Here is a 45,507-nt window from a genome sequence, read left to right on the forward strand (position 1 = left end):
CGCGTAGACGACGTAGAGGACCGCCGACGGGTAGTACCCCGCCGAGACGAGCAGCGGGACGCCGACGACGTCGACGGCGATCCAGATGAGCCAGAACTCGATCCAGCCCCGCGCCATGCCGTACGTGGCGAGCAGCGAGCCGACGAAGATCCACGCGTCGGCCCACGGGCCCCACGAGCCGAGCGCCGAGAACAGCGCCGCGAACCCGACGGTACCGACGACGGCGACGCTTCCGATGAGGACCCACCCGCGCGGCCCGGCCCACCGCGGCACGACGGCCGGGGTGTCGGCGGGTGCGCCGTGGTCGAGTGCCGCGCGCTGCGTCTGCCGCCAGCGCACCCACCCGTACACGGACACGGCCACGAAGAAGACCTGCCGCCCCGCCTGGCCGTACAGGTCGGTCTGCTGCGGGGTGTGGAACACGCCGCCGAGGAAGACGGTGAAGAGCAGGACGTTGCCGACGATGCCGACCGGCCACGCCCAGACGCGACGGCGCAGGCCGCCGACGGCGGACGCGAGGCCGAACAGGTTGCCGACGATCTCGCGCCAGAGGACGTCGTGCCCCGCGATCGTCAGGGTCGCGTCGAACAGCCAGCCGAGCGGTCCCACCTCACAGACCCCGCAGGGCGACGACCGTCGCGACGGCGGCCTCGGCGGCCTCGGCGCCCTTGTCCTCGTGCGAGCCCTCGAGGCCCGCGCGGTCGAGCGCCTGCTGCTCGTCGTCGCAGGTGAGGACGCCGAAGCCGACGGGCACGCCCGTGCGGACGGCGACGTCGGTGAGCCCGAGCGTCGCGCCCTGGCAGACGTACTCGAAGTGCGGGGTGCCGCCGCGGATGACGACGCCGAGCGCGACGACCGCGTCCGACGTGCGCGCGGCGACGGCGGCCGCGACGGGCAGCTCGAAGGTGCCGGGCACGCGGACGACACGGACGTCCGTGACGTGTGCGGCGGCGAGTGCGCGGCGGGCGCCGTCGAGCAGGCCGTCCATCACGGTCGTGTGCCAGCTCGCGGCGACGACGGTGACGCGCAGGCCGGTGCCGTCGACGGTCAGGGTGGGTGCTCCGGCACCGCTCATGCCAGGTCCTCCAGGTTCTCGAACGCGTGGTCGGTGGTGTCGGCGCCAGGCGTCGCGGGGGCCGCGAGCACGGGGCGGACGGGGATCGGGTCGCGCTGCGCGCCGGTCGGCAGGTGCAGCAGGTGCCCCATCGACGTGGCCTTGGTGCGCAGGTACGCCTCGTTCTGCGGGGTGCGGCCGACCTCGAGCCCGCGGACCTCCGCGACGTCGATGCCGTGCGCGCGCAGACCGGCGACCTTGGCGGGGTTGTTCGTCAGCAGGCTCACGCGGCGCACGCCGAGGTCGGCGAGGATCGCCGCAGCCGCCCCGTACTCGCGCCGGTCGGCAGGCCACCCGAGGTCGAGGTTCGCCTCGACGGTGTCGCGCCCCTCGTCCTGCAGCGCGTACGCGGCGACCTTCGCGAGCAGGCCGATCCCCCGGCCCTCGTGCCCCCGCAGGTAGACGACGGCACCGCCCTGCTCGGCGGCGAGCTCGAGCGCGGCGTCGAGCTGCGGCCCGCAGTCGCACCGCGCGGACCCGAACGCGTCGCCCGTGAGGCACTCGGAGTGCACGCGCACGACCGGCGTGGCGGCGAGCCCGCGCGTCGGCACGAGCGCGACGTGCTCGTCGCCCGTCCGCAGGTCGCGGTAGCCGTGGATGCGGAAGTCGCCGTGCCGCGTGGGCAGGTACGCGGTGTGCGTGGCGTGCACGCGGTCGCGCAGCGGAGCGGCCGCGGGGTCGACGGGCTCGACGTCGTCGTGCGCGGTGCGCCACGCGACGATGTCCTCGATGGTGAGCAGCACGAGCCCCTCGGCCTGCGCGAGCGCCGACGCGTCGGGCAGACGGGTCATCGAGCCGTCGTCGTTCACGAGCTCGGCGATCGCGCCGACGGGCTCCAGGCCGGCGAGGCGGCACAGGTCGACGGCGGCCTCGGTGTGGCCCGCGCGGTGCAGGACGCCGCCGGGGACCGCGCGCAGCGGCAGGACGTGCCCCGGACGGATGAGGTCCTCGTGACCCGAGGCCGGGTCGGCGAGGACGCGCAGCGTGCGCGCGCGGTCGGACGCGGAGATGCCGGTCGTCACGCCGGTCGCGGCGTCGACGGTGACCGTGTAGGCGGTGCGTCGCGGGTCCTGGCTGTGCGGGACCATGAGCGGCAGGTCGAGCGCGTCGGCGCGCGCCGCGGGCATGGGCGCGCACAGGTACCCCGACGAGTGGCGGATGGTCCAGGCGACCCACTCGGGGGTCGCGGACTGCGCGGCGAGGATGACGTCGGCCTCGTTCTCGCGGTCGGGCGAGTCGGCGACGAGCACCGGCCGGCCGGCGCGCAGCGCGTCGAGCGCGTCCTCGACCGTGCCGAGCCGCACGTCGCTCACCGGGCGGTCCCCGCGGTGCCGGCGGTGGCGAGCAGGCGCTCGGTGTACTTGGCGAGCACGTCGACCTCGAGGTTGACGCGCGCACCGGGCGCGAGCGAGCCGAGCGTCGTGACCGCGAGCGTCGTCGGGATGAGCGAGACGCCGAAGGAGTCGTCGCCGACGCGCGTGACGGTGAGCGACACCCCGGACACCGTGATGGACCCCTTCTCCGCGACGTACCGCGCGAGCGCCGGATCGAGGCCGATCTCGACCTCGTCCCAGCGCGGGCCGGGCGTGCGCGACAGCACGGTTCCGACCCCGTCGACGTGGCCCTGCACGACGTGCCCGCCGTACCGACCACCGACCGCGAGCGCGCGCTCGAGGTTGACGCGCCCGCCGGTGCCGAGTTCGCCGAGCGCGGTGCGGCGCAGCGTCTCGGGCATGACGTCGGCGGTGAACGTGCCGTCGCCGGGGAGGTCGGTGACGGTCAGGCAGACGCCGCTGACGGCGATCGAGTCGCCGGGTCGGGCGTCGGACGTGACGAGCGGGCCGCGGACGCGCAGGCGGGCGTCGGTGACGACCCCGTTCGCGTCGGTGCCGGGCTCGACGGCCTCGACGGTGCCGATCTCCTCGACGATGCCGGTGAACATTCAGTCCTCCTGGGTGGGCTGCGGGGTCGGGGTGGCGTGCGCGAGCTCGGGGGTGGCGACGACGAGGACGTCGGGGCCGAGCGGCAGCACGCTGCGAGTGGTGAGGCGGACGGCGTCGCCGATCGTGGTGACGCCGAGGTCGGCGACGGCCAGGGGCCCGGCACCGAGCAGGACGGGGGCGACGTAGGCGTGCACCTCGTCGACGAGCCCGGCGCGCAGGAACGCGGCGGCGAGCGTGGGGCCGCCCTCGACGAGGAGGTGGCGGACCTCGCGCTCGCCGAGGACGCGCAGGACCTCGGCGGGGTCGTGGGTGCGGGCGTGGACGAGCTCGCCGCCGGGGCCGTGCAGGCGGGCGTCGGCGGGGACGTCGCGGTGGCCGACGACGACGCGCAAGGGCTGGTCGGTGTGGAGCTCGCCGGCGGCGTTGCGCGCGGTGAGGGCGGGGTCGTCGGTGAGGACGGTGCCGGTGCCGACGGCGATCGCGTCGACCTCGGCGCGCAGGTCGTGCGCGTGGTGGCGCGCGACGTCGGACGTGATCCAGCGGCTCGTGCCGTCGGCGGCGGCGACGCGCCCGTCGAGGGTCGTGGCGATCTTGAGGGTGACGAAGGGACGGCCGCGCTCGACGGAGGCCAGCCACGTCCCGAGCAGCGTGCGGCCCTCGTCCTCGAGGACGCCGGTGAGGACGTCGACGCCCGCCTGCCGCAGCCGGTCGGCGCCGCCCGCGGCGACGGGGTTGGGGTCGGGGACGGCGACGACGACGCGCCGGACGCCGGCGGCGAGCAGCGCCTCGGTGCACGGTCCGGTGCGGCCGGTGTGGTTGCACGGCTCGAGGGTCACGACGGCGGTCGCGCCGCTCGTGTCGGCCCCGCGGCGCGTGGCGTCGGCGAGGGCCGCGACCTCGGCGTGCGGTGTGCCGGCGCCGGCGTGCCACCCCTCCCCCAGGACGACGCCGCCGGGGCCGAGCAGGACGCACCCGACGCGCGGGTTGGGGCCGTGGCGGGGTCCGCGCCGGGCGAGCAGGAGCGCCTGGCGCAGCGCCGCGATCTCGACGGGTGCGGCCGCACGCGTGGGGGCCGCTGCGGGGACGGCGGGCGGGGTGGGGGCACCGGTCGCCGTGCTCGTCATGGTCCACCTCCGGGCGCCGTCGAGCCCCGGGGTCGCGCAGGAGGGTGAGTCCTGCCACGGGACGACGCCGAGCGTCGCCCCGCCACGTACTTCCTCCCATCCGGACTTTCACCGTCGGTCCTGGAGTTCCACCAGGTCAACCGCCCGGTCCTGAGGACCGTGCGGGTCGCGGACTGTCACCGCCGGCTCGGAATTACACCGACCCCGGAGCACGTGTTCGTGTTCTGCACTGCGCCAACGATCTTGCCACACGGGGAATTCCCGACCGGCGCGCGTGGGCGGCCGTCTCATCCTCCGGGACGGCAGGTCCACGAACCGGACGCCGTGGCCGGAGGCGACCGCCGTCCGCCGGTCGGGACGTGCCGGGACGTGCGTCAGGGCGTGCGTCAGGCCGCGTCGGCGAGCGCGCGGAGCGCGGCGATCTCGCCGGCGACGTCGTCCGCGCCGTACACGGCGGAGCCGGCCACGAACACGTTCGCACCCGCCTCGGCGATGCGCGCGATCGTGTCGCGCGACACTCCCCCGTCGACCTGCACCCAGGTGTCGAGGCCGGCGGCGTCGATCGCCGCGCGCGTCCGCCGGATCTTGGGCAGCGTCCCCTCGATGAACGACTGGCCCCCGAAGCCCGGCTCGACCGTCATGACCAGCACCATGTCGACCTCGGCGAGCAGGTCGAGGAACGGCTCGACCGGCGACGCGGGACGCAGCGCGACCGCCGCCCGGACCCCCCCTGCGCGGAGCTCGCGCGCGAGCCGTACGGGCGCCTGCGCGGCCTCGGCGTGGAACGTCACCGACGCCGCGCCGGCCTCGGCGTACTCGGGGGCCCAACGGTCGGCGTCCTCGATCATGAGGTGGACGTCGAGCGGGACCGGCGACACCTCGGCGATGCGGCGCACGACCGGCAGCCCCAGCGTGAGGTTGGGCACGAAGTGGTTGTCCATGACGTCGACGTGCGCGAAGTCCGCCGTCGCGATCGCCGCGAGGTCGCGCTCGAGGTTCGCGAAGTCGGCGGACAGGATGCTCGGGTTGATGAGGGCGGGCACGCCGTCAGCGTAGCCAGCCGTGGCGTCGCCCGCCGCGCCGGTCCGGCAGGCCTGCCGTCGTCGACGCGGGCGCGTCAGGACGTGCGGCGCAGCAGCGTGAGGTGCATCGCGTCGGTCCCGTGCACGTGCGGCCACAGCTGCACGTGCGAGCGGTCGGTGAGCTCGACCTCGCGCCGCGCGACGCCCTGCACGACGGCGGCGGTGTCGAGCCGCTCGACGTCGATGCCGGCCTTCGCCGCGGCCCGCAGCGCGTCCTTCACGACCAGCCGCGTCTCGGCGAGGTGCGGCGAGCACGTGACGTACGCGACGACACCGCCGACGCGGACCGCGCGCAGCGCCGAGCCGAGCAGGTCGCGCTGCAGGCCGGTCAGTGCCGTGAGGTCCGCGGGGGTTCGTCGCCACCGCGACTCGGGCCGACGCCGCAGCGCGCCGAGGCCCGTGCACGGCGCGTCCACCATCACGCGGTCGAACGCGCCGGGCTCGTCGTCGCCCAGCACGCGACCGTCGCCGGTCCGGACGACCTCGACAGCACCCGGCGGGACCGCCCGCAAGGACTGCCGGACGAGCCTGGCCCGGTGCGGCTGCACCTCGTTCGCGACGAGCCGCGCGCCCCGGCCGGCCGCCTCCGCGGCGAGCAGCGCCGCCTTGCCGCCGGGACCCGCGCACAGGTCGAGCCACCGCTCGTCACGGCCCTCGAGCGGCGCGGCCGCGAGCGCGAGTGCGACGAGCTGGCTGCCGTCGTCCTGCACGCCGGCACGCCCGTCACGCACCGCGGGGACGGACGCCGGGTCGCCGCCCGCGAGCACGACGGCGGTCGGGGACAGCGGTCCCGGGCCGTCCGCGGTCGCGCCGAGCTCGTCGGCGTCGGAGAGGCCGGGGCGGGCGACGAGGGTGACGAGCGGTGCGGTGTTGTCGGCGTCGAGGAGCGCGCCGAGCTCGTCGACCGGGCGCGCGTCACCGGCGAGCGCCTCGCGCAGCGCGCGGGCGACCCACAGGGGGTGGCTGCCGACGACCGCGAGGCGCGCGACGGGGTCCTCGCCGGCGGCGTCGGCGATGCGCTGCTCCCAGGTGTCCCACGGCTCGCGGGACACGGCCCGCAGGACGGCGTTGACGAACTGCGCGGGTCCGGCGCCGAGCGCGTCGCGGGCGAGCCCGACGGTCTCGGAGACGGCGGCGTGCGGGGGGACGCGCATGCCGAGCAGCTGGTGCGCGCCGAGCCGCAGGACGTCGAGCGCGGGCGCGTCGATCTGGTCGGTGGTGCGGGACGCGGCGATCTCGAGGATCGCGTCGTAGCGGCCGCGCAGCCGCAGCGTGCCGTACGCGAGCTCGGTCGCGAACGCGGCGTCGCGGCCGGTCAGCCCGCGCTCGCGCAGGAGCGGCGGGAGGACGAGGTTGGCGTACGCGTCGCTCTCGGCGACGGTCCGCAGCACGTCGTACGCGACGCGCCGGGCGGGGTCGGTGCTGCGCCGACGCTGGGAGGGTGCCGCGGTGGTGCGGGTCGAGCGGCCCTCGCGGCGGGCGGCGCCGCGCTGGCGTCCCTGGGCGTCGCGACGATCGCCGTCGTCCCGCGGCCCGCGACGCGTGCGTCCGCCGTCGCCGTCGGGGCGGTCGGCCGGGCTCACGCGGCACTCTCCGCGCCGAGAAGGGTGCCGTCCGCCGGCCGGGCGCCGCGCGCCCAGTCGGCGGCTTCCATGGGCCGCTTGCCGGGCGGCGTGACGAGGCCGAGGCGCACCGCACCGCCGCCCGTGCCGACGAGCACCTCGCGCTTGGTGGCGCGCAGCTCGCCGGGGCGCAGGTCGTGCACGTCGGGCAGCGGTGTGACGGGTCCGATCCCGAGCCGCGCGCCGTCAGGGAGCGTCGTCCAGGCACCGGGTGCGGGCGTGCAGCCGCGGATGCGGCGGTCGACGGCGTGCACGGGGTGCGTCCAGCGGACGCGGGCGTCGTCGACCTCGATCTTGGGGGCGTGGCTCACGCCGTCGGCGGGCTGCGGGACGGGGCTGAGGATGCCGTCCTCGATCGCGTCGAGCGTGCGCACGAGCAGGCCCGCGCCGGCGTGGGCGAGGCGGTCGAGGAGGTCGCCGGCGGTGTCGCGGGGACGCACGGTCTCGGTGAGCGTGCCGAACACGGGGCCGGTGTCGAGGCCCTGCTCGATCCGGAAGGTGGTCGCGCCGGTGACCTCGTCGCCTGCGATGAGGGCGTGCTGGACGGGTGCGGCGCCGCGCCACGCGGGCAGGACGGAGAAGTGCAGGTTGACCCAGCCGTGGGTCGGCACGTCGAGGACGCTCGCGGGCAGGATCGCGCCGTACGCGACGACGGGCGCGGCGTCGACGGCGAGCTCCGTGAGCCGCGCGACGAAGTCCTCGTCGCGGGGCCGCTGCGGGGTGAGGACCTCGACGCCCGCGTCGAGCGCGCGCTCCTTGACGGGGCTGGGGTGCAGCGTGCGGCCGCGGCCCGAGCGGGCGTCGGGCCGGGTGAGGACGGCGGCCACCTCGTGGCGGGACGCGAGGAGCGCCTCGAGCGACGGCACCGCGGCCGCGGGGGTTCCGGCGAAGAGCAGTCGCATGCGACCGATCCTAGGTGGCGTCGGCGTCGGCCCCTGCGCCGAGCAGGCCGCGCGCGACGAGGTCGCCGCGCAGCGCGGTCGCGTCGGTGAAGACGATCCCGTCGAAGCCGACCTCGCGCGCCGCGGTCACGTTGGCCGGCGAGTCGTCGACGAACACCGCGTCGGCGGGGTCGACGCCGAACCGCTGCGCGAGCAGCCGGAAGATGGCCGGGTCGGGCTTGGCGAGCCCCACCTCGCCCGACACGAGCACGTCCTCGAGCAGGCCGATCGCCGGTGCCGCGGGTGCGGCGTGGTGGAACGTCTCCGCGGACCAGTTGGTCAGGCCGAGGAGGCGCACGCCCGCGGCGGCCAGGTCGCGGACGATGTCGGCACTGCCGGGGACGGGTCCGGCGAGGGTGTCGGCGAAGTGCCGCACGTAGAGGTCGAGCGCGTCGACGTGCTGCGGGTGCGTCGCGCGCACGGCCTCGCGCGCCTCGGCCCAGGGCCGGCCCGCGTCCTGCCGGTGGTTGAGCGCCGCGAAGTCCACGTCGGCGAAGAACCGGTCGACGTCGGCCCGCGCCATGCGCCCGGCGTACGCCCCGTACGGGTCCCACCGCACGAGGACGTTGCCGAGGTCGAGCACGACGACGTTCACAGCAGGTCCGCCGGGTCGAGCTGGACGCGCAGCGTGCCGCCCTCGCGTCGTGCGCTGCGGGTCGCGAGCGACGCCGCCATGGACCGCGCGAGGGCCGCACCCCGGGCGCGCGGGACGCGCACGAGCGCACGCACGTCGGGCTCGAGGGCGGTCGTCGGGCCGCGACCGGGTGCGGCCGGCGCGGGGACGGGCCCGAGCACGTCGACGTCGTCGAGGTCGATGCGTCCGACGACGGCCTCGACGGCGTCGCGAGGGCCGGTGACGGCGGCGACGCGGACCGCGGGCGGCAGCCCGAGCTCGACCCGCTCCTGCGCCTCCCGCTCGGCCAGCCCCGCGGGGTCCCAGCGGACGAGCGCCTGCGTGGGCCGCTCGGGCGCATCGCCGACGAGGAGGACGGCACCGCCCTCGGCGGACGGCCGGACGAGCGCGGCGGCGGTGAGCCAGCGCCGCAGGGCCGCGACCGTGCTGCCCAGACCGGCGCCCGACGTGCCGACGGCGGCGTCGAGCAGGACCGCGGCCGCGTACCCGGCGGGCGCGACGGGCTCGGCACCCGGTGTCGCGACCACGACGGCGGGCGCGTCGGGCACCCGGTCGAGCACGCCACCCGAGGCGCGCGCGCCCGACACCCGCACGGTCACCCCGGGAAACGCGCGGCCGAGCTCCTCGGCGGTCCGCTCCGACCCGACGCGGACCGAGCGCAACGCGGTTGACCCGCACTCGTCGCAGCGCCACGACGTCGCGAGCCGACCGCACCAGCGGCACGTCGGCACGCCGTCCTGACCGGTGAGCCCCAGCGGGCCGTGGCACGTGCCGCAGCGGGCGTCCGCGCGGCACCGCCCGCACGCGACGACGGGCACGTAGCCCGCCCGGGGCACCTGGACCAGCACCGGACCGGCCGCGAGCCGGTCACGGATCGTCCGCCACGCCGGGGACGGCAGGCGCGCGGCCGCTGCGGGGCCTTCCCGGGCGAGCTCGACGGACGTGAGCGCCTGGACCCGCGGGGTGCGCGCGCGGACGGTCGCGCGGTCCGCCGCGACCTCACGCGCCCAGCCGGACGCCACGAGCGCCTGCGCCTCGACCGTGCGCGCGTGCCCGCCGACGAGCAGCGCGCAGCCCGCGAGGTCGGACCGCAGCGCGAGCACCTCGCGCACGTGCGGGTACGGGGCGCGAGGCTCGGCGTGCAGCGGGTCCCCGTCGTCCCAGCAGACGGCCAGGCCGAGGTCGCGCACGGGTGCGAAGGCCGACGCGCGCGTCCCCACGACCACGTCGGCGGCGCCGCGCAGCGCCGCGAGGAACGCCCGGTACCGCGGCGCGGGCCCGTCGTCGGCCGTCAGCCGCACGACTCCCCCGGTCGTCTCCGGGGACCACGCGGGCACGCCCGCCGTCTCCAGCCCGGCCAGCACGCGCACGACGTCACGCGCGTCCGGCACCACGACGAGCGCGCCGCGACCGCCCAGCACGCACGCGGCGACGGCCTGCGCGACCGCGTCCTCCCACCGGTCCCCGAGCGCCCCGGGCAGCGCGGTCCAGACCGCGCGCGGCGCACCGCCCGCCTGCACGTGCTGCACGAACGCGGGCCCGCCGCGGTAGGCCGACCACGCCGACGCGTCGGCGCCGGCCACGGGCGGACGCGGGGTGCCGTCGGGGACGGCGAACGTCTCGGCCTCGACGCGCGCGTGCCGGGTCGGCACCGCGAGCCGCAGCACGTCGGACAGCGTGCCCGCCCACCGGTCGGCGACCGCCCGGGCCAGCGCGAGCACGTCGGGCGTGAGCACGGGCTCGCCGGACACGACGCGACGCAGCGGCACGAGCCGCCCTGCGTGCTCCGCCGTCTCGGCGCGGTCGAGCAGGTAGCCGTCGACGTCCTGACCGCCGAAGCGGACCTTGACCCGGACGCCCGGGGCCGCCTGCGCGTCGAACCGCGCCGGGACGACGTACTCGAACGTCCGGTCGAGGTGCGGGGGCGACAGGTCGACCGCGACCCGTGCGACGGGCATCCGCTCCGCGGGCTCGAGGTCGGCGGCGCCCAGACGCGGTCGCGCGCGACGGCGCGGACCGGGCACCCCGTCGAGGACGAGCTGCTCGCCCGCCGTCACGTCCACGGACCCGTCACGCGGGCGGGCCGCACCGGTCGCCGGCACGCGCGGCGGCTCAGCCGACGGCGGCCAGCAGGTCGGCCGCGCGGTCGGTGCGCTCCCACGTGAAGTCGGGCAGCTCACGCCCGAAGTGGCCGTACGCCGCCGTGCGCCGGTAGATGGGCCGCAGCAGGTCGAGGTCGCGGATGATCGCGGCCGGGCGCAGGTCGAACACCTCGCGGATCGCGGCCGTCAGGCGCTCGACGGGCACGACGCCCGTGCCGAACGTCTCGACGTACAGCCCGACGGGGTGCGACTTGCCGATGGCGTACGCGACCTGGACCTCGCAGCGCTTCGCGAGGCCCGCGGCGACCACGTTCTTGGCGACCCAGCGCATCGCGTACGCGGCCGACCGGTCGACCTTCGACGGGTCCTTGCCGGAGAACGCGCCACCACCGTGCCGGGCGAAGCCGCCGTAGGTGTCGACGATGATCTTGCGGCCCGTCAGACCCGCGTCACCCTTGGGGCCGCCGACGACGAACGTGCCCGTCGGGTTCACGAGGAGCCGGTGGTCGCTCGCGTCGAGCTCGAGCTGCGCGAGGACCGGCGCGACGACGTGCTCCGCGATCGCGGGCCGCAGGTAGCTGTCGAGCTGGACGTCGGGGTCGTGCTGCGTGGACAGGACCACGGTGTCGAGCGAGACCGCGCGGTCACCCTCGTACCCGATGGTCACCTGGGTCTTGCCGTCGGGGCGCAGACCCGGCACGAGGTCCTGGCGGCGGACCTCGGCGAGCCGCTCCGCGAGGCGGTGCGCCGCCCAGATCGGCAGCGGCAGCAGCGACGGGGTGTCGTCGCACGCGTACCCGAACATCAGGCCCTGGTCGCCCGCGCCCTGCAGGTCCAGGGGGTCGATGTCCGCGGAGTCCTGCCGGACCTCGATCGACTTGTCGACGCCCTGCGCGATGTCGGGCGACTGCTGCCCGATCGAGACGGACACGCCGCACGAGTCGCCGTCGAACCCGATGTGCGACGACGTGTAGCCGATGCCCTTGACGACCTCGCGGACGACCTGCGGGATCTCGACGTACGCGCTCGTGGTCACCTCGCCGGCGACGTGCACGAGACCCGTCGTCACCATCGTCTCGACCGCCACGCGGGCTGCCGGGTCCTGGTCGAGGATCGCGTCGAGGATCGCGTCGGAGATCTGGTCGCAGACCTTGTCGGGGTGGCCTTCCGTCACCGACTCGGACGTGAACAGGCGCGCGGAAGCCTCAGTCATGGCGCACAGCCTAACGGGACGGAAACGACCCTCTCACCGGCCGTTCACCAGCGGGCGAGCACCGCGTCCCACACGGCGTGCGCGACGTCGTCCTTGCTGCCCGCGGCGGCGGAGACGACCTCGCCGCGGGCATCCAGCACGACCACGTCGTTGACGTCCGTCCCGAACCCGCGGCCGTCCCCGACCGCGTTCACGACGAGCAGGTCGGCCTTCTTGCGCAGCGCCTTGGCGCGGCCGTGCTCGAGGACCGAGCCGTCGTCGTCGCCCGTCTCGGCGGCGAACCCGACGACGACCTGGCCGTCGCGCAGCCGGTCGGCGGCGAGCTCGGCGAGCACGTCGGGGTTCTCGACGAGGTGCAGCGCGGGCGTCGAGCCGTCGCCGCGCTTCTTGATCTTGGCGTCCGCGAGGGTGGCCGGCCGGTAGTCGGCGACGGCCGCGGCCATGACGACCGCGTCGGCGTCCTTCGCGGCCGCGCGCACGGCGTCGCGCAGCTGCGCCGCGGTCTCGACGGGCACGGACTCGACCCCCGGCGGGACGGGGACGGAGAGGTTCGCGGCGACCAGCGTGACGTGCGCGCCGCGCGCCGCTGCGGCGCGCGCGAGCGCGACGCCCTGGCGACCGGAGCTGCGGTTGCCGAGGAAGCGGACCGGGTCGAGGGGTTCGCGCGTGCCGCCCGCGGACACCACCACGCGGCGGCCGAGGAGGTCGCGCGGGCCGACGAGCGCGAGCGCTGCCGCCGCGATCTCCTCGGGCTCGGGCAGCCGCCCGGGGCCCGTGTCGGCACCGGTCAGCCGGCCGCTCGCGGGGTCGAGCACGTGCACGCCGCGACGGCGCAGGGTGTCGACGTTCGCGACGGTCGCCGGGTGCTCCCACATCTCGGTGTGCATCGCCGGCGCCATGAGCACCGGGCAGCGCGCGACGAGGAGCGTCGCGGTGAGCAGGTCGTCGGCGCGGCCGGCCGCCGCCCGCGCGAGCAGGTCCGCGGTCGCCGGGGCGACGACGACGAGGTCGGCCGTCTTGCCGACGGCGACGTGCGCGACCTGGTCGACGTCCTCGAAGACGTCGGTCGTCACGGGCTGCCCGGACAGGGCCTCCCACGTCGCGCGCCCGACGAACTCCAGCGCGGCGACCGTCGGCACGACGCGCACGTCGTGCCCTGCCTCACGGAAGAGGCGCAGCAGCAGCACCGCCTTGTACGCGGCGATGCCGCCCGCGACGCCCAGGACGATCCGCATGGGGCGGTGCCTCAGCCCTCCGTGGCCTCGGAGGTCAGCAGGCCGGCGTCGATCTCGCGCATCGCGATCGACAGGGGCTTCTCCTGCGGGCGCGTGTCGACGAGCGGGCCGACGTACTCGAGCAGGCCCTCGTTGAGCTGCGAGTAGTACGCGTTGATCTGGCGGGCGCGCTGCGCCGAGTACAGCACCAGGGCGTACTTCGAGTCGGCGCGCTCGAGGAGCTGGTCGATCGGCGGGTCGGTGATGCCCGTGGGGGCGGCGACGGTTCCGGACACGATGGTCTCCCGTGAGGTCGGTGGGGGGTGCCGCGCGGTGGCCGCGGGGCGGAGCCTGCCCACGATCCTACCTGGTCGCGATCCCCATCACCCGGACCAGCTCGTCCGTGGCCCGGTGCACGTCGTCGTTGACGATCACGGTGTCGAACTCCGACTCGGCCGCGAGCTCCACGCGGGCGGTCGCGAGGCGCCGCTCGCGCTCCTCCGCGTCCTCGGTCCCCCGCCCGACGAGCCGGCGCTCGAGCTCGGCGAACGACGGCGGGGCGAGGAACACGAAGTGGGCGTCCGGCATGGACGCCCGCACCTGGCGGGCGCCCTGCAGGTCGATCTCGAGGAGCGCCGGCTCACCGGCGGCGAGCCGACGCTCGACGGGCTCCCGAGGCGTGCCGTACCGGTTGCGTCCGTGGACGACCGCCCACTCCAGCAGGTCGCCGTTCTCGACCATGCGGTCGAACTCGTCGACGCTGACGAAGTGGTAGTGCACCCCCTCGACCTCGCCCGGTCGCGGTGGCCGCGTCGTCGCGGACACCGACAGCCAGACCTCGGGGTAGCGCGTGCGGACGTCGGCGGACACCGTGCCCTTGCCGACGGCGGTGGGTCCGGCGAGAACGGTCAGCCGGGCGGGCGTCGTCGTCATGGGTGGTGCGGTACTCCTCGTGCGCAGCGGTGACGGGCGACCGTCACCCGAAGCGGTCGACGAGCGCCTTCACCTGGTGGGGTCCGAGGCCGCGGACGCGCCGCGTCTCCGAGATGCCGATCTCGGAGATGATCGCACGAGCCTTGACCTTGCCCACACCGGGCAGGGACTCGAGGAGCGCGAGCACCTTGAGCTTGCCGATCGTCTCGTCCTTCTGGCCCTGCTCGATCACCTCGGACAGGGTGCCCTGGGAGTACTTGAGGCGGTTCTTGACCTCGGCACGGGCCTGCCGGGCGGCGGCGGCCTTCTGGAGCGCTGCGGCTCGTTGTTCGGGAGTCAGCGGAGGAAGAGCCACGCGCGTCACCTTCTCGTCAGTGGGCCAGCGATCTCGACGGATGCGCAGGATCGTGACAACGAAACTAGCGAGGCCCACCGAGGTCGGCAACGCGGACGCGCCGGAGCGACCTGCGAGGACGCCCCTTCGGGCAACCATCCCACGAGTGCCCGGGGCGCCTGCGCGCGCAGGCAGCCGCACCGGCACCCGGGGTCCTCGGGATGCCGGTGCGGCGACGGCGTGGCTCAGGCGAGCGCGGCGGCCGCCTCGTCCGCGGCGCGGCGGGCGGCCGCCCGCAGCCGCGCGGCGTCCGGTCCCGCGGCCAGGACGCCGCGCGAGGACGACGCGAGGACCTGCCGGCGGGCGGCGCCGAAGACGGCCGTGAGCTCGCGCGGGCCCGCGCCCTGCGCGCCGACCCCCGGGGCGAGGAGGGGGCCGTTGACCGCGGTCAGGTCCGTGCCGGTCCGGGCGGCCGCGTCGCCGACGGTCGCGCCCACGACCAGGCCGATCGAGCCCATCGGGTCGACGCCGGCGTTGAGCGCCGCGGCGCGCGCCGCGATCGTCGCTGCCACGGTCGAGCCGTCCGCGGTGCGGGCGTGCTGCACCTCGGGGCCCTCCTTGTTCGACGTCAGGCACAGGACGAACAGGCCGCGGCCCGTCGCGAGCGCGGCGTCGACGGCCGGGTCGAGCGATCCGAAGCCCAGGTACGGCGAGACCGTGAGCGCGTCCCCGGCGAGGGGCGAGCCGTCCCGCAGGTACGCGTCGGCGTAGCCCGCCATGGTCGAGCCGATGTCGCCGCGCTTGGCGTCGACCACGACGAGCGTGCCCGTGCGGCGACCCTCGGCCACGACCTCCTCGAGCACCGCGACGCCCGCGGAGCCGTGCCGCTCGAACAGCGCGGCCTGCGGCTTGACCGCCGCGACGTGGCCGGCGACCGCGGCCATCACCGTCGACGCGAACGCCCGCAGGCCGGCGGCGTCGTCGGTCAGCCCCCAGTCCGCGAGCAGCACCGGGTGCGGGTCGATGCCGACGCACAGCGGGCCGTGCGCGTCCATCGCGGCGGCCAGGCGCGCGCCGAACGGCTCGCTCGCGGTCGCGTGACCGGACGCGTCGGCGCCCGCCAGGCCCGTCACGCGGTCACCACGGCCGCCTGCGCGCGCCGCTGGTCCGCCGCGGCGTCGTGCTCCTGCAGGCTCGTCACCGTGAACGGCCCGGCCTGCGCGGCCTCGATCGCCTGCACGGCCGCGCCGAGCTGCTGCACGGTCGTGACGATCGCCTTGTCGGCGGCCGTCGTGGCCGCGCGGATCTCGTAGCCGTCGGCGCGCGCGCCCTGGCCCGACGGCGTGTTCACGACGATGTCGACGTCGCCGGCCGTGATGAGGTCGACGATCGTCGGCTCGCCGTCGACGCCCCGGCCGGACGAGTACTTGCGCACGACGCGCGAGCGGATGCCGCTGCGGTGCAGGACCGCCGCGGTGCCCTCGGTCGCGAGGATCTCGAAGCCGAGCTCCGCGAGCCGCTTGACCGGGAAGACGATCGAGCGCTTGTCCCGGTCCGCCACGGAGATGAACGCGGTGCCGCTCGTCGGGAGGCCGCCGAACGCCGCCTCCTGCGACTTCGCGAACGCGGTCGGGAAGTCGACGTCGAAGCCCATGACCTCACCCGTCGAGCGCATCTCCGGCCCCAGGACCGTGTCGACGACGACGCCGTCGGCGGTGCGGAACCGCTTGAAGGGCAGCACGGCCTCCTTGACGGCGACCGGAGAGTCGAGGTCGAGCACGCTCGCGTCCTGCACGGGCAGCAGGCCCGCCGCGCGCAGGTCCGCGATGGACCGGCCCGCCATGACGAGCGCCGCGGCCTTCGCGAGCGAGACGCCCGTGGCCTTCGAGACGAACGGCACGGTCCGCGACGCGCGCGGGTTCGCCTCGAGGACGTAGAGCACGTCGGAGACGAGCGCGAACTGGATGTTGAGCAGGCCGCGCACGCCGACGCCCCGGGCGATCGCCTCGGTCGACAGGCGGATGCGCTCGAGCTCGGACGTCGACAGCGTCACCGGGGGCAGCGCACACGCCGAGTCACCGGAGTGGATGCCGGCCTCCTCGATGTGCTCCATGACGCCGCCGAGGAACAGCTCCTCGCCGTCGAACAGCGCGTCGACGTCGATCTCGATCGCGTCGTCGAGGAAACGGTCGATGAGCAGCGGCGGGAGCGTCCCGGCGCGGCCGCCGTCGGCGGCGTTGTCGAGAGCACGCTGCACGTACTCGGCGAGCTGGTGCTCGTCGTAGACGATCTCCATGCCCCGACCGCCGAGGACGTACGAGGGGCGCACGAGCACCGGGAAGCCGATCCGACGCGCGGTCTCGCGCGCGCCGGCGAGCGTCGTCGCGGTGCCGAAGGCCGGCGCGGGCAGGCCCGCGGCCTCGAGCACCTTGCCGAACTCCCCGCGGTCCTCCGCGGCGTCGATCGCCGACGGCGGCGTGCCGAGGATCGGCAGACCGGCGTCCGCGAGGCGCTGCGCGAGCGACAGGGGCGTCTGACCGCCGAGCGTCACGATGAGCCCCGCGACGGGACCCGCGGCGAGCTCCGCGTGGTAGACCTCGAGCACGTCCTCGAACGTCAGCGGCTCGAAGTACAGGCGGTCCGAGGTGTCGTAGTCCGTCGAGACGGTCTCGGGGTTGCAGTTGACCATGACGGTCTCGAACTCGCCCTTGAGCGCCAGCGCGGCGTGCACGCACGAGTAGTCGAACTCGATGCCCTGGCCGATGCGGTTCGGCCCCGAGCCGAGGATGAGGATCGCGGGCCGCTCGCGCGGCCGCACCTCGGTCTCCTCGTCGTAGGAGGAGTAGTGGTACGGCGTGAGGGCGGCGAACTCCGCGGCGCACGTGTCGACCGTCTTGTAGACGGGCCGCAGGCCCACGGCGTGCCGGGCGCCGCGCACGGCGTCCTCGGTCGTGCCGCGCAGCTGCGCGACCTGCGCGTCCGACAGACCGTGCCGCTTGGCGTGCGCGAGGACCTCGCGGGTCAGCGCGGGCGCCGCGGCGGTCTCGGCCGCGACCTCGTTGATCAGCTGGACCTGGTCGAGGAACCACGGGTCGATGCCCGTGAGCGCGTACACCTCGTCGACGTCCACACCGGCGCGCAGCACCTGCTGCACGTCGATCAGGCGCCCCTCGGTGGGCCGGCCGATCGTCCCGAGCAGCGCGTCGAGGGCCTCCCCCGTCGCCGGCTCGCCCGCCCAGTGGAACACCGAGCCCTTCTTGTCGATCGACCGCATCGCCTTGCCGAGCGCCTCGGTGAAGTTGCGGCCGAGCGCCATGGCCTCGCCGACGGACTTCATGGTCGTCGTGAGCGTCGGGTCGGCGGCCGGGAACTTCTCGAACGCGAACCGCGGCACCTTGACGACGACGTAGTCGAGCGTCGGCTCGAACGACGCGGGCGTCGAACCCGTGATGTCGTTCGGGATCTCGTCGAGCGTGTAGCCGACCGCGAGCTTCGCGGCGATCTTCGCGATCGGGAAGCCCGTCGCCTTCGACGCGAGCGCCGACGACCGCGACACGCGCGGGTTCATCTCGATGACGACGACGCGGCCCGTCGTGGGCTCGACCGCGAACTGGATGTTGCAGCCGCCGGTGTCGACGCCGACCTCGCGGATGACCGCGATGCCGATGTCGCGCAGCTTCTGGTACTCGCGGTCGGTGAGCGTGAGCGCGGGGGCTACGGTCACCGAGTCACCGGTGTGCACGCCGACGGGGTCGACGTTCTCGATCGAGCAGACGACCACGACGTTGTCGTGCTTGTCACGCATGAGCTCGAGCTCGTACTCCTTCCAGCCGAGGATCGACTCCTCCAGGAGCACCTCGGTGGTCGGCGAGTAGTGCAGGCCCTGGCCGACGATGCGGCGCAGGTCGTCCTCGTCGTACGCGATGCCCGAGCCGAGGCCGCCCATCGTGAACGACGGGCGCACGACGACCGGGTAGCCGAGGTCCTCGACCGCGGCCAGGGCGTCGTCGATCGTGTGCACGATCGCCGACCGCGCGGACTCGCCGCCGCAGACCTCGACGACCTGCTTGAACTGCTCGCGGTCCTCGCCCTTCTGGATCGCGGGGATGTTGGCGCCGATGAGCTCGACGTCGTACTTCGCCAGGACGCCGGCCTCGTCGAGCGCGATCGCCGCGTTGAGGGCCGTCTGGCCGCCCAGCGTCGGCAGGATCGCGTCGGGGCGCTCCTTGGCGATGATGCTCGTGAGGACCTCGGTCGTGATCGGCTCGACGTACGTCGCGTCGGCGAACTCGGGGTCCGTCATGATCGTGGCGGGGTTCGAGTTGACCAGGACGACCCGCAGGCCCTCCTCCTTGAGGACGCGGCACGCCTGCGTCCCCGAGTAGTCGAACTCGCACGCCTGGCCGATGACGATCGGGCCGGACCCGATGACCAGGACGCTGGAGATGTCGGTGCGGCGGGGCATCAGGCGGCACCCTTCGTGGTCGGGTCGTCGGTGCCGGTCATGAGGCCGACGAAGCGGTCGAACAGGTAGGCGGCGTCGTGGGGACCCGCGGCCGCCTCCGGGTGGTACTGGACGGAGAACGCCGGCAGGTCGAGCGCGCGCAGGCCCTCGACCACGTCGTCGTTGAGGTCGACGTGGCTCACGACGACCCGGCCGTAGCGGCCGCCGTCGTGCGGTGCGGTGGACTCGCCGTCGAGTGGCGCGTCCACGGCGAACCCGTGGTTGTGCGCCGTGATCTCGACCTTGCCCGTGGCCCGGTCGATCACCGGCTGGTTCACGCCGCGGTGCCCGTAGCCGAGCTTGTAGGTGCCGTAGCCGAGCGCGCGGCCGAGCAGCTGGTTGCCGTAGCAGATGCCGAAGAACGGGATCCTGCGGTCCAGCACGTCGCGCAGGAGCTCGACCTCGTGCGTCGCGGCCGACGGGTCGCCGGGGCCGTTCGAGAAGAACACGCCGTCGGGCTGCGTCGCGAGGACGTCGTCGATCGTCGAGGTGGAGGGCAGCACGTGCACGCGCACGCCGCGCTCGGCGAGCCGCTGCGGGGTCATGGCCTTGATGCCCAGGTCGACGGCCGCGACCGTGGCGACGGGCGTGTCCAGCGGCGTGCCGTCGGGGCCGAGCGCCTCGACGACGTACGGCTCGTCGGTCGAGACCTCACCGGCCAGGTCGGCGCCGACCATGGCGGGTGCCGTGAGCACCTCGTCGAGCAGCTCGTCGACCGGCCGGCGGTCGCCCTCGGGACCGACCAGCGCGTCGCCCGAGAAGACGCCCGCGCGCATGACGCCGCGCTCGCGCAGGTGCCGCGTGAGGGCACGCGTGTCGACGCCGCTGATCCCGACGACGCCCTGCGCGTCCAGCTCCTCGTCGAGGGTGCGGCGCGCGCGCCAGCTCGACGACCGGCGCGCGGGGTCCCGCACGACGTACCCGGCGACCCAGATGCGCCCCGACTCGGGGTCCTCGTCGTTCACGCCGGTGTTGCCGATGTGCGGCGCCGTCATGACGACGATCTGCCGGTGGTACGACGGGTCGGTCAGGGTCTCCTGGTAGCCGGTCATGCCGGTGTTGAAGACGATCTCGCCGAGGGTCCGGCCGGTGGCGCCGTACGCCTGCCCGGCGAACGTCCGGCCGTCCTCGAGGACGAGCACTGCGTCGGTCATGGTGTCTCCTCCTGCCCGGCGGGGGCGCCGGGCGTGTGGTCGATGAGGGCGGCGACGGCGTCGACCAGCGCGGGGCGGTCGGCGGCGTGCCGGGGGCGCAGGCCGGTGTCGAGGCCGCGCGGGTCGTCGGGGTCGGGCTGCCAGGTGAGGACGACGAGCCCGTCGCCGCCGACGACCTTGCCCGCGATGCCGGGCGCCGTGCCCGCCGCGCGCAGGGTGCCGGCCGGGACGAACACGTCGGCCGCGCCGGTCCGGGTGATCCGCACCCCCGCGTCGTGGACCGCCACGACGGCCGGGCTGCGGACGCCGAGGTCGTGCGCGACGACCCGGTCGAGCCAGTCACCGGCGCGCGTCGACGACACGTACAGCGCCTCGACGGGACCGAACCGGGTCTCCCCCAGGTCGGCGGGCTCGGTCGGCAGCGACGGGACGACCTCCTCGGTGCGTCGTCGTCGGGCCCGCCAGCCGGAGCGCATGCCCCACAGCGCGAGCAGCGCGAGCGCGACGCAGCCGGCGACGGCGAGCGCGGTGCGCATCAGCGGACCACTGCCGCGTCGCACGGCTCGCCGTCGAGGACGGTCGCGCGGCCGCGCAGGAACGTCGCGACGACGCGTCCCGGCAGCTCACGGCCGCGGAACGGCGAGTTGACGGCCTTGGTGGCCTGCTGCGCCGGGTCGACCGTGGTGCGCGCGGCCGGGTCCCACAGCACGAGGTTGGCGGGCTCACCGACCGCGATCGGGCGGCCGTGGTCGGTGACGCGGCCGATCCGGGCGGGCGCCTCGGACAGGACGCGTGCGACGTCGGCCCAGGTGAGGCGGCCGGTGTCGACCATCGTCTGCTGGACGACGGACAGCGCGGTCTCGAGCCCCGTCATGCCGAACGCGGCAGCCGCCCACTCGCAGTCCTTGTCCTCGCGCGTGTGCGGCGCGTGGTCGGTCGCGACGATGTCGATCGTGCCGTCGGCGAGCCCGGCGCGGACCGCCTCGACGTCCGCGTCGGTGCGCAGCGGCGGGTTGACCTTGAACACCGGGTCGTAGCCGCGGGCGAGGTCGTCGGTGAGCACCAGGTGGTGCGGGGTGACCTCGGCGGTGACGTCGATGCCGCGCGACTTGGCCCACCGGACGATCTCGACCGAGCCGGCTGTCGAGAGGTGGCAGACGTGCAGGCGCGACCCGACGTGCTCGGCGAGCAGCACGTCGCGCGCGATGATCGCCTCCTCCGCGACGGACGGCCAGCCGGTCAGCCCGAGCTCGGCCGAGACGACGCCCTCGTTCATCTGCGCGTTCTCGGTGAGCCGCGGCTCCTGCGCGTGCTGGGCGACGACGCCGTCGAACGCCTTGACGTACTCGAGCGCGCGCCGCATGAGCACCGGGTCGTGCACGCACTTGCCGTCGTCGGAGAACACGCGCACGGCGGCCTCGGACTGGGCCATCGCGCCGAGCTCGGCGAGCTGCTCCCCCGCCAGCCCGACGGTCACCGCGCCGACGGGGTGCACGTCGACCCAGCCGGCCTCGCGGCCGAGCCGCCAGACCTGCTCGACGACGCCCGCGGTGTCCTGCGTGGGCGAGGTGTTGGCCATGGCGTGCACCGCGGTGAACCCGCCGAGTGCCGCGGCGCGCGTGCCGGTGCGGATCGTCTCGGCGTCCTCACGGCCGGGCTCGCGCAGGTGCGTGTGCAGGTCGACCAGGCCGGGCAGCAGCACGAGACCGGTGCCGTCGACCTCGGTCGCGTCGTCACCGGCCTGCGCGCGGGCGTCCGCGCCGATCGCGGCGAGCACGCCGTCCGCGAGGAGCACGTCGACGGGATCCGCGCCCAGCGGGGCGACGGACGTCAGCAGGTACCGGGGGTTCACGCGTCCACCTTCGTCGTCGGGGCGGGCGACTCGCCCGCGAGCAGCAGGTACAGCACGGCCATGCGGACGGCGACCCCGTTGGCGACCTGCTCGACGATCACCGCGCGCGGCGAGTCGGCGGCGTCGGCGGAGATCTCCAGGCCGCGGTTCATCGGTCCCGGGTGGAGCACGATCGCGTGCTCGGGCAGCGCCGCGAGGCGGCGCGCGTCGAGGCCGTAGCCGCGGGTGTACTCGAGCGGGCTCGGGAAGAACCCGCCGCCCGCGCTCGACATCCGCTCGCGCTGGACGCGCAGCATCATGACGGCGTCGGGCTTGTCGTCGGCGATGACCTCGTCCAGGTGGTACGAGACCCGCGCGGGCCACGCCTCGACGCCGACCGGCACGAGCGTCGGCGGCGACACGAGCGTGACGTGCGCGCCGAGCGTGTGCAGGAGCTGCACGTTCGACCGCGCGACGCGGCTGTGCAGGACGTCGCCGACGATCGCGACGCGCAGGCCCGCGAGGTCCTGGCCGCTCACGTCGGCGCGGCCGCCGTCGCCCACGAGGTGGCGGCGCAGCGTGTACGCGTCGAGCAGCGCCTGCGTCGGGTGCTGGTGCGTCCCGTCGCCCGCGTTCACCACCGCGCCCGACGTCCAGCCCGCGTGCGCGAGCGTGTGCGGGGCACCCGAGGCCTGGTGCCGGATGACGACCGCGTCGGCGCCCATGGCCTGCAGCGTGAGGGCGGTGTCCTTGAGCGACTCCCCCTTGGAGACGCTCGACCCCTTGGCCGAGAAGTTGATGACGTCGGCGCTCAGCCGCTTGGCGGCCGTCTCGAACGAGATGCGCGTGCGCGTCGAGTCCTCGAAGAACAGGTTGACGACCGTGCGGCCGCGCAGCGTCGGGAGCTTCTTGATCTCGCGCGCCTGCGTCGCGGCCATCTGCCCGGCCGTGTCGAGGATGCGCACCGCGTCGCGGACGTCGAGGTCCGAGGCGGACAGCAGGTGCCTCATCGGGTCCCCCCGTCGATGACGACGGCGTCGCGGCCGTCGGTCTCCTCGAGCAGCACGCGCACGCGCTCGGTCGTGGACGTCGGCAGGTTCTTGCCGACGTAGTCCGCCCGGATCGGCAGCTCGCGGTGCCCGCGGTCGACCAGCGCCGCGAGCTGCACCGCGCGCGGGCGGCCGAGGTCGCTGATCGCGTCGAGCGCGGCGCGGATCGTGCGGCCGGAGTAGAGGACGTCGTCGACGAGGACGACGACGCGCCCGTCGAGGCCGCCGCCCGGGATGTCGGTCGCGCCGATCGTCCGCGTCGGCTGGTGGGCCAGGTCGTCGCGGTACATCGTCACGTCGAGGCTGCCCGCGAGCGCGCCCGGGTCGAGGCCGGGCTCGACGTCGGCGAGGCGCTGGGCGAGCCGCCGCGCGAGCGGGAGGCCGCGGGTCGGGATGCCGAGGAGGACGACGTCGTCGCCGCCCTTGTTGCGCTCGAGGATCTCGTGGGCGATGCGGGTGAGCGCCCGGCCGATCTCGGGGGCGCCGAGCACGACGTTGGCGTGCTCGAGGCTGCCGCTGGACGCGGGCATGCCTGTGCTCATGCGGACTCCTTCCCCGCCTCACGGGACGGGTCTTAAAGGACGCTGGTGGTGCTCGGATCTTAACCCGCGCCCCCTGCCGGAGCGGGGTGCCGTCTCATGCGCGCGGCGGGTCCGTGACGAGCGTCACGGGCGGGGGGGCGACGGCGCGGGCGAGGACCTCGACGAGGAGCGGGCGGACGACGTCGGGCGGGAGGGCCTCGAGGGTGGCCATGACGGCGGCGAGGTCGTCGGGGAGGCCGTCGGTGAGAACGTGCTGCGCGAGGGCGGGGTCGGGGGTCGCGGGGCCGCGGCCGCGCACGTCGGCGGCCGCGTCGTGGAGGGCGGTGGCGAGGTCGTCGGCGACGCGCTGCGTGACGGGGGTGATCGTGAGGTGAGCGGTGCGGGGCAGGACGGTCCCGTCGGGCTGGGTGAGGGCGGGCTGGGCCTGGGCGAGCCAGCCGCGGCGGCGCAGGGCGTCGACGAGGTGGAAGGGGTCGACGCGGTCGGCGTCGGGGGCGTCGTCGTCGGTGGCGAGCGCGAGGAGGGGTCCGGTGGGCCGGCCGACGACGCGCAGTCCGGCGATGGCGGTGGCGGCGTCGCGCAGCCGGGTGGTGGCGTCGCGGGTCTGGGCGACGAGCGCGGCGAACCCCTGGTCCCCGAGCGCCTCGACCACGGCCCACGCGGCGGCGAGGCCTCCCGCGGACCGGGAGCCGAGGACGGTGGGGTTGACGACCGGGTAGCCGGGCCAGGCGGTCGTCGCGAAGTACTGGGCGCGGTGCCGGGCGGGGTCGCGGTAGAGGACGACGGAGGCGCCCTTGGGGGCGAAGCCGTACTTGTGCAGGTCGGCGGAGATCGAGGTGACGCCGTCGACGGCGAGGTCCCACGGCGGGACGTCGTCGCCCCACCACGGCAGGACCCAGCCGCCGATGCAGGCGTCGACGTGGCAGGCGACGCCGCGGGCGGAGGCGCCGGCGGCGACCTCGGTGACGGGGTCGACGACGCCGAACGGGTAGCTGGGGGCGCTCACGACGACGAGGGCGGTGCGGTCGTCGACGGCGGCGAGGACCGCGTCGGCGTCGGGCGTGCCGCGGGCGGGGTCGACGGGCACGGGGACGACGTCGAGGTCGAGGTAGGCGGCGGCCTTGTGGAACGCGGGGTGGGCCGTCGTGGGCAGGACGAGGGTCGGCCGGGCGTGGACGCGGGCCGGGTCGGCGGCGCGCCAGGTGTCGCGCGCGGACTTGACGGCGAGCAGGCAGGACTCGGTGCCCCCGGTCGTGACCGACCCGGCGGTGTCGGGTCCGCCGTGCAGGACGTCGCGGGCACGGGCGACGAGGCGGCTCTCCAGGGCGGCGACGGACGTGAACGTGGTGGGGTCGAGCCCGTTGACGGGCAGGAACAGCTCGACGGCGCGGGCGGCGACGGCGTCGACGTCGGCGCGACCGGAGTCGTACACGTAGGACAGGACGCGGCCGCCGTGCGTGGGCGGGTCGACGCGGCGCAGGTCGGCGAGGTCGGCGAGGACGTCGGCGGCGGGCCGGCCCGTCCACGCGCGGGTCACGCGGCCACCCCCGTCGTCGGGGCGTCGACGACCGCCTCGGTGAGCCGGTACCGGCGGAGCGTCGCGACGCTCGCGGCCGTGAGGACCGCGGGGAGCAGACTGAACGCGAGCGCGATGCCCGTCACCGCCGCGGGGGGCTGGTCCGCGAGCGCGCCGCCCTCGCGCGAGACGAAGCCGGTGACCGCGAGCGCGCCGAGGACGAGCGTCGGGCCGAGCGCGAGACCCGCGGTCTCGGCGGCGGTCCAGACGCCGCCGAGGACGCCGGCCCGGTCGGTGCCGCGTTCGCGGGCGTCGACGGCGGCGACGTCGGGGAGCATCGCGAGGGGGAAGAGCTGCATGCCCGCGTAGGCGACGCCGGCGAGGGCGACGAGCGCGTAGACCCACGGGCCGGGGGCCCAGCGCATGGGGACGAGCGCGAGGGTCGCGACGACGAAGAGGCCGGACGCGGCGACGTACCCGCCGCGCTTGCCGAGGCGTCGTCCGGTGCGGGTCGCGAACGGCATGACGAGCAGCGCGGGGGCGACGAGCGCGACGAACAGCACGGTGACGGCGCCCTCGGAGCCGAGGACGTAGGTGGCGACGTACGGGGCGCACGCGAGCATGGCGCCGGTGGCGAGGGCCTGGAGCACGAAGGTCGCGAGGAGCGTGCGGAAGGCGGGGATCTCGCGCAGGGCGGCGACGCCGAGGCGGAGGGCGTCGCCGCGCACGCGGGGTCGTGGGGCGACCGCGGGGCCGTCGGCGGGCGGGGTGACGGCGGCGCGGCGGGGTGCTCCCCACCAGGCGCCGAGCATGCCGAGCCCGAGCACGGCGCCGCAGACGACGCCCATGACGAGGTAGCCGGTGCGCCCGCCGCCGGCCGCGTCGCGCACGAGGGGGCCGCCGGCGCCGAACGCGAGGATCGCGACGGCGAGCACGGCGATGCGCGGGGCGAGCAGCCGGGTGCGCTCGGCGGAGGTCGACGCGATCTCGGCGGGCAGGGCGATGTACGGGACCTGGAAGAGGCTGAACGCGGTGGCGGCACCGACGAACCAGACGACGACCCAGGCGGCGGCGGGGACGCCGGCAAGGGCGGCGGGTGCCGCGAAGACGGCGGCGAACAGCGGCGGCAGCGTGAGTGCGCCGGCGAGCAGGTAGCGGCGGCGGCTGCCGTGCCGGGCGGCGGACGCGTCGGAGCGGGCGCCGACGAACGGGTCGATCACGACGTCCCACAGCTTGGGCACGGTGACGACCAGGGACGCGAGCCCGGCGGCGACGCCGAGCGTGTCGGTGAGGTAGTACGCGAGCACCAGGCCGGGCAGCGTGCCGAAGCCGCCGGTGCCGACCGAGCCTGCCGCGTAGCCCACCACGGTGCGCCGCGGCACGTGCGCGGCGGGTGACGTCGTCGTCATGGGCGCCGATGATGCCAGGGCGGGGGCGCGGTCCGCGGGCGGCGCGCGACGCGCGTCAGACGGGCCGCACGGCGACCTCGACGTCGTCGGTGCCGTCGAGCAGGACGGGGACGGACGTCGTCGAGACGAGGTCGCCGGGCGTGAAGGCGCGCGCGTCCGGGTCGGCGCCGGCCCGGACGCGGACCGTGAAGCGGCGGCGGGGGTCGGGGCCGGCCGCGGCGGGGACGTCGACCTCGAGGACCGTGCCCTCGGCGGGGACGTCGACGTCGCGCAGGAGCCGCTCCCCCACGCGGACGGCGGGGGCGTCGGCGCGCGAGACGTCCTCGACGGACACGAGCAGCGAGGGCAGCGTCGTCGGGGCGCCGGTGCCGGGCAGGGCGACGCGCACCCGCACGCTCGCCGCGGGGTCGTCGTCGGGCGTCATCGCCCCACCGTAGTCCGTGTGACGTATCTCACACCGAGGCGTGGGGCTCCTCTTCCTCGAGGCGCGGGCCGCCGGGGCCCGCGCGCCAGGGGAAGGCACCACCATGGCCACGAAGAGCACGTCCGGGTCCGGCGGGGGCGGCGGCCGCCGCCGCAGCGAACCCACCGGCGGGCCGACCGGCGGCACGCCCGAGCGTCCCGAGGAGCGCTCGTCCGTCGACACCGGCACGACCGTCATCAGCGGCGTCGGCTTCGCCGAGAAGGCGGTCACCTACGCCAAGGTCGGCGACCTCGCGGTCTTCGAGGGCGACATCGTCCTCGGCCGGCACGCCGACCTCGAGGCCGCGCGCGCCCGGGGCGACGACGTCTCCTTCGGCGTCGCGATCACCGGCAGCCGCTACCGCTGGCCGAACGCCACCGTGCCGTACGACATCGACCCCGCGCTGCCGAACCAGAACCGCGTGACCGACGCGATCGCGCACTGGGAGCAGTACACGCCCCTGCGGTTCGTCCAGCGGACCGCCGCGAACGCCGGCACCTACCCCAACTACGTGCACTTCCTCGACGGCGGCGGCTGCTGGTCGGCCGTCGGCATGGTCGGCGGGCGTCAGGACCTCTCGCTCGGCAGCGGCTGCACGACCGGCAACGCGATCCACGAGATCGGGCACGCCATCGGGCTGTGGCACGAGCAGAGCCGCGAGGACCGCGACAGCTTCGTCACCGTCAACCTCGCGAACGTCGACCCCGGCTACGTGCACAACTTCGACCAGCACATCAGCGACGGCGACGACATCGGGGACTACGACTACGGCTCGATCATGCACTACCCCGCCACGGCGTTCTCCACCAACGGGCAGCCCACGATCGTGCCCGTCCAGCCCGGCGTCCAGATCGGCCAGCGCCTGCGGCTCTCGGACGGCGACATCGCCGCCGCCCGCACCCTCTACCCCACGAACCCCCAGCCGACCATCAAGAAGGTCACGGACGACCCGGGCGGGTTCAAGAAGCCCATCGACGACCAGACCGGGTTCAAGAAGGTCCGCGACGACCACAAGCCGTTCGTCGACCCGCCGAAGCACCTCCTCGACCCGAAGCAGCTCCTCGACCCCAAGCAGGTCCTCGACCCCAAGCACGTGTTCGACCCCAAGCACGTGTTCGACCCGCCGAAGCAGCTCACCGACCCGCCCAAGCAGCTCATCGACCCGCCCAAGAACGCGTTCGACCCTCCCGGCGGGCTCGGCGGCGGCCTCCCGCCGATCCCGCTCCCGCAGCCCGGCGGCGGCCTCCCGTTCGCGCTCGCGACGCCCCACCACGCCGCGTCCGCAGCCGCGTACGAGCCCGCCCCGGTGGCGCCCGCGGACCAGACCGCGGCGCTCCTCGCCGCCGCCGCGCAGGCCGCCGAGGTCGCCGCGCAGGCGCTCGCCCAGGTCGCCGCCGCGCTGCGTGCGCTCGGCGGCCAGACGGGTCCGGGCGCATGATCCTGATCGAGTCGCACGAGGGCGACGACCACCTCGCCCCCGTCCGCACGGAGCTCGAGCGCCGCGGCCACGACGTCGTGGTGCTCGACTCCGGGCGCTACCCGCTCGCCACCGCCGTCACCGTCGCGTACGACGACGGCGACGGCCCGGCGCTCGCGGTCACGGTCGACGGCAAGGAGCACGACCTCACCGACTGCCGTGCGGCGTGGTGGCGTCGGCCGCTGCCGTACACGCTCGACCCGTCCGTCACCGACCCGGCCGCGCAGGTGTTCGCGCTCACCGAGAGCGACGAGGGCCTGCGCGGGCTGCGCGCGCTCCTGCCGGCCGTCTGGGTCAACGACCCCGACGCCGACACCCGTGCTTCCCACAAGGCGTACCAGCTGCGCGAGGCGCGCCGGGCCGGTCTCGTCACGCCGCGCACGGTCATGACCAACGACCCCGACCGGGCCCGGGCCTTCGTCGCGACGCACGGGCCGGGGCGGACCGTCTACAAGTCGTTCCTCGCCCAGGTGTCGGCCTGGCGCGAGACCCGCGTGCTGCGGCCCGACGAGGTCGAGCTGCTCGACGCCGTGCGGCACGCGCCCGTGATCTTCCAGGAGTACGTGCCCGGCGACGTCGACCTGCGCGTCACCGTCGTCGGGGACGCCGTGCACGCCGCCGCGATCCACTCGGCCCGCACGGCCTACGCGCTCGACTTCCGGCTCGAGCTCGACACCGTCCCCATGGAGCCGTACGCACTGCCCGCACCCGTGCGCGACGCCGTCGTGCGGCTCATGCGCCGGCTGGGGCTCGTCTACGGCGCGATCGACCTGCGCGTCCGGCCCGACGGCGAGCACGTGTTCTTCGAGGTCAACCCGTCCGGGCAGTGGCTGTTCGTCGAGGAGCGCACGGGCCTGCCGCTCACGCGCACGTTCGTCGACGTGCTCGCCGGGCTGGACCGGGACCCCGCCGACGGGTGCGTCACCTGCGAGCAGAACCGCCCGGTCAGCGCACCGGGCTGACCGGGACCGGACCGCGGCCCGGCCCGCGCGCGTCCCGGTCGCCGCCCGTCACCCGGACGGGCGGCGACCGGACGAGGACCAGGTCACCCGGATGCCAGTCATGCCCCGTGACCTGCGCGCCGATGTCTAGGAGGTGCTGGGTCCCGTACCGGTGTGGGTCACCGTGCTGCAGCTGCTCGTCGCCGGTCTCGTGGCGGGCTTCTGCGTGCTGCACTGGCTCTGGCGGCGCGGCGAGGCACGCCACCCCGGCGCCGCGTGGTCGCTGCTGTGGTCGGCCGACGTCGCGCTGCTGCTGCTCGTCGGCGGCCTGTTCCCCCTCGTCCCCGCGGGACTGCCGCGCGACGCCGTCGAGGTCACGCACGGCCTGCTCGTCGCGGGCTTCCTGCTGATCGCCCTGCCCGCCGCGCAGGCGATCGGGCACGGTGCGTCCGTGCGGTGGTGGGTCGCCACCGCGACCGTCCTGCTCGTCGCGCGCACGGTGTCGTGGTTCGTGCCGGCCCCCGAGGCGGCGCTCGTCGACGTGGGCTGCCTGCTCGCCGCCGTGCTCGTCGTCATCGTCTACGTGCTGGTCGCGTTCGGCCGCACGCCCATGGGGTCGCTCGGCACGCTGCTCGTCATCGCGGGCGTCGAGTCCGTCGCCATCCTCCTGGCGGGCGTCCTGCTGCCCGACGAGGCGCTCAGCGCGATCCTCGCCGCGCTCTGGGCGGTCCCGCTCGCCGTCGGCCTCGAGGTGCTCGCGCTGCGCCGCCTGGTCGGCGCGCAGGACACCGCCGCCCGCCAGCACCGCATGCGCGACGCCGTCGCGAGCCTCTCGAACGCCGCGTGGTTCGCCCGCGACCCCGAGCGGCTGCTGCTCACGGCCCGCGACGCCGCGCGTGCCGTCCTCGACGACGACTCCATCGAGGGCTCGCTGCGGCCGATCGCCCGCGGCCGGTTCGTCGCCGAGCTGTTCCCGGCCGAGGGCACCGACCTCGACCCGCACGCCCGCAGCTTCCTCGTCGACCTCGCGCAGATCGTCGCGGCCGCCGGAGAGCGCTACCACCTCAACGACCGTCTCCACGCGACCGCGTTCTCCGACCCGCTCACCACGCTGCCCAACCGGCGCGCCGTCGAGCAGCACCTCGTCGACGTGCTCGACCGCGCGAACGTCGAACGGACACGTGTCGCCGTCGTCTACTGCGACGTCGACGGCTTCAAGCGCGTCAACGACGAGCTCGGCCACGCCCGGGGCGACGCCCTGCTCGCGCGCGTCGCCGACCACCTCCGCACGGTCGTCACGGGCGAGGACGTCCTCGTCGGACGGCTCGGCGGCGACGAGTTCGTCGCGATCGTCGCGCGCGCGCCCGAGGACGCGGCGCTCGTCGCGCTCGCCCGCTCGCTGCGCGAGGGTTTCGAGGACCGGTCGCACGGCGGCCGCCCCACGCGCCTCACCGTCGGCGTGGCGACCTGGGTGCCCGGCGACGTCGTCGACCCCGACGCGCTCGTGCGGCACGCCGACACCGCGATGCTCGAGGCCAAGCGCTCGCGCAGCGGGTTCCGCGTCTTCGACCGCGCGCTGCGCCGTCGCGTCGAGGCCGAGCGGCTGCAGCGCGTCGCGCTCGAGGAGGCCGTCGCGCTCGGGCAGTTCACCGCGCACTTCCAGCCCGTCGTCGACACCACCACGCTCGAGGTCCTCCAGGTCGAGGCGCTCGCCCGGTGGAACCACCACGGCCACCTCGTGCTGCCCGCGGACTGGCTCGACCTCGCGGAGGAGTCCGGGCTCATCGTCCCGATCGGCCTGGCCGTGCTGCGCGAGAGCCGGCGCGCGCTCGACCGCTTCCAGATGCCCGTCGCCGTCAACGTGGCGTCCCGCCAGCTCACCGAGCCCGACGCGCTCGAGCAGTTCGAGACCGCCTGGGGCGACTCCTACTGGGAGCATCTCACGCTCGAGATCACCGAGAGCGCGCTCGTGCAGACCGTGCAGGCCGTGCCCGTGCTGTCCGAGCTGCGGGCCCGCGGCGCGCGCGTCGCCGTCGACGACTTCGGCACCGGCTACAGCTCGATCTCCCGCCTCGGGCGCCTGCCCGTCGACGTGCTCAAGATCGACCGCTCGTTCATCCGCGAGCTCGGCACCGAGCGCGGCCGTGGCGCGGTCCGGGCGATCCTCGCGCTCGCCGAGAACCACGGGCTCGACGTGGTCGCCGAGGGTGTCGAGACCGCCGCGCAGCTCACGACGCTCGTCGACCTCGGGGTGCGACGCGTGCAGGGGAACTTCCTCGGACGCGCGACCCCGTCGCTGCCCGTCCGCGGCCCGCGCCCCGTCACCGAGGCGATCCCGGTCGTGACGCCCGCGCACACGCTCCGCAGCGTGCCGACGGCCCGCGTCGGTCGGTAGACGCGGGCCGTCGGGCGGTCCTCCGGGGCGGCTCGGCTCAGGCGAGCAGCGTCGGCTTCAGGTCGACGATCCGGCCCAGGAGGCCGTTGACGAACGCCGGCGAGTCGTCGGTCGACAGCGACCGGGCCAGCTCCACGGCCTCGTCCACGGCGACCGCGTCGGGCACGTCGTCGTTGAAGAGCACCTCCCACGTGCCGAGCCGCAGCAGCGCACGGTCGACCGCAGGCATCCGCTCGATCGTCCACCCGTGCGCGTGGGTCGCGAGCAGCTCGTCGATCCGCTCGCGGTGGGCGACGACCCCTTCGACGAGCTCGACCGAGTACTGCGGCAGCGCCGCCTCGGTGCCCGGCTCGGCGATGCGCTGCGCGAGCAGCGTCACCGGGTCGAGCCCGCGCTGGTCGGCCTCGAAGAGGACGTCGAGGGCCCGCTTGCGAGCCTTGGTGCGTGCTCCCACGTCAGTCGTTCACGCGGCCCAGGTAGCTGCCGTCGCGGGTGTCGACCTTGACCTTGGTGTTCGCCTCGAGGAACAGCGGCACCTGGATCTCGTAGCCCGTCTCGAGCGTCGCGGGCTTGGTGCCCGCCGACGAACGGTCGCCCTGCAGGCCCGGCTCGGTGTACGTGACCTCGAGGACGACCGACGGCGGGAGCTCGACGTACAGCGGCACGCCCTCGTTCGTCGCGATCAGCGCGCTCTGGTTCTCGAGCAGGAAGTTCGCGGCGTCGCCGACCGTGGCCGCCGAGACGTGCATCTGGTCGTACGTGTCCGTGTCCATGAACACGAACTCGTCGCCGTCCTTGTACAGGTACTGGTAGTCGCGCTTGTCGACGTTCGCCGTCTCGACCTTCAGGCCGGCGTTGAACGTCTTGTCGACGACCTTGCCCGAGAGGACGTTCTTCAGCTTGGTGCGGACGAACGCGCCGCCCTTGCCGGGCTTGACGTGCTGGAACTCGACGACGGTCCACAGCTGCCCGTCGATCCGCAGCACGGTGCCGTTCTTGAGGTCGTTCGTGGTCGCCACAGTCGTCGCTTCCTGTCGTGGGTTCGGGAGGATGCGCGGCGCCGCCGGGACGCGCCCACCGGCCGGCGCGGATGCACCGGGGCTGTCGCGTGGCCCGGGCAGGCCGCAGACCGCCGACCATCCTACCGTGCGCGCACGTCCCGGCCCGTCGCGCCCGCCGGTCGCCCGTCGGGACGCGTCAGAGGGTGAGCGTCCAGGCCGCCACGAACCCGACCGCCGCGGACCACAGGAGCGAGGCGAGCGTGCCGATGACGAACCGCTCCGACGCCCCGGGGTTCTCGCGCAGCTCCGGGTAGCGGCCGAGGCCCTTCACCGCGACGACGACGGCGATGCCCCCGGCCTCCCCGACCAGGAAGCACCCCGTCACCGCGAGGCGCTCGAGGATGCCGACCCACGTGCCGCCGCGCAGCACCGCCTGCGCACCCTCGCCGCGCGGCCCGTCGGACACCGCGAGCGGCGACGGGTGCAGCCCGGCCACCGCCTGCGCCTCCGCCGCCTGCGGCGCGACCGGCTCCGCACCGGCGGTCCCCGCGCCGGACGGCGTGCCCGTGGCCCCCTCCGCCGCCAGCGCGTGCGCGCCGGCGTGGCCCGGCCGGCCCGCGTCGCGCGAGCGCGAGGCGAGGCGCAGCACGAGCGACACGACCGGCCAGCCTCCCGCGGCGGACAGCGCGAGCGCGGCGACGACGACGACCGCGACGAGCGGTGCGGGCACGGGGACCTCCGGGGACGTCAGGGACGAGCCGGACGATCCTCCCCCACTCCCTGCGCCCAGGCCAGCAGCCGCGCGGCAGCTGGCCGCGCCGCGCGCTCCTCGGCCCAGAGGGCGGCTCGCAGCCGCTGGCTCACGGCCTGCTGGGTGACGCCCAGCCGGGCCGCGAGCTCGTCCTGGCGCGGCGCCTCGACGCTCATCGCGTCGGCGACGACCCAGCCGGCCTCGGACCGGCGCGCGGCGACGGCGGCGACGAGGACCAGCACCGCCTCGGCGTCGCGCCCGGCCCCGTCGTCGCGTCCGCGCACCGCGAGCGGGACGGTCCGGCTGCGGCTCTTCGCGGCCTCGACCGCGGTGCGCGCGAGCACGAACGCCGGCCCGCTGCCCGCGCGCGGGGAGCTTGGGAGCGGCTCGTCGACGGGTCCGGCACCGATGCCGACCGTCCACCCGCCGAGCCGCAGCACGTGCAGCGCGACGTCGACCACGGGCTCGGGGTCGTCGTAGACGCCCTGCACCTCGTCGCCGACGGTCCGCTCGAACCCGCGCAGCGGGTCGACCCCCGTCTGCTCGTGGTGCGCGGCGAGGTCCGCGAGCAGCTGCTCGACACGGTCGCCGTGCCGGCGGCTCCCCCGCTGGTCGATCGTGAGGACGAACATGCGACAAGTCTGCATGCTTGTCGTACAGACAACAAGCCCTGGTGCTTGTCCCGCGCGGGACCGTGCGACCTCAGACGCGCAGCGCGATCGCCGTCAGCGCCAGGCGGTAGGAGTCGAAGCCGAACCCCGCGACCGTCCCCGTCGACACGCCGCCCACGACCGACGTGTGCCGGAACGCCTCGCGCGCGTACGGGTTCGTGATGTGCACCTCGACCAGCACCAGGCCCGCCGACGTGACCTGCGCCGCCGCGTCACGCAGCGCGTACGAGTAGTGCGTGAACGCGGCCGGGTTGAGCACGACGTGCGCACGCGTGTCGACGGCCTCGTGCAGCCAGCCCACCAGCTCGGACTCGTCGTCCGTCTGCCGGACGTCGGCGTCGATGCCGAGGTCCACGCACCACTTCTCGACCGACGCCGCGAGGTCGTCCAGCGACGCCGAGCCGTACACGTCGGGCTCGCGCACCCCCAGCCGGGCCAGGTTGGGACCGTTGAGCACCAGCGCGCGCGTCATCGCCCCAGCCTAGGCGACACGCCGGTGCGCGACGCGCCGCGCACCACCGGGCGGACGCGTCACAACGGCACCGCGCGCGACGGCGCGGCAGCGCCCTCGCTGACCTCGGCGTACGCCGCCGCGAGCAGCGTCGGGTCCGGGCCCTCGAGCCGCACCGGGCGGCCGACGTCCTCGAGCACGACGAAGCGCAGCAGGTCGCCGCGCGTCTTCTTGTCGCGCCGCATCGCCGCCACGAGCCGGTCCCAGCGGTCACCCCGGTACGACACCGGCAGGCCGAGCGAGGTGAGGATCGCGCGGTGCCGCTCGACGACGTCGTCCGAGAGCCGGCCCGCCAGGCGCGCGAGCTCCGCGACGAACACCATGCCCACCGACACCGCGGCGCCGTGCCGCCACTGGTAGCGCTCGACCTGCTCGATCGCGTGCCCGAACGTGTGCCCGTAGTTGAGGATCTCGCGCAGGCCCGACTCCTTGAGGTCCTCCCCCACGACCCGCGCCTTGACCGCCACCGCACGCTCGACCAGCTCGGCCAGCACCGGCGACGACGACGCGGCCACCGGGTCGCGCAGCAGCGCGACGTTCTGCTCGACGAGCTCGAGGATCCGCGGGTCCGCGATGAAGCCGCACTTCACGACCTCCGCGAGCCCCGCGACGAAGTCGTGCGCCGGCAGCGACTCGAGCGCCGCGAGGTCGCAGAGCACACCCGCGGGCGGGTGGAACGCGCCGACGAGGTTCTTGCCCTCCGCCGTGTTGATGCCCGTCTTGCCGCCCACGGCCGCGTCGACCATCGCGAGCAGCGTCGTCGGGACCTGCACGACCGTGATGCCGCGCAGCCACGTCGCCGCGACGAACCCGCCCAGGTCCGTCGTCGCGCCGCCACCGAGGGCGACCACGGCGTCCGAGCGCGTGAAGTCCGCCTGGCCCAGCACGCCCCACAGGAACGCCGCGACCTGCGACGTCTTCGCCGCCTCCGCGTCCGGCACCTCGGCGGCGAAGGCCTCGTAGCCGTGCCCCAGCAGGTCCTCGCGGACCGCCTCCGCCGACGTCGCGAGCGCCGCGGGGTGCACCACGAGCACCCGGCGCACGCCCTCGCCCAGCAGGGCCGGGAGCTCGCCCAGCAGGTGCCGGCCGATCACCACGTCGTAGGGCGCGTCGCCCTCGACCCGGACCGTCGTGCTCATCGCTCCCCCTCCGCGCCCGCCGCCGGACCGTCGCTCACCCTCAGGACCGTCAGGCCGTCCTCGACCGCCACCGCGACGTCCGCGGGCCGCAGCCCGTCGGTCAGCACGCGCAGCGTCGCGACCTCCTCGTACACCGGCCGCCGCGCCTCCATGAGTGCCTGCCACCGCGCGCGCGGGTTGCCCAGCAGGAGCGGCCGCGACTGGTTGAACCCGACGCGCGGCGCCGCGTGCGCGAGCGTCACGTCGAGGAACACGACCGCCCCGCCCCGCGCGCGGTACACCGCGAGCGCCGCGCGCGTGTCCGCGTGCAGCACCGCACCCCCGCCCAGCGCCAGGACGCCGTCGTGCTCGGCGAGCGCCGCCAGCACCGCGTCACGCTCGAGCGCGCGGAAGTGCGGCTCGCCGTCGTCGACGAAGATCTCCGCGATCGGCTTGCCCGCAACGCGCTCGACGTCCGCGTCGGTGTCCCGCACCGCGAGCTGCCAGCGCTCGCCGAGCGCGTGCCCCACGGTCGACTTGCCCGACCCGGGCGGGCCGACCAGGACGACGCGGGGACCCGGTGCGCGGCCCGCGCCCGTCACGACAGCAGCGACGGGATCGAGGCGACGTACGCGTCCAGGTTGCGCCGCACCTCGGCCACGCTGTCACCGCCCGTCTTCTCCAGCAGCGCGTCGGCCACGACGAGCGCGACCATCGCCTCGGCGACGACCGCCGCGGGCGGCACCGCGCACACGTCGGAGCGCTGATGCTGCGCCTTCGCGGCCTCACCCGTCGCGGTGTCGACCGTGTCGAGCGCGCGCGGCACGGTGGAGATCGGCTTCATCGCCGCGCGCACGCGCAGGATCTCGCCGTTCGTCATGCCGCCCTCGAGACCACCCGCACGGTTCGTGCGACGGACGATGCGGCCCGACGTGTCGCGCTCGATCTCGTCGTGCGCGACCGACCCGCGTCGGGCGGCCGTGCGGAAGCCGTCGCCGACCTCGACACCCTTGATGGCCTGGATGCCCATGAGCGCGGCGGCGAGCCGCGCGTCGAGGCGCCGGTCCGCATGCACGTAGGAACCCAGCCCGGACGGGAGCCCGTACACCAGGACCTCCACGACGCCGCCGAGAGTGTCGCCGTCCTTGTGGCACTCGTCGATCTCGGCGACCATCGCAGCCGACGTCGAGGCGTCGAAGCAGCGGACCGGGTCGGCGTCGAGCGTCGCCACGTCGTCGGGCGTCGGGAGCGCGGCGTCCTCGGGCACCGCGACGGGTCCGATCCCCACCACGTGCGACACCAGGCGCACCCCGGCGGCCTGCTCGAGCAGGTGGGCCGCGACCGTGCCGAGCGCGACGCGCGTCGCCGTCTCGCGGGCGCTCGCGCGCTCGAGCACCGGGCGCGCGTCGTCGAACGCGTACTTCCGCATGCCCACGAGATCCGCGTGGCCCGGTCGAGGGCGCGTGAGGGGCGCGTTGCGGGCGCGGTTGAGGACCTCGGGGTCGTCGACCGGGTCGGCCGACATGACGTCGACCCACTTGGGCCACTCGGTGTTGCCGATCTCGATCGCGACCGGCCCGCCCTGGGTCCGGCCGTGGCGGACGCCGCCGAGCAGCCGCACCTCGTCCTGCTCGAACTTCATACGGGCGCCGCGCCCGTACCCGAGCCGCCGGCGGGCCAGCGCCGCCTGGACGTCGGACGAGCGGACCTCGACGTCCGCCGGGACGCCCTCGAGGATCCCCACCAGCGCGGGGCCGTGGGACTCACCGGAGGTCAACCAACGCAGCATGCCGCGATCCTCCCATGACGCGGTCCACCCCCCGGACGACTGCCCGGGGGGTGGACCGTGAGCGTGCGCGGGGGTCAGCCCCCGAGCGGCACCATCGGGTTCTTGTTGGGCACCGCGCCGGGCAGCGCCGGGGCCGGGACCTCGGGGTCGGCCGGTGCGACGGGTGTCGTGCTGTCCGGCAGGACGAACACCATGCCCGTGAGCTGCACCTCGAGGTCGCCGACGGCCGTCGCCGGACGCCCCGCGCCCGCCTCGGTGTCGGACTGGCCGTTGCCCTGCACGTCGGTCAGCAGGAACAGCCGGGTCGTCCCCGTCTGGAGCGCGTTGACGAACGCGAGGATGCCGTCGTAGCTGCCGACCGCCGTCATGGACAGCTGCACCGTCGCCATACCGGCCGGCACCGCGGGGCCAGCCGGTGCGGCGGGCTGGGCCGCCGGGTCGGTGGCCGTGTCGGCCGGCGTCTCCCCGTCCTGTCCGCTCACGCCCGCACCGCTCATCTCCTCGTCCTGCGCAGGCGCCGCGGCTGCCTGCCCGACGAGGGTGAAGGCCGACGGGATCGACGGGGTGACCGTCGTGAGCGTCACGCCGTTCGCGTCCGCGATGGTCTGGAGCTCGCGCAGGTACTCCGACTGCTGCGCCGTCGTCGGGACCTGGGCGCGCAGAGCAGCGAGCTCCGCCTTGTACTGCTCGAGGTTCTCGTACTGCTTCGCGAGCTTGGTGATCCGCTGCGCGAGCGCCTCGTTGGACTCGCGGACCGACTGCGCCTGCAGGCGCGTCTCGCCCGCCGTCGCGAACACCGGCCCGATCAGCAGGAACCAGCCGCCGGCCACGAGCACGAGCGCGAGCAGCGCGGTGCCCGTGACCCACGAGGCCGTCTTCGATCCGCCCATGTCAGTTGCCCTCCTGGACCGTCGGGTCGTAGCGGTGCGAGAGCGCGGCGTCGGTCACGTCCACGGACATCTGCACCGAGAAGTAGGTCGTGCCCGAGCCCTCCGCCGCCGTGATCGCCATCGTCGACGCCCACGGCGAGCTGAAGCCGGGGACCGTCCGGAGCGCGTCGATCCACTCCGCCGTCTTCGGCAGGGTCGCGGAGCGCGCCGCGAACGTGATGGTGCCGACCGCCGGGGTCGTCGCGAGCGGGTCCTGCACCGCCGACGGCGCCGCGAGCGGCGAGGGCCCGGCGATCTGGAAGGAGTCGAGGGTGACGTCGGCCGGCAGCACGGCCGCGATGGCGTCGATGTACGACTTCCACTGCACGTCCTGCGCCATGCCGACCGTGCGCGCGTCGGTCGTCGCCGCGATCGCGGTCAGGACCTGCGGCACCTCCGCGTACTTGCGCTCCTCGTCGCGCAGGCGGATCGTCTCGGCGTCCGCCTCGGTGAGCTCGTCGGCGGCGACGCCGCGGTCGACGAGCGCGAACGTGTACACCGCCCCGACCAGCGCGACCACGACGACGAGCGCGATCACGAGCCACCGCTTCACGGTCGCCAGGGCGCGCGTCGCCCGGATCTCGGGCGGGAGCAGGTTGACCTGCGGGAGGCCGGCCGTCGTCGGGCGGCCCGGCGCGGCCGGCTTGCCCTTGACCGTCGCCTGCTTCTGGAGGACGGGGCTCATGCTGCGACTCCGAACGCGAGGCCGACGGGGAGCGCGACGAGCGACTCCTGGCCGGTGAGGGCGGAGCGGTCCAGGCCGGACCCGAACTTGAATCCGGCGAGGCCGTCGCCGAGCGTGACGGGCAGACGCGTCGAGCTCGAGATGTACTGGCCGAGGCCGGGCAGGTGCGAGCCGCCGCCGGTCAGGGCGACGACGTCGATGCCGGCGCCGGGGTGGTTCGCGCCGTAGTAGACGAACGTGTTGCGGATCGCCTCGATGATGGCCTGCGCGGTCCCGTCGATCGCCTGCGCGACCGCCTCGTACCCGGCCTGCGGGGCGAAGCCCACCCCGACGTGCCGCTTGAGCGCCTCGGCGTCCTGCGCGGACACCCCGGCGGCCGCGGCGACCGCGTCGGTGACGTTCTGGCCGCCGAGCGGCAGCATGCGCGCGAGCTGCGGCATGCCGTTCGCGGCGACGACGACGTTCGTGATGCGGGCGCCGATGTCGACGAGCGCGACCGTGCGGGTCGCGAGGTCGCCGCGGACGACCGACCGCAGCAGCGCGAACGCGTTCAGATCGACCATCACAGGCCGGAGGCCGGCACCCTCGACGGCGAGGATGTTCGGGACGACCGTGTCACGCTGCGCGGCCACGAGCATGCCCTGCAGGACGCGGCCCGTCTCGCCCTCGCCCTCGCCGGTGGCGAAGTAGTCGAGGAGCGCATCGGTCGTCGCCATGGGCAGCATGTCCTGCACCTGGAACGGCAGGGCCTCACGCACCTGGGCGGCGGGCATCCACGGCAGCTGCAGGTCGCGCACCAGGACGCGCTGGTTGCCGACACCGAGGACGACGTCCTTGCCGGAGAACCTGCCCTTCGCCCAGAGCTCGCGCAGCGCGGCGGAGACGATCGTCTGCTCCACGACCTCGCCGTCCCGGACCGCTCCGGGCGGGAGCGGGACCTGGCCGAAGTGCAGCAGGGTCGGCTGCGACCGGGCCGGCCCGCCGCTGCCGAACTCGACCTCGGCGGCACGGACCGCCGAGGTGCCGATGTCGAGTCCGATCACTCGCGTGGAAGCCACGTGACATCCCTTCGTGGGAGGAGCTTGTGCCGGTCATATCGGCACGGGGGCGGACGTCCTTGAGGCGTCCGCGACCGGTGGTTGGAGGTCGTGCGAAGCGGGCTCGCAGGCCCGGCGACCGAGGTGGACGCGGGTGCGCGCCCGGTCAGAACGTGCCGGTGTACGCGGCCCAGAGCCGCTCGCCGACGACCAGGCCGATCCAGGCTCCCGCGAGCATCCAGGGGCCGAACGGGATCTGCGAGCGCCGACCGGCGCGGCCGACCGCCATGAGGACGACCGAGAACACGCCGCCCACCACGAACGCGCCGAACGCGCCCACGACGAGCGCGCCCCAGCCGACCCACGCGAGGTAGGCGCCGAGGACCACGGCGAGCTTCGCGTCGCCCCAGCCCATGCCCCCGCCCGCGTAGACGATCGCGGAGACCACGACCAGGACGGTGTAGAACAGCCCGAGCGCAGCCGCACCGACCAGGGCCCGCAGCAGCGCACCCCAGTCGGCCTCGCCGCCGGGGTTCCACGACGCGAGCGCGAGCAGCGCGAACGTGACGGGGATGGACGGCAGCACGATCGCGTCGGGCAGCCGGTGCACGTCGAGGTCGATCACCGTCAGCACGACGGTCAGCGCGGCGAGGACGAGCAGCGCGGGCAGCGCCCACGACGCCCCGACCCAGAAGGTCACCGTCGCGAACGCGAGGCCCGTGACGAGCTCGACGACGAGGTACCGCGGCGAGATCGCGGCCCCGCAGTCGCGGCACCGTCCCCGCAGCACGAGCCACGACACGACGGGGATGTTGTCCCACGACCGGATGTGGTGCCCGCACGACGGGCAGGCGCTCGGCGGCGAGACGACCGACTCGCCGCGCGGGACCCGCCAGGCGACCACGTTGAGGAACGAGCCGACGACCAGGCCCAGCACGCCCAGGATCGGGATGAGGACGGGGGTCAGGTCGTACGGGTTCGTCGGGTCCATCTAGCCGGTCTCCTCCAGGTAGTTGCCGACCTCGGCCTCCACCTCGTCCGCAGGCGCGTTCCACTTCTGCGCGGAGCTGCCGTTGCACGCGGTGACGACGAGCGTCGACCACTTGCCGACGTACGGGTTCGGCCCGAGACCGACACAGCGCCCCGTCGAGTCGCGGATGGTCCAGCTCGTGGCCTTGTCCCCCGTGCCGGTGCTGCGCGTCCACCGCTGCGCCGTGTTCGAGAGGCTGCACGAGCTGGTCAGCGTCGGATAGTACGCGGACCCGAGCGAGCTCGGGTTGGTCGCACCGGTGGGCGACTGCAGGCAGTACTGCGTGCCCGCGGAGCTGTAGACGAAGATCAGCTGGGCCGGTGCCGTCGTGCCGACGAGCGGCTCCTCGTAGAACCACTTGTGGTTCCAGTAGAGGCCGGACGCGGCGGGCGGGTCCTGCTTGCACGGGTAGCTGATCATGAACGCCTTGTTGACGTCCGTGTCGGTCACGTCGAAGCAGCGGCCGAACTCGAGGTAGTTGACGATCTGCCGCGTGTTCGCGCTCGCCGCACCGGGGCCCACCGCGGGGTCGGGCGAGAACGCGCCGGTCGTCGTCTGGTTCTGGCACGAGCCGACCTGCAGGTTGTCGCCGTCGACCGGGTTGCCGGAGGTCCGGCCCGAGAACAGGCACTTGCTGGTGTCGTCGTTGATCGACGAGTTCTGGCCGACCCACGTCGCGTTGCCGCCGCTGTGCCACGCCCAGAGCTGGTTGTAGGACGGCGAGCCGCAGCTCGCGAGCGTGATGCTCGAGCCGGAGTACGAGAGGCACAGCTTCGTGCCGCTCGTCGTCGAGCTCGCCAGGGTGAGCGTGTAGTCCGAGTCGTAGATCCACAGCTCGTAGTCCTCGTTGGCCGAGGAGCCGCACGACGCGGCGCTGCGGTACTTGACGGTCGAGCCGGCGGTCAGGCCGCTCGCCCGCAGGCAGAATCCGGAGTTCCAGTTGTAGATCCGACCGCCGGCGACGTTCTGCGTGGTCGTCTCGAACTTGTACGTCATCGAGATGCCGCGGTCCGCCTGCGACGCCGCGACCTTGCTCCCGGTCGGCGCCTGCCCCTTGGAGGTGATGAGCGCGTACGCCGGCAGCGCGGTGCCCGTCCCGTTCGTCGGCGAGCACGTCATCGCGTTCGACGCGAGCCACGCGTCGCTGCGCCCGGCCGGGTCGTCCATGAAGTAGCGCACCTGCGTCGAGTAGGTCGACGTGCCGGCGGTGCCCTCGACGGAGCCCGTCACGGTGCACGGCAGCTGCCGCGGGTCACCGTAGATGCGGCCCGTGAAGTCGGGCGCGGCCTGCGCGGTGCGGATGCGGCCGAGCGCCGACTCCACGCCCGCCTCGGCGGCGAAGATGGTGCGCGTGCTCTTCTCCGAGAAGATCGTGGGGCGCACCTGGTTCGCGACGAGCGCGAGCGTGAGCATCGCGAACCCGCCGACGACCATGACGAGCATGATCGCCGTCAGCATGGCGATCCCCGCGTCGGGTCGGCGACCCGCCTGCCGCACGCGCGCGAAGACCTCGCGGATCCCGCTCATCACGCTCCTCCTCATGGGCGCAGCCCGGCGACGTTGCACGCCGGCCGGTCCGAGACGCCGTTGGCGTCGCTGTCGGCGTTGCCGTCGGAGTCCGTCGTGCTGTTGCGCGCGATGAACGACGACGACGTGGACTGGACCTTCGCGTTGGCGTTGACGTTGACCGAGATCGCGACGTCGAGCGCCTGCCGAGGGTGCTCCGAGTTCGCCGGCGTCATGACGAACACCGGGATCGGGGTGGGCGGCGATGTCGTGCGGTCGACGCTCTGGAGCGCGCTGCGCACCATCGGCACGAACGCCGGGACCGTGCCGCCCTGCGGCCACGTCCGCATCGCGAGCGTCCGTGCGGTCGGGTCCCACCGCCACTGCACGCATGTCACGACCCCCGACGGGGCGGCCACGGCAGGGATGCGGAACTCCACGTACTGCTTGCCGCCCGAGCCCGCGCCCGGGAAGTTGATCGCGTCGGCGTAGCGGACCTGCTTGTCGAGCCGCTGGAACGCCACGCGCAGCTCGTCGCCGGCGCGCGACGTCGCCGCCGCCCGGGCGGTGTTCTTGGACATCGTCACCATCGCGCCCATGAACACCGCGATGACGATCGTGAAGATGCCCATCGCGACGATGAGCTCGACGAGCGTCATGCCGGTGTCACGACCCTGGTCCTGCGAGCGGCGCAGCCGCTCCCGAAGCACGCGCATCAGTTCACCTTCACGTAGGCAGTCACCGTCGCCGACTGCCGCAACCGGTTGTCGATCGGGTTCAGGCGATACGTGAAGCTGCAGGTCCCCGTCTTGTTCGGAGCGCTGTACTGCACGTTCCCCGACGCCCAGCTCGTGCCCTGGTTCGACGCGATGGTGATGCATGCCGGGCCCGGGCTGGACACGATCTCGAGGGTCGTGCCCGCCACGGAGCCGTCGTTCGCGCCGACCTGCAGCATGCGGTTCGACTGGTTCTTCGAGACCGTCGTCTGCGGGTCGTCGGCTGCCTTCGGCTGGACGAGGATCGTCGCCGTCGCGGTCGCCGACCAGGTCGTGCTCGGGGCCGGCGGGGCGACCTGGTAGGTGAACGTGTAGACACCGGCCGTCTGGGCGGGCGGGCGGAACGCCACCGCGCTGCCGACGCCGTTGACCGCCGCGTTGTTGCCGTCGAGGCGCAACGTGCCCGCGCTGGGCAGCGACATGATCCGCACCCGGTAGTTGGCGGCGTTCCCGTTCGCCGTCTGGAGTGGCAGCGGGACGTCGGCAGGCGTGATCACGGCGTCCGTCTCGAACGTCCGGTTCCCGGCGACCGGCGGGATCGGCGCAGCCACGACGACCGTGCCCGTGCCGATGGTGCTCGTGTACGCGCCCTGGGTGAACGTGTACCGGAAGGTGTAGGTGCCCGTGGAGGCGGGGGCGGTGTACGTGAACGACGAGCCGGAGGCGACGACGCTGCCGCCGGTCGCGGGCTGCACCACGGCGAGGCCGCTGGCCGCGGCACCCCACATCGTCGTGACGGGGATCGCGACGGCCTGCCCGGGGTACGCGTTCCCGGTCAGCGGCCGGGCCATCGGGTTGACGTAGGCGTGCACGACGGCCTGAGCGGTGCGCGCGGCGATCGTCACGCGGTAGGTGAAGGTGACCTCGCCCCACGCGTCGTCGCTCGGGTCGTACACCACGCGCCCTGTCGAGGTGTCGACGGTCGCGGTGCCCGCGGGCGTGCTGGTCCCGGCGAGGACCGGGTTGGACACGATGGAGACGGGGTTCGTCGTGATCGCCATGATCGTGTCGTTGTCGAGCACGTCGATCTCGATCACGTCGTCGGCGTCGACGGACACGGAGTCGTCGACGGCGAGCAGGCGCGTGGTGTTGTTCCACTTGAGGTCGTTGCTCGGGTCGACCAGGGAGGCGATGTCGTAGCGGCACGTCGACGCCTTGCACGTCCCGGTGGTGTCGGCCCACGACACCGTCACGTACGCGCGCATGAGCTGCATGTAGCCGGTCGTCGACACGCCTGCGGCATCGCCACCCGTGCGGGTGCACTGCGCGGCGGGCGTGGCCTTCGCGCGGTAGCAGAACCCGACGAGCGTGCGGACGGTGTAGCGGATGCCCGACTCGTCGACGGTCTGCGTGAGCTTGATCTTGTCGTCGCCGACGCCCGCGGCGGGGAGCGGGCTCGTCGCCTTGTCCCACGCGGGGTAGCTGTCGCCGAGGCCGGGCGTCCCCTCGGTCACGGCGGCGTTCCACGCGGTCGTGACGTCCGACTGCTTGCGCCCCACGACGAGGCCCGAGGTCCCGGTCGCCGACGCGCGTGCGACGAGCGAGTACACGTCCTCCATCGCGCGGTTCCCGACCGCGACGCCGCTCTGCTGGCGCTGCTGCGAGCTGACGCTGCGCGAGCCGCCGACGAAGAAGTACAGGGAGGCCGTCGCGACGATCGACAGCACCAGCAGCGCCACGATCACCTCGACGAGCGTGAAGCCGTCGTCGTCGCCGCGCAGACGCAGTGCACCCGCGGTGCGACCCGTCCGTCCGTTCACGCCCGTCTCCTCGGTGGTGGTATGCGAGCAGGTCGGGTCGCGAGACGATGCTCGCGACCCGACCCGTTGTCAGTGCGTCAGCCTCACGGCGTCGGCGCGGACGCCGCCGCACCGGGCGCGCCCGGCACGAGGCCGCCGTTGCTCGTGTAGTTGAAGACCTTGGTGGCCGACGTGTTCGCCGTGCCCTTCTCGTTGAAGCCGCTGATCGCGTACGTCTGCGAGGTGGAGTCCACGACGACCGAGACGACGTTGCCGGGGCTCAGCTTGATGTCGATCGCCGCGTTGGAGGTCGCGCCGGCCGAGTTCGCCGCGATGGTGATCTTGTTGTTGGTCTGCGACGCGGTGTTCGCGGCGATACCGCCGGAGGGGTACTGCTGCCAGTCGGTGTAGAACGTCTCGAGCTCGT

44 protein-coding genes and 1 riboswitch (1 of these 45 cut by a window edge) are annotated in these 45,507 nt (G+C 74.8%); of the genes, 3 read left to right on the top strand and 41 right to left on the bottom strand.

The window, feature by feature from the left end; genetic code table 11:
- From pnuC to KOV94_RS16290, 25 genes are all read right to left on the bottom strand, one after another.
- On the bottom strand, positions 1-609 hold the 5' portion of the coding sequence (pnuC, locus tag KOV94_RS16170; RefSeq protein WP_124342813.1) for a nicotinamide riboside transporter PnuC. Its footprint begins 93 nt before the window's first position; the window shows 609 of its 702 coding nt (coding positions 1-609); the start codon lies at positions 607-609; its stop codon lies beyond the left edge, outside the window.
- 1 nt (position 610) lies between these two features.
- The gene (ribH, locus tag KOV94_RS16175) at positions 611-1,075 is read right to left on the bottom strand and encodes a 6,7-dimethyl-8-ribityllumazine synthase (RefSeq protein WP_218052607.1); all 465 of its coding nucleotides are present in this window, start codon (positions 1,073-1,075) and stop codon (positions 611-613) included.
- Complete coding sequence (ribB, locus tag KOV94_RS16180; protein WP_124342811.1) at positions 1,072-2,427, bottom strand: 3,4-dihydroxy-2-butanone-4-phosphate synthase; 1,356 nt, start codon at positions 2,425-2,427, stop codon at positions 1,072-1,074. The genes ribH and ribB overlap by 4 nt, the downstream gene beginning before the upstream one ends.
- Positions 2,424-3,056: a riboflavin synthase gene (locus KOV94_RS16185; protein WP_218052608.1), complete on the bottom strand. Its 633-nt coding sequence runs from the start codon at positions 3,054-3,056 to the stop codon at positions 2,424-2,426. The genes ribB and KOV94_RS16185 overlap by 4 nt, the downstream gene beginning before the upstream one ends.
- Positions 3,057-4,181 carry a bifunctional diaminohydroxyphosphoribosylaminopyrimidine deaminase/5-amino-6-(5-phosphoribosylamino)uracil reductase RibD gene (gene ribD, locus KOV94_RS16190; protein WP_218052609.1) on the bottom strand — a complete coding sequence of 375 codons (1,125 nt, stop codon included), beginning with the start codon at positions 4,179-4,181 and terminating at the stop codon, positions 3,057-3,059.
- Positions 4,182-4,263: 82 nt separating this feature from the next.
- Positions 4,264-4,398, bottom strand: a riboswitch (FMN riboswitch).
- A 169-nt stretch (positions 4,399-4,567) separates the two neighbouring features.
- Positions 4,568-5,224 carry a ribulose-phosphate 3-epimerase gene (gene rpe, locus KOV94_RS16195; RefSeq protein WP_218052610.1) on the bottom strand — a complete coding sequence of 219 codons (657 nt, stop codon included), beginning with the start codon at positions 5,222-5,224 and terminating at the stop codon, positions 4,568-4,570.
- 74 nt (positions 5,225-5,298) lie between these two features.
- Positions 5,299-6,846, bottom strand: coding sequence for an RsmB/NOP family class I SAM-dependent RNA methyltransferase (locus KOV94_RS16200; RefSeq protein ID WP_218052611.1), 1,548 nt, complete (start codon positions 6,844-6,846; stop codon positions 5,299-5,301).
- Positions 6,843-7,787: a methionyl-tRNA formyltransferase gene (fmt, locus tag KOV94_RS16205; RefSeq protein ID WP_124342806.1), complete on the bottom strand. Its 945-nt coding sequence runs from the start codon at positions 7,785-7,787 to the stop codon at positions 6,843-6,845. Before fmt ends, KOV94_RS16200 begins: the two co-directional genes overlap by 4 nt.
- A gap of 10 nt (positions 7,788-7,797) precedes the next feature.
- Entirely contained in the window at positions 7,798-8,421 is a 624-nt protein-coding gene (locus KOV94_RS16210; RefSeq protein WP_124342805.1) for an HAD family hydrolase, read from the bottom strand.
- Positions 8,418-10,517: a primosomal protein N' gene (locus KOV94_RS16215; RefSeq protein WP_218052630.1), complete on the bottom strand. Its 2,100-nt coding sequence runs from the start codon at positions 10,515-10,517 to the stop codon at positions 8,418-8,420. Before KOV94_RS16215 ends, KOV94_RS16210 begins: the two co-directional genes overlap by 4 nt.
- 55 nt (positions 10,518-10,572) lie before the next feature.
- Positions 10,573-11,775, bottom strand: a complete 1,203-nt coding sequence (metK, locus tag KOV94_RS16220) for a methionine adenosyltransferase (RefSeq protein ID WP_124343479.1) — start codon at positions 11,773-11,775, stop codon at positions 10,573-10,575.
- Between the two features lie 44 nt (positions 11,776-11,819).
- Positions 11,820-13,010, bottom strand: a complete 1,191-nt coding sequence (gene coaBC, locus KOV94_RS16225; protein ID WP_218052612.1) for a bifunctional phosphopantothenoylcysteine decarboxylase/phosphopantothenate--cysteine ligase CoaBC — start codon at positions 13,008-13,010, stop codon at positions 11,820-11,822.
- 11 nt (positions 13,011-13,021) lie between these two features.
- On the bottom strand, positions 13,022-13,285 hold the full coding sequence (rpoZ, locus tag KOV94_RS16230; RefSeq protein WP_013771129.1) for a DNA-directed RNA polymerase subunit omega: 264 nt from the start codon (positions 13,283-13,285) through the stop codon (positions 13,022-13,024).
- Positions 13,286-13,352: 67 nt separating this feature from the next.
- Complete coding sequence (gene gmk / locus KOV94_RS16235; protein WP_124343481.1) at positions 13,353-13,922, bottom strand: guanylate kinase; 570 nt, start codon at positions 13,920-13,922, stop codon at positions 13,353-13,355.
- A 43-nt stretch (positions 13,923-13,965) separates the two neighbouring features.
- Positions 13,966-14,277 (bottom strand): integration host factor, actinobacterial type, encoded by a 312-nt coding sequence (mihF, locus tag KOV94_RS16240; RefSeq protein ID WP_124343482.1) that lies wholly within the window; start codon positions 14,275-14,277, stop codon positions 13,966-13,968.
- A 224-nt stretch (positions 14,278-14,501) separates the two neighbouring features.
- A complete protein-coding gene (gene pyrF, locus KOV94_RS16245; protein ID WP_308160607.1) occupies positions 14,502-15,389 on the bottom strand; it encodes an orotidine-5'-phosphate decarboxylase in 888 nt (295 codons plus the stop codon).
- Positions 15,386-18,721, bottom strand: coding sequence for a carbamoyl-phosphate synthase large subunit (gene carB / locus KOV94_RS16250; RefSeq protein WP_124342972.1), 3,336 nt, complete (start codon positions 18,719-18,721; stop codon positions 15,386-15,388). The genes pyrF and carB overlap by 4 nt, the downstream gene beginning before the upstream one ends.
- The gene (gene carA / locus KOV94_RS16255) at positions 18,721-19,914 is read right to left on the bottom strand and encodes a glutamine-hydrolyzing carbamoyl-phosphate synthase small subunit (protein ID WP_124342973.1); all 1,194 of its coding nucleotides are present in this window, start codon (positions 19,912-19,914) and stop codon (positions 18,721-18,723) included. The genes carB and carA overlap by 1 nt, the downstream gene beginning before the upstream one ends.
- Complete coding sequence (locus KOV94_RS16260) at positions 19,911-20,450, bottom strand: PH-like domain-containing protein (RefSeq protein ID WP_124342974.1); 540 nt, start codon at positions 20,448-20,450, stop codon at positions 19,911-19,913. Before KOV94_RS16260 ends, carA begins: the two co-directional genes overlap by 4 nt.
- Positions 20,450-21,766: a dihydroorotase gene (locus KOV94_RS16265; RefSeq protein WP_124342975.1), complete on the bottom strand. Its 1,317-nt coding sequence runs from the start codon at positions 21,764-21,766 to the stop codon at positions 20,450-20,452. The genes KOV94_RS16260 and KOV94_RS16265 overlap by 1 nt, the downstream gene beginning before the upstream one ends.
- Positions 21,763-22,755, bottom strand: coding sequence for an aspartate carbamoyltransferase catalytic subunit (locus tag KOV94_RS16270; protein WP_124342976.1), 993 nt, complete (start codon positions 22,753-22,755; stop codon positions 21,763-21,765). Before KOV94_RS16270 ends, KOV94_RS16265 begins: the two co-directional genes overlap by 4 nt.
- The gene (pyrR, locus tag KOV94_RS16275; protein WP_269467830.1) at positions 22,752-23,336 is read right to left on the bottom strand and encodes a bifunctional pyr operon transcriptional regulator/uracil phosphoribosyltransferase PyrR; all 585 of its coding nucleotides are present in this window, start codon (positions 23,334-23,336) and stop codon (positions 22,752-22,754) included. Before pyrR ends, KOV94_RS16270 begins: the two co-directional genes overlap by 4 nt.
- 94 nt (positions 23,337-23,430) lie before the next feature.
- The gene (locus KOV94_RS16280; protein ID WP_218052613.1) at positions 23,431-24,873 is read right to left on the bottom strand and encodes a pyridoxal phosphate-dependent decarboxylase family protein; all 1,443 of its coding nucleotides are present in this window, start codon (positions 24,871-24,873) and stop codon (positions 23,431-23,433) included.
- Positions 24,870-26,261: an MFS transporter gene (locus KOV94_RS16285; RefSeq protein WP_218052614.1), complete on the bottom strand. Its 1,392-nt coding sequence runs from the start codon at positions 26,259-26,261 to the stop codon at positions 24,870-24,872. The genes KOV94_RS16280 and KOV94_RS16285 overlap by 4 nt, the downstream gene beginning before the upstream one ends.
- A 55-nt stretch (positions 26,262-26,316) precedes the next feature.
- Positions 26,317-26,685 (bottom strand): hypothetical protein, encoded by a 369-nt coding sequence (locus tag KOV94_RS16290; RefSeq protein ID WP_124344164.1) that lies wholly within the window; start codon positions 26,683-26,685, stop codon positions 26,317-26,319.
- A gap of 103 nt (positions 26,686-26,788) precedes the next feature.
- On the opposite strand from KOV94_RS16290, the gene legP reads away from it, so the two are divergent.
- The 3 genes from legP (at position 26,789) to KOV94_RS16305 (ending at position 31,537) form a co-directional block, all read left to right on the top strand.
- The gene (gene legP, locus KOV94_RS16295; protein ID WP_218052615.1) at positions 26,789-28,162 is read left to right on the top strand and encodes a Dot/Icm T4SS effector Zinc-dependent metalloprotease LegP; all 1,374 of its coding nucleotides are present in this window, start codon (positions 26,789-26,791) and stop codon (positions 28,160-28,162) included.
- Positions 28,159-29,163, top strand: a complete 1,005-nt coding sequence (locus tag KOV94_RS16300; protein ID WP_218052616.1) for an MvdC/MvdD family ATP grasp protein — start codon at positions 28,159-28,161, stop codon at positions 29,161-29,163. Before legP ends, KOV94_RS16300 begins: the two co-directional genes overlap by 4 nt.
- Before the next feature lie 133 nt (positions 29,164-29,296).
- Positions 29,297-31,537: a putative bifunctional diguanylate cyclase/phosphodiesterase gene (locus tag KOV94_RS16305; protein ID WP_218052617.1), complete on the top strand. Its 2,241-nt coding sequence runs from the start codon at positions 29,297-29,299 to the stop codon at positions 31,535-31,537.
- 37 nt (positions 31,538-31,574) lie between these two features.
- On the opposite strand, the gene nusB is transcribed toward KOV94_RS16305, so the two are convergent.
- The 16 genes from nusB to KOV94_RS16385 form a co-directional block, all read right to left on the bottom strand.
- Positions 31,575-31,991 (bottom strand): transcription antitermination factor NusB, encoded by a 417-nt coding sequence (nusB, locus tag KOV94_RS16310; RefSeq protein ID WP_124344335.1) that lies wholly within the window; start codon positions 31,989-31,991, stop codon positions 31,575-31,577.
- Position 31,992: 1 nt separating this feature from the next.
- Positions 31,993-32,556: an elongation factor P gene (gene efp / locus KOV94_RS16315; RefSeq protein WP_124344336.1), complete on the bottom strand. Its 564-nt coding sequence runs from the start codon at positions 32,554-32,556 to the stop codon at positions 31,993-31,995.
- Positions 32,557-32,734: 178 nt separating this feature from the next.
- Positions 32,735-33,268, bottom strand: coding sequence for a hypothetical protein (locus KOV94_RS16320; RefSeq protein WP_218052618.1), 534 nt, complete (start codon positions 33,266-33,268; stop codon positions 32,735-32,737).
- 17 nt (positions 33,269-33,285) lie between these two features.
- Positions 33,286-33,921 carry a hypothetical protein gene (locus tag KOV94_RS16325; RefSeq protein WP_124343953.1) on the bottom strand — a complete coding sequence of 212 codons (636 nt, stop codon included), beginning with the start codon at positions 33,919-33,921 and terminating at the stop codon, positions 33,286-33,288.
- A 70-nt stretch (positions 33,922-33,991) separates the two neighbouring features.
- A complete protein-coding gene (locus KOV94_RS16330; RefSeq protein WP_218052619.1) occupies positions 33,992-34,432 on the bottom strand; it encodes a type II 3-dehydroquinate dehydratase in 441 nt (146 codons plus the stop codon).
- Positions 34,433-34,491: 59 nt separating this feature from the next.
- Positions 34,492-35,610, bottom strand: a complete 1,119-nt coding sequence (gene aroB / locus KOV94_RS16335; protein ID WP_218052620.1) for a 3-dehydroquinate synthase — start codon at positions 35,608-35,610, stop codon at positions 34,492-34,494.
- Positions 35,607-36,191: a shikimate kinase gene (locus KOV94_RS16340; protein WP_124343956.1), complete on the bottom strand. Its 585-nt coding sequence runs from the start codon at positions 36,189-36,191 to the stop codon at positions 35,607-35,609. Before KOV94_RS16340 ends, aroB begins: the two co-directional genes overlap by 4 nt.
- Positions 36,188-37,378, bottom strand: a complete 1,191-nt coding sequence (aroC, locus tag KOV94_RS16345) for a chorismate synthase (RefSeq protein WP_124343957.1) — start codon at positions 37,376-37,378, stop codon at positions 36,188-36,190. Before aroC ends, KOV94_RS16340 begins: the two co-directional genes overlap by 4 nt.
- A gap of 74 nt (positions 37,379-37,452) precedes the next feature.
- Positions 37,453-38,268, bottom strand: a complete 816-nt coding sequence (locus KOV94_RS16350) for a hypothetical protein (protein WP_218052621.1) — start codon at positions 38,266-38,268, stop codon at positions 37,453-37,455.
- 1 nt (position 38,269) lies between these two features.
- Entirely contained in the window at positions 38,270-38,992 is a 723-nt protein-coding gene (locus KOV94_RS16355) for a PilN family protein (RefSeq protein WP_124343959.1), read from the bottom strand.
- On the bottom strand, positions 38,989-40,050 hold the full coding sequence (pilM, locus tag KOV94_RS16360) for a type IV pilus assembly protein PilM (RefSeq protein ID WP_124343960.1): 1,062 nt from the start codon (positions 40,048-40,050) through the stop codon (positions 38,989-38,991). Before pilM ends, KOV94_RS16355 begins: the two co-directional genes overlap by 4 nt.
- A 145-nt stretch (positions 40,051-40,195) precedes the next feature.
- Positions 40,196-41,020, bottom strand: a complete 825-nt coding sequence (locus tag KOV94_RS16365; RefSeq protein ID WP_124343961.1) for a prepilin peptidase — start codon at positions 41,018-41,020, stop codon at positions 40,196-40,198.
- The gene (locus KOV94_RS16370) at positions 41,021-42,586 is read right to left on the bottom strand and encodes a ricin-type beta-trefoil lectin domain protein (protein ID WP_160142921.1); all 1,566 of its coding nucleotides are present in this window, start codon (positions 42,584-42,586) and stop codon (positions 41,021-41,023) included.
- A gap of 11 nt (positions 42,587-42,597) precedes the next feature.
- Positions 42,598-43,281, bottom strand: coding sequence for a PulJ/GspJ family protein (locus tag KOV94_RS16375; protein WP_160142922.1), 684 nt, complete (start codon positions 43,279-43,281; stop codon positions 42,598-42,600).
- Complete coding sequence (locus KOV94_RS16380) at positions 43,281-45,101, bottom strand: Ig-like domain-containing protein (RefSeq protein WP_218052622.1); 1,821 nt, start codon at positions 45,099-45,101, stop codon at positions 43,281-43,283. The genes KOV94_RS16375 and KOV94_RS16380 overlap by 1 nt, the downstream gene beginning before the upstream one ends.
- Before the next feature lie 83 nt (positions 45,102-45,184).
- Positions 45,185-45,507 (bottom strand): hypothetical protein (locus KOV94_RS16385; protein WP_218052623.1); only part of this gene is annotated, 323 nt, incomplete at its 5' end.

This window comes from Cellulomonas algicola, assembly GCF_019024305.1.
GTDB lineage: Bacteria > Actinomycetota > Actinomycetes > Actinomycetales > Cellulomonadaceae > Cellulomonas > Cellulomonas algicola.

Coding starts and splice junctions, on each gene's coding strand:
- ribH (WP_218052607.1), bottom strand. CDS start 1,075: ATGAGCGGTGCCGGAGCACCCACCCTGACCGTCGACGGCACCGGCCTG.
- KOV94_RS16185 (WP_218052608.1), bottom strand. CDS start 3,056: ATGTTCACCGGCATCGTCGAGGAGATCGGCACCGTCGAGGCCGTCGAG.
- ribD (WP_218052609.1), bottom strand. CDS start 4,181: ATGACGAGCACGGCGACCGGTGCCCCCACCCCGCCCGCCGTCCCCGCA.
- fmt (WP_124342806.1), bottom strand. CDS start 7,787: ATGCGACTGCTCTTCGCCGGAACCCCCGCGGCCGCGGTGCCGTCGCTC.
- metK (WP_124343479.1), bottom strand. CDS start 11,775: ATGACTGAGGCTTCCGCGCGCCTGTTCACGTCCGAGTCGGTGACGGAA.
- coaBC (WP_218052612.1), bottom strand. CDS start 13,010: ATGCGGATCGTCCTGGGCGTCGCGGGCGGCATCGCCGCGTACAAGGCG.
- gmk (WP_124343481.1), bottom strand. CDS start 13,922: ATGACGACGACGCCCGCCCGGCTGACCGTTCTCGCCGGACCCACCGCC.
- carB (WP_124342972.1), bottom strand. CDS start 18,721: ATGCCCCGCCGCACCGACATCTCCAGCGTCCTGGTCATCGGGTCCGGC.
- carA (WP_124342973.1), bottom strand. CDS start 19,914: ATGACCGACGCAGTGCTCGTCCTCGAGGACGGCCGGACGTTCGCCGGG.
- KOV94_RS16260 (WP_124342974.1), bottom strand. CDS start 20,450: ATGCGCACCGCGCTCGCCGTCGCCGGCTGCGTCGCGCTCGCGCTGCTC.
- KOV94_RS16270 (WP_124342976.1), bottom strand. CDS start 22,755: ATGAGGCACCTGCTGTCCGCCTCGGACCTCGACGTCCGCGACGCGGTG.
- pyrR (WP_269467830.1), bottom strand. CDS start 23,336: ATGAGCACAGGCATGCCCGCGTCCAGCGGCAGCCTCGAGCACGCCAAC.
- KOV94_RS16285 (WP_218052614.1), bottom strand. CDS start 26,261: ATGACGACGACGTCACCCGCCGCGCACGTGCCGCGGCGCACCGTGGTG.
- KOV94_RS16290 (WP_124344164.1), bottom strand. CDS start 26,685: ATGACGCCCGACGACGACCCCGCGGCGAGCGTGCGGGTGCGCGTCGCC.
- legP (WP_218052615.1), top strand. CDS start 26,789: ATGGCCACGAAGAGCACGTCCGGGTCCGGCGGGGGCGGCGGCCGCCGC.
- KOV94_RS16300 (WP_218052616.1), top strand. CDS start 28,159: ATGATCCTGATCGAGTCGCACGAGGGCGACGACCACCTCGCCCCCGTC.
- KOV94_RS16325 (WP_124343953.1), bottom strand. CDS start 33,921: ATGTTCGTCCTCACGATCGACCAGCGGGGGAGCCGCCGGCACGGCGAC.
- KOV94_RS16330 (WP_218052619.1), bottom strand. CDS start 34,432: ATGACGCGCGCGCTGGTGCTCAACGGTCCCAACCTGGCCCGGCTGGGG.
- aroB (WP_218052620.1), bottom strand. CDS start 35,610: ATGAGCACGACGGTCCGGGTCGAGGGCGACGCGCCCTACGACGTGGTG.
- aroC (WP_124343957.1), bottom strand. CDS start 37,378: ATGCTGCGTTGGTTGACCTCCGGTGAGTCCCACGGCCCCGCGCTGGTG.
- KOV94_RS16350 (WP_218052621.1), bottom strand. CDS start 38,268: ATGGGCGGATCGAAGACGGCCTCGTGGGTCACGGGCACCGCGCTGCTC.
- KOV94_RS16355 (WP_124343959.1), bottom strand. CDS start 38,992: ATGAGCCCCGTCCTCCAGAAGCAGGCGACGGTCAAGGGCAAGCCGGCC.
- KOV94_RS16365 (WP_124343961.1), bottom strand. CDS start 41,020: ATGGACCCGACGAACCCGTACGACCTGACCCCCGTCCTCATCCCGATC.
- KOV94_RS16370 (WP_160142921.1), bottom strand. CDS start 42,586: ATGAGCGGGATCCGCGAGGTCTTCGCGCGCGTGCGGCAGGCGGGTCGC.
- KOV94_RS16375 (WP_160142922.1), bottom strand. CDS start 43,281: ATGCGCGTGCTTCGGGAGCGGCTGCGCCGCTCGCAGGACCAGGGTCGT.